The organism is Ruegeria sp. B10, from assembly GCF_056539825.1.
On the sequence record NZ_JBQFVP010000016.1, the window covers coordinates 54438 to 108507 of the forward strand.

Genomic DNA, 54070 nt, shown 5'->3' on the forward strand with positions numbered 1-54070 from the left:
ATCGCCACAAGGACGACGCCATGTCCGCCCGCGCGCAACTGCGTGAGGCCGAAGCCGCGCTGGCCGAACTGGGCGACCTCGACAGTGCCCGCGCGCAGGTCGAAGACATCAAGCAAACGGTCGAAGCCGCGCGGATCACCATGCTGACCCACCGCTCGACCCATGATGAACTGCGCCGCGAAGGCGAGGCTCGGACACGTCGCAGCCAGGAGGTAACGAAAGATCTCAGCGGGTGGAAGCACCGGTTGGAGACCGCCGAGAAGCGGATTTCCGAACTGGCCGACCGCAAGGAGGGGTCCGAGGAGGAACTCTCCGAGGCCATGGCTGCGCCAGCCGAGATCGCCGAAGCGCGGGAAGAGCTGAATGAGATGATCGAAGCCGCCGAAGCCCGCCGGGCAGAGGCAGCCGACAAGCTGGCCGAGGCCGAGACCCAGCAGCGCGAGGTTGTCATGGCCGAGCGAGACGCAGAACGCGTGGCCTCAGAAGCGCGCGAAACCCGTGCGGCAGCTGAGGCGCGCTGTGATGCGGCGAAGGAAAGCGTCACAGCAGCGGCCGAGCGGATTGCCGAAGATCAGCAGCTGACCCCGAACCAGTTGCTGAACCAGTTGGACGTGAACCCGGATCAGATGCCCGCCGCCGACGCTCTTGAGGCCGAGGTCAACCGCCATAAACGCCAGCGCGACGCGATGGGCGCGGTCAACCTGCGGGCTGAAGAAGACAGCAAAGAGGTTCAGGAGGAATTCGACACGCTGAACGGCGAAAAGGCCGATCTGGAAGAGGCAATCAAGGCTCTGCGTAGCGGCATCGCCAGTCTCAACCGCGAAGGGCGTGAGCGGCTGCTGACCGCGTTTGAACAGGTGAATTCGAACTTCGCCATGCTGTTCAAGCACCTGTTTGGCGGTGGCGAGGCCAATCTGGTCATGGTCGAAAGCGATGACCCGCTGGATGCCGGGCTTGAGATCATGTGCCAGCCACCGGGCAAGAAGCTCTCGACCCTCAGCCTGTTGTCGGGCGGCGAACAGACCCTGACAGCAACCGCGCTGATCTTTGGCGTCTTCCTCGCCAATCCGGCCCCGATCTGCGTGTTGGACGAGGTCGATGCACCGCTGGACGATGCCAACGTCACCCGGTTCTGTGACCTGCTGGATGAGATGTGCCGCCAGACCGACACGCGGTTCCTGATCATCACCCACCACGCAGTAACTATGGCGCGGATGGATCGACTGTTCGGGGTCACCATGCAGGAGCAGGGCGTCAGCCAGTTGGTCTCGGTTGATCTGAAGAAGGCGGAGCAGATGGTCGCCTGACCCCCTCACTGCAACGTTATGCCTGTTTCACGACGCTTCGGGCTAGAGTGTCCGCATGATACGTTTTCTGTTGCTCGCCCTGCTGACCGCCAGCCCGCTTTCTGCGGCTGAATGGGCCGTAAAGCCCGGAGACGTGCCTCTGACCTCTGAAGAGCTGAACGGTTTGGCAGGCCGAACCTTGACCTTTTTTGACGACGGTCAGTCCAAATACTCCGCCGGAGGGGCCTATTCCTACACCTACGCCAGCGGAGAATCCGCCTTTGGAACCTATTCCATTGCCGAGGATGGCAGCGTTTGTGTCGCCTATCGCAACGGGTTCAGCCGGTGTGACCTCTATGTCCGCAGTGGCGATCGGTTGATTCTGATCGATCAAAAGGGCGATCGGTATCCGATCAGACCCGAAGCGCAATAGCTGTCTGCCGCTAGTCACGCGCGATCAGACGATAGGAATCCTCAACTCCTGACCGGGGAAAATCACATTCGGGTCGCTGATAAAATGCGCGTTTGCCCGTTGGATCACCGACACCTGCCCAGCATTACCGTATTGCGATACAGAGATCGCGGTCAGAGTATCTCCGGGCGCGACGGTGTAGTTCCTATACCCGACATATCCCGGCAGAATGCGCGGACCGTAAAAGATCGGAACATGGACGGTCGGAATCCCGCCGTCACCACCGGCGCTGTCATCTTTGACCGTCAGGATCAGACGGTCGAGTTGGAAATTCGGATTGTCAGGGACTTCCAGCGTGGCCTGAAACTGGCGAAGCGCAATTGCCCCAGCCGTCGCGGCTCCATTGAATTCCACATGACCTTCGGTGACCGAGATGGAAAGGTGTCCTTCAAAGCCAACGGCGTTGCCGGCGATCATGATTGTCTGGCCGACGATGTCGAAGGGTTGGGGCTGAAGTATTTCAATATTCATTAATGAACTCCTTCGCAATGGATAAGGAAATCATACCCCGAACGGGCTTCGGGACAAAATCGGACCGGTGGAAAATGGCCAATCATGCGCCCCGGCTGACGTTCTGGTCAGCCAGCAGGGGTGCCGCCCCGTCTAAAGTCTGTTCAGTAAGTCAACCGTAGGCCAGGCATCCGCAGGCAGGCCCAATCGCGCCTGTTCCGCCTGTACTGCGGCCCGAGTGCCCGCGCCCAGAATGCCGTCGATTTTGCCCACGTCATAGCCGCGCGTTTGCAGCTTGCTCTGCAATTGCTTCATCTGCGCGCCGTTCAGGCCTGCTGCGGGATTGCCCGCGTCATAGATCTGCGCGCCTTCTAGCCTTGTGCCGAAATAGGCCGCCGTAAGGACATAAACAAAGCTCTGGTTCCATTCGAAATAGACGTCGAAATTCGGATAGGCTAGAAAAGCCGGCCCTTTGTGCCCCTGCGGTAGGATCAGCGAGGCAGGCAGGTTGGCCAGCGAGCCGCTACGCGCCTGCACACCCATTGCCTGCCAGTCAGACACTGCACGAGGTTTGCCCGGCCCGGACAGCGACCAGTCCATCTGCGCGGGCACCGTGACCTCCTGCAGCCAGGGTTGGCCCGGTTGCCAACCCAGATGGGATAGCATCTTACCCCCCGACATCAGCGCATCCGGGGCCGAGGTTTTTAGCGAGACCTTGCCGTCCCCATCCCCATCCACGCCGTTTTCCAGTATGTCGCGGGGCAGCATCTGAACCATGCCGATTTCTCCGGCCCAGGCGCCAGTAGTGCGGGCGGGGTCGAAATTTCCCTGACTGTACAGCTCGATGGCAGCGAAGATCTGGGGTCGGAACAACTCGGGGCGGCGGCAGTCTTGGGCCAGCGTGACCAGAGCATTGCGGGTGTTGAAATCGCCCTGAAACGCGCCGTAATCGGTCTCGAACGCCCAGAAGGCCAGTAGGACCCCGCGTGAGATACCATATTCGCGTTCGATCCGGTCGAAGACCGCATCGTATTTCTGCGACATGGCCTTGCCCCGGTCGATCCGGTTCTGCGAGATCAAGCGGCGCGAAAAGTCGATGAACGGTTTCTGGAACACGCCCTGGGCGCGGTCGGCTCTCAGAACGGCGTTGTCCTGCTGGACGCCCTTGAAGAAGGCGTCGACAGTCGGCTTGTCGAACCCTTGCTGAACGGCCTCGGCCTTCAGCCCTTTGACGAACGAATTGAACCCTCCGCCACATTGCGCGAAAGCAGGTGAGGTCATCAGGGCGGCGGCGAAGAGGCCGGACAGAAAGCGCATGGGGCGTCCTTTAGAAGATCACGTTGATCCCAACCCACACTGAGACGAGGCCAAGCGCAAGCCCCCAGACACGCCAGAGCATGTCGCATGCGCGGAAAACCTCTGCCGCGCCGATCTGACGGCGCGCATCGCCATTGACCCAGGCCAGGTCGCGCAACTGTCCGTCATAGCTGCGCGGCCCGGCCAGAGCGACGTCGAGCGCGCGGGCCATGGCAGCCTCGGGCCAGCCTGCATTGGGCGAGATATGGCGGTGGGCATCCTGCAGGATATCGTTCCAACGTGCCCATTGACCTGACAGCGCCACGATCATCATGCAGGTCAGGCGCGCAGGGATCAGGTTCAGCAGGTCGTCGAACCGGGCCGAGGCCCAGCCAAAATCGCGGTGTTTCTCGGTGCGGTAGCCGATCATGCTGTCAGCGGTATTCACAGCCTTGTAGACCAACAGCCCTGGTAGACCCGCCACCAGAAACCAGAAAGCGGGCGCGATAACGCCGTCGCTGAGGTTCTCTGCCGCGCTTTCGATCGCGGACCGGGCGACCTGTTCCTCGGTCATGTCGCGCGTATCGCGCGAGACGATCATGGCCACCTGTGCGCGCCCCTCGGAAAGCGAGGCGCTTAGCCCGTCGCCGACGGCGCGGACATGGGTCACAAGCGACTTCTGCGCCAACAGGATCGCACAGACCAGAATCTCAACAACTCCGCCCAGCTGTGCCAGTCCCAAGCCGACACCAAGGGCGACCACGACCAGCAGGATCAGCGTGCAGACGCCTTTGGCGCGCCGCGCCGCCCCGTAGTTCAGCCGATTGTCCAGCCATCCAATGGCATTGCCGATCACCACCGCAGGGTGCCGGATGCGGGACCAGAGCCAGTCCGGCTCTCCCAACGCCGCGTCCAGACACATGGCGCAGACCAACAAGAAGGGGATGCTCACAGCGCAGCCTCCAGCCGGTCCCATCCGTGTGCAGGGGGCAGACCTAGGCGTAGAAAGCATTGGGAGTAGGGGAAGATGCGGCTCCAGATATGTGCCTGTGCCAAACGCTCTTGCCAGAGGGCTGCATCATCGACCTCGTAGAGGCGGAACAGGCTCGTGCCTCCGACCAGCCGCGCGCCTTTATCAGTAACCATGGCGTCCAGCCGGGTGGTCTCGGCCTCCAGACGCATGCGGGTCTTGTTGGGCCAATCCGTATCCTTCAGGGCTTGGGTTCCGACCCTCAGCGCAGGGCCCGAGACAGCCCACGGGCCGGTCAGGTCGTTCAACTGGGCAATTAGTTCCGGCGTGCCGATGGCAAAGCCCAGCCGCATCCCGGCCAGTCCCCAGAACTTACCAAAGCTTTTCAGCACGATCACGCCGGGCTGTCCGGCCAGACGGATCAGCGAGACACTAGGCGTCACGTCGCAAAAGCTCTCGTCGATGATGGTCAAAGGCGCGGTGGCGTCGCTGGTCTGCCACACCCGGCCATCCGGGTTGTTCGGATGCACGATCACCCGCGCATCAGCAGGGCCGCTTTCCTGCACCGACCAGCCTTGAGCCCTAAAAGCGGCAGCATGTTCGTTATAGGTGGGCATCGTGATCTGCACCCGGCCTTGCGCTGCCAGCGCGGGAATGCGCGCGATCAGAGCCGAGGCTCCCGGCGCGGGCAGGATCGCTGCCTCAGCCGGGACATTCCAGAATTGGCGGGCGGCTGTGCTGAGCCGCTCGAACGCCCCATGATCGGGCAGTTCGGTCCAATCCGAGGGGTGCAGCCCTGCAATCGGGTAGGGATGTGGGTTGATGCCAGTGGACAGGTCGATCCAATCGCTGCGCGCGCCGCCATATTGCGCGATGGCCCCATCCAGACCGCCACCATGGTCGCGTTTCGCACGAGGATTCAATTCGGTATCGTTCATCCCACCGCATGCCCCAAATGTCGTATTCGCCCCGCTTCAAGCGGATTTTCGCCGTTTTGACAAGCAAATCCGCGTGATCAGACCCGTCAGCAGGCAGAGTTAACACTTTGTTAAGGAAATGACGTGATCACGGGTCTTGGGGGTCGGCACCACTCACCACACCAAGTGCCGAGGTTGTAGTATGAAAGTTTTGATTGTTGAGAGTAACCCCGATCTGGGTCGGGTCTGGAAAAGGCATCTTGAACGGCAAGGTGCCGAGGTGACGCTTGTGGCCGGGCAAGAGGCCGCGATACTGGCGCTCTATGGCTCCGAGTTCGAGATTATCGTGCTGGATCTGGTTCTGGAAACCGGCAGCGCGCTGGCTGTGGCGGATTTCGCCAGCTACCGCCGCCCTGAGGCGCGGGTGATTTTTGTCACCAACACCACCTTCTTCTCGGACGGGTCGATCTTTGCACACAGTCCCAATGCCTGCGCCTATGTGCAAAGCGGCACCCCGCCCGAGGATCTGGCGGCGATGGTAGAGCACTACGCAGCGGGGCGCTGATCCCGTCCGTGCGGCTCAAGATAGTCAAGCGTCGGGCTCACCGGGATGATCCGGTGCGGATTGATGCTGTCGTGGCTGTAGTGATAGTGCCGCACGATATGGTTGATGTTCACGGTCTGCGCGACGCCCGGCCATTGATATAGCTCACGCGTATAGGCCCAGAGGTTGGGGTAGTCGATCAACCGGCGTTTGTTGCACTTGAAGTGCAGGTGATAGACCGGATCGAACCGGATCAGAGTGGTGAACAAACGCCAGTCAGCCTCGGTCACGCGGTCGCCCATCAGGTAGCGGTTCCGGGCCAGTCGGTCCTCGAGCCAGTCCAACGTGTCGAACAGTGGGTGGACGGCGGCATCATATGCCTCTTGCGAGGTGGCAAAGCCGGATTTGTAGACACCATTATTGACGTCCGAATAGATCCGCGCGTTGACCTCTTCGATCTCATCCCGAATTGCCTCGGGCCAGTAGTCATCGCGGTTGCCCGTGATCTCGTTGAAGGTCGAGTTGAACATGCGGATGATTTCCGAGCTTTCGTTCGAGACGATCGTCTCCTGCTGTTTGTCCCACAGGATCGGCACCGTAACCCGACCGGAATAGGCAGGGTCGGCCTTGGTGTAGACCTGATGGGCGTAGTCCAGGCCGTAAAGATCATCTCCGGTCGCGCCGTGATCATCGGCTTCAAAACTCCAGCCCTTGTCCAACATGTCTGGATGCACAACCGAGACTGAGATCAGATCGGTCAGCCCCTTGAGTTCCCGAAAGATCAGTGTCCGATGGGCCCAAGGACAGGCGTGACTGACATAGAGGTGATAGCGCCCTGGTTCGGCCTTGAAGCCACCCTTGCCGGACGCGCCAGCGCTGCCATCAGCCGTCAGCCAATTGCGGAATTGAGCGGCGCTGCGCTTGAATGCGCCGCCGGTGGATTTCGTGTCATACCAGGTGTCGTGCCAGGTTCCGTCAACCAACAGGCCCATATCGCGTCCTCCGTATCTGCGTTTCGGCAAAGATAGGGTGCAGAACCCGGCCTTACTATCAAAGCCCGCGCGCATTCAGCCTGCACCTGCGCACATCATTGCCCTGAGATGCGCGCGCAACATCTGCCTGCACTTTGATGTTATGTGGTCGGCTTCACTGGATTTTTACAGTTTTGCCTCCACAATAAGAGATATCGAAGGGGGGAAATTTGATGAGTACCTATGTTTCCAAGGAAATGAGCGCTGAGTTGGAGGCCGCGCGAATCGCCACTTTGAAAAAGACCAGCCGTTTGCGGGTGGAAATGGGCGACAATTACTTCAAAATTCTTAGATTGTGGAAGAATGGCTTTACAGTCGAGGCTGAGACCACGCCGCGTTTGCGCGGGCTTGTCGATATTCATGACGGCGCGAACCATTTGTATCAATGCCTGATCGTCGCGGACGAGGAAGAGGCAGGCGAAATGCGTTATGAGTTCAAGCGCAACACCGCTGCTTCCGACAAGGCGCCGCTGGATTTCTACCGCGCGCCGGATGCTCCGATTGCCCTGCTGGGGTACGAGGACTAAAGCGTTTTGCCTGAGGCTAGACCACCGAAAGGCGCGTTCGTCTGCAAGGAAAGGCAGCGTATGGCGCCTCAAATCAAACGCATAGCGATCTAGGGTCGAATTTCGACGGTCGTTCCACTCGGAGTCAGGCTCCAAAGCTTTGCCATCTCGTCATTGGACAAAGCGATACAGCCAAGCGTCCAGTCTCCGGGCAGGGTGAAGCCAACAACGCCATTTGGTTGTCCGTGAATGAAGATATCTCCGCCGGGGTCTATGCCCTGCTGCTGTGCGCGGGCGATGTCTTCGGGTTGCGGGTAGTCGATACCAAGCGACAGGTGGAACGCACTGTTCGGGTTGCGCCGGTCGATGGTGAACATCCCAACAGGCGTCTTACCGTCGCCTTCCTGCTCCTTGTCTCCTTCCGGCGCGAAGCCCAGTGCGATCTCGGTTTGCAGTACGACGGCACCGTCCAACATTGCGGTCAGACGGCGGGCAGATTTTTCGATCAGGATGTGGTCGATCTGAGCGGCGTCAGGCGCCATGGCAGGCGCGGGAGGGCGCGGCCCGTATCTCTGCCAGCCGATCCAGCCAAGGGCCGCGATCAGAAAGACCAGCGTGATCCGGGCCAGCAGGCGCATCTGCTATTGCAGATCCCCGAACGCCTGTTTGAGCCGCACGCAAGCTTCTTCGACGCGGGCGTGTTGGGTGGCAAGGTTGAAGCGTTCGAACGTCTCGCCGCCCGCACCAAAGCCGGGGCCTGACGAGGTCGCAATCCGCGCGTCCTGACGCAGGCGTCGAACAAACTCATCATGGCTCATCCCGGTGCCCGAGAAATCGACCCAGGCCAGATAGGTCGCCTGTAGGGGCATCGACCAAAGGCCGGGAATCTCGGCGATCGTGGTGTCAAATAGCCGGCGGTTTTTATCCAGATGCGCGACCTGAGCATCCACCCATTCCGCCCCTTCGGGCGTGTAGGCGGCGGTGATCATGGCCACGCCGAGGGCGCTTGGTTCATAGTCCAGTGTATCCAGCCGGTGGCGCATCGCCGCGCGCAGCTTCGGGTCGGGGATGATCATGTTGCCGGTGCGCTGTCCCGCAATGTTGAACGTCTTCGACGCTGCAGTAAGGGTCACGGTCCAAGGCCGCGCCTCGGGTGCTGCGATATCCATTGGGACGAACTTCGCCCCCGGGTAGACCAGATCATGATGGATCTCATCCGAGACCAGAGTCAGCCCGTTGCGCCCGGCGAATTCAGCCACCGAGCGCAGCTCCTCAGTCGTCCATACCCGGCCCGACGGGTTTTGCGGCGAACACCACAGCAGCAGCTTCTCCGACCCATCCAGACGCGACTGCGCGTCGTCCAGATCAATTGCGTAGCTGTCGCCCTCGCGCACCAGAGGGCATTCCACCACGCGGCGCCCGGATTTGTTCACCTTATGGGCAAACTCATGGTAAACGGGCGTGAAGATCACAGCGCCATCGCCCGGTTCGCTCCAGACATCCAGACAGAGGGCGATTGCATTGCCCAAACCCTGCGAGGTCAGCACCCAATCGGTGTCGATTTGCCAGTCATGGCGGGTTTGCATCCACCACTGAACCGAAGCCAGATATTCAGGGTGTTTCCACGAATAGCCGAAGACCCCATGCCCAGCTGCACGGCGCACCGCATCAATCACGCAAGGCGCGGTCTGATAGTCGGAATCAGCCGTCCACATCGCCAGCCCATCATCGGGGGATACGCCGTAGAGTTGCTCCATCTTGTCCCATTTTGAACTGTGGGTGCTGCGGCGGTCGGTTGGGGTATTGAAAGTCATGTCTGCTCCATCTGTCGAGGCGAAAGCTAACTACAAATCGGGCGGGTGCAAGGGGGGCGTTGCGGCGACGGGCGGGATGCCCTAAATCAGCCTCATGAAACGCACTATTCTGATCCATCCCGATCCTCGCCTGAAAAAGGTCTGCGCCCCGGTTGCCGATCTGTCAGATGATCTGCGCAAGCTGGCCGATGACATGCTTGAGACCATGTATGATGCGCCCGGCATTGGTCTGGCCGCGCCGCAGATCGGAGTGCTGGATCGCCTGATCGTTCTCGATTGCGTCAAGGAAGAAGGCGAGGCCCCCCGTCCGCTGGTCATGTTCAACCCCGAGATCATAGCCTCGTCGGATGAGACCAATGTCTACGAGGAAGGCTGCCTGTCGATCCCGGATCAATATGCAGAGGTCACGCGTCCGAAGGTCGTCGACGTGGCCTGGATGGACCAGAACGGTAACGCACAGCAGGAAAGTTTTGATGGGCTCTGGGCCACCTGCGTGCAGCATGAGATCGACCACTTGGATGGCAAGCTTTTCATCGACTACCTCAAGCCGCTAAAACGGCAGATGATCACGCGCAAGATGCAAAAGCTCAAGCGCGAGAAGGCACGCACATGACCGTCCGCACCTGCCTGCCATGGCCGGACAAACGCTTGCGGACCAAGGCGGAGGATGTATCTGAGATCACCGATGAGATCCGCGCCATCTGGGACGATATGATCGACACGATGGAGGCGATGCCTGGTGTAGGCTTGGCCGCGCCTCAGATCGGGGTGATGCTGCGTCTGGCCGTTGTCGATGGCTCGGCCGAGCGGGGCCGGGTGGTGCGACTGGCGAACCCGGAAATCCTGCATAGCTCGATCGAGTTGCGCGAACTTGATGAGGCCAGCCCGAATCTGCCGGGTGTGTCGGCCAAGGTAAAGCGCTCTCGGGCCGTGACGGTCAAATTCCTGAACGAACAGGGCATCATTGACCGCCGCGATTTTGTGGGGATCGAGGCCACCAGTGTGCAACACCAGATCGACCATCTGAACGGCCGGATGTATTTTGACCGCCTCAGCAAGGTCAAACGCGACATGCTGTTGCGCAAAGCCAAGAAACAGGGGTAGGTCGGGCTTCAGCCCGGCACCCGGAAACCGTACCGGAGCGGAACATGCGACTAATTTTCATGGGCACGCCCGATTTCTCGGTCCCGGTATTGGATGCTCTGGTAGATGCAGGGCATGAGATTGCCGCCGTCTATTGCCAGCCTCCGCGCCCTGCTGGCCGGGGCAAGAAAGACCGCCCGACACCCGTGCATGCGCGCGCCGAGGCGTTGGGGCTAGAGGTCCGGCACCCAGTCTCGCTGAAATCGCCCGAAGAACAGGCCGCGTTTGCCGCCTTAAACGCGGATGTGGCGGTAGTCGTCGCCTACGGCCTGCTTCTTCCGCAAGCCATTCTGGACGCACCTGCACAGGGTTGTCTGAACATCCATGCGAGCCTGTTGCCGCGCTGGCGCGGAGCCGCGCCGATCCATCGCGCGATCATGTCGGGCGACGTGGAAACCGGCATCTGCATCATGCAGATGGAGGCCGGTCTGGACACGGGCCCCGTCCTGATGCGTCAGGCCACGCCGATTGAACCTGAGGAAACCACCGCGCTGCTACACGACCGGCTCTCGACAATGGGGGCCGCGTTGATCACTGACGCGCTGGCTCAACTGCCGGACCTCACCCCCCAGCCACAACCCGAAGAGGGCGTCACCTACGCATCAAAGATCGACAAATCCGAGGCGCGGATCGACTGGTCCCGACCCGCAGTTGAGGTCGACCGCCAGATCCGGGGCCTGTCGCCCTTTCCCGGAGCGTGGACCGAGATGGAAGGCGCGCGCCTCAAGCTGCTTTCCTCGCGCGTGGCCGAGGGGCAGGGCACTCCGGGAGAGGTCCTGACACCCGAATTGCATGTCGCCTGCGGGCAGGGCGCGGTTGAACTGTTGCGCTTGCAACGGGCAGGCAAAGGCGCGCAGGATAGGGAAACCTTTCTGCGGGGTTGGCCCATCCCGGTCGGCACCCGCCTGACGTCGGAGTAGAGACAGATGTTCATGGTCCTGATGGGCACCGTCGTGATTGCCGGGATAGTCGGCTATCTGTCCGAAAAGACAGAATTCACCCATAACGGTTACCTTCAATCCATCATCATCTGCGTCGGCGGCGCGTTCCTCTTCTACTTCGTCCGCATCATGTTTGGCATCAGCTTTGGCCCGCCTGGGCTGGACGCGGTTCTATCCTCAATCGGTGCGCTGATCATCGTGCCGACCCATTGGAGGCGATGACATGCCTGTCGTCGCCCTGATCGTGATCGGAGCCGCCGCAGGGTTCCTCGCCACCCGCCTGATGCGGATCGAGGCCGATATTCCCACTACCATGCTGATTGGTATCGTCGGTGCCTTGGTCGGCGGGTTCCTGTTGCGTGCACTGATCACCGTTTCCGGCTGGTTTTCCGGTTTTGTAGGGGCCGTGCTGGGCGCATTGCTAGTGATCTGGATCTGGCAGAGTTTAAAGCGCCGTTAAGGCTTGACCTTTCCCTTGGGTCGCCGCCAGATCAAGCCGATTTCTAAAGCAGGTGACCCATGTCTTATGATCTGAACGCTGGTGATGTTGCCCTGATGGGCGTTCCACTGGATTTGCATTCCTCATTTCTGCAGGGTCCTGCCTTTGCGCCTGGTCGCATTCGCGAGGCGTTGCATTCCGGTGCGGCCAACTTGACGGCCGAGGATGGCACCGATCTGGGGGCCACGGACCGGTTCAAGGATACCGGCGATCTGGATGTGTTCGAGATGCGCGGGCAAGAGCCGATCGACCGGATCGAGGCCGGTGCTGCCGCACGGATCGAAACTGGCGCGCGGCTGTTGTCTCTGGGCGGAGATCACTCGGTCGCTTTCCCGCTGATCAAGGCCCATGCCGAGCGGTATGAGGGGCTGAATATCCTGCATATCGACTCGCATCCCGACCTGTATGACACGCAGGATATCGGGCCTCTGGGTCATGGCTGCCCCTTCGCGCGGGTGATGGAGACCGGCAAGGTCAAACGTCTGGTTCAGGTCGGCATCCGCACCATGAACAAGCACCAACAGGAGCAGGCGGACAAGTTCGGGGTCGAGGTGATCGACATGCGCAATTGGCGTCCCGATCTGGAGATTAGCTTTGACGGACCGGTCTACCTGTCACTGGATTTGGACGCGCTGGACCCGGCCTTTGCACCGGGTGTGTCACATCACGAACCCGGCGGGCTCAGCACACGCGAGGTGATCGACCTGATCCATCGGTTCGAGGGGCAGTTGGTCGGCGCGGATATTGTCGAACTGAACCCCCATCGCGACCCCTATGGCATGACCGCAATGGTGGCCGCAAAATTCGTCAAAGAGATCGGTGCGCGGCTGTTGTCGCGCTGAGGTCAGCGCGCATCGCAGGTTGAGGCTGACCCCAGAAGCGTCGCGCGCGTGGTGGCCATGTCGTAGCTGTTGGCCTCGGCGGCTGTCATCCAGTGCATTTGGTCCTCCGAGGCGACCTCTAGCGTGTACCAATAGAAATCTTCGGACACGCCGATATCGTCATAATAGTCCAGATATCGGTCGTGTTCGGGGTCGTCCTCGGGCAGTTCGGTAGCAATGATGCCCCCTCCGCCCCAACTATGAACACCGACGCAGGCGCCGGGCTGCAAGGTACGCCTGTTGCCCGCCAGAAAAAGGTCTGTCCCACCCGAGGCGACCATGCCGTCCGACGGTACAATCGTGTCAAAACCCCGGTTGCGCACCTCGCGCGAGAAGATCACGTTGGCATCGTCATCCACCGATCCTTCGATGTTTTGCAGGACAAGTGTTTTGATCTGCGGGTTGTCGGCGGCCACCGCACGAAAGGCACCAAGGGTGGTGTGGTCGATAGCTCCGGTGACAACGATCTCATCGCCTTGGGCTAAGAATTGCGTCGGGCTGTAGGGTTCCGCGCAAGAGGCGAGGCAAAGCGCACTGGCGGCGAGCAAAGACAGGGCAGTTTTCACAAGCGGGCCTTCCTTTTGTTTCGGGCGGCGCACGCCCTATTGGCGCGGCGGGCGGGCTTTGTAGACGGGAAGCCTCCAACCAAAGATAAGCGATCCGGCGCGCAAGGCCCAGCAGATCGCGGCACACAGCGCCAGCGCGGGCAAGCCTTCGAGCCCAAGGCGTGTCGCGACCACCGCCGTCAAAGCACCTGCAAACGCGCATGAGACGTAAAGCTCACCCTGTTTCAGCACCAGGGGGACCTCGTTGCAGACCACATCGCGCATCAATCCGCCCAAACATCCGGTGGTGACGCCCATCAGCACCACGATGATGCCGGATTGATCCAGCGAAAGCGCTGCTCCAGTTCCCGCAGCAACGGCAATGGACAAAGCGAAACTGTCCAGCCAGATCAGCCAGCTATAGCGGCTTTCGACCAGATGCGCGGTGAAGAACACCAGAACGGCGGCCCCGACAGCGATCAGGATGTAGTCCGGCTGGCCGACCCAGAAGACGGGATGGCGATTCAACAGGAGGTCCCGCACGGTGCCGCCTCCGACCGCAGTCAGGCAGGCGATGAAGGCAAACCCGACCAGATCAAGCTGCGCCCGGCTGGCCACCAGCGCCCCGGTCAGCGCGAAGACCAGAACCGAGGCGTAATCCAGCAGGGCAAGCGCGCTCACTCCTGCGCCTTTGCGGGTTTGAAGGGAGCCATGCCCGCGCGGGCCAGCTCATCTGCTTTTTCGTTTTCGGGATGGCCTGCATGGCCTTTGACCCATTCCCATGTCACGTCATGACGACCCTGCGCCTCGTCCAACCGCTGCCAAAGGTCGACATTTTTGACGGGTTTCTTGTTCGAGGTTTTCCAACCGTTCCGTTTCCACCCGAAAATCCATCCCGTCACGCCGTTCTTCACATAGGCGCTGTCGGTCACAACGGTGATCTTGGACGCGCGCTCCAGCGCCTCCAGCGCGCTGATCGCGGCCAGCAGTTCCATCCGGTTGTTGGTGGTCTCGGCCTCACCGCCCTTAAGTTCCCGTTCTTTCAGGACCGAGTCCCCCTGCATCGCGCGCAGCAGCACGCCCCAGCCACCGGGGCCGGGATTGCCGGAACAGGCGCCGTCGGTATAGGCAAATAGCTCAGGCATGGGCGGCAAGCCCAATCCAGTCCGAGACTGAGCCATCCAGCCCGGTGCCGCTGCCAAGTCGTCGTGCGGTGACAGTAAAGCCCGCCTTTTGCAGATAAGTTTTCAAGTCTTCCTCGGAATAATAGCTGTAGAACCGCCCCAAACGATCCGGCCCTTCACCCTGTCCCAGCTTCATGGCGATATAGAAGACGCCCTTGGGTTTCAACGCCCGGTGAATGGCGGACAAATGCTTCGGGAAATCCGCGCGTTTGGCGTGTAGAAGGCTGAAATTGGCCCAGATGCCGTCATAGTCTCCCTCGGCCCTTAGATCCGAGAACGCCGTCTGGCGGGCGGAAACGTCAGGATGAGCCGAGGCCAGCCGGACCATCTCGGCCGAGGCATCCATGGCCTCAACCTCCAGCCCCGCCTGAGCCATGATCACTGATGAGGCACCGGGGCCACAGCCCAGATCCAACACCTTTCCGCCCGTTGGTAACGCCTGAATGAACCGTGTCAGTTGTGGGTCCTCAGTGTTCGCTTCATCAGTCAGATCGGCATAGCGCGCGGCCTGTTCGTCATAGACTGAGATCGTCTCACGATCGCTCATAGATACACTCCGACGGCCAGGCACAGCAGGACGATGGCCGTCAGCAGGATACGCAATCGCATCCACCAGCGTGGCGCGAGACCCCAATACCAGAACAGGGCGTCCAGCACCAAAAGCCCGGCAAAGCCGATCATCAGATTGGTGCCAGCGCTGATCGGCCCGCCACCTGTCATGAAGAAGGCCCAAAGGGCGGGAAGGACCGACAGAGTATAGCCCACCGTCGCCTTGCTGCCCGAGGTCTTGGTGGCGAAGCCCCACAATACACCGGACATGAAACTCAGGATAACCGAGCCATAGAACAGCTGGATGTAAGGCCCAACGAAACGAGAGCCTAGCTCGCGCGTGCCCAGATCGTGCAGATCCGAATTCAGATAAGTCAGTACCCCCCAAATGAACGGGATCAGCCCCGCCAACCCCAGATAGAGCGCGGATTTGGGGACGCCGTTCATGCTGGTTGCCTCAGCACGCGGGGGACTTTGAATTCGACGTTTTCGACGGCGGTTTCCACAAGGTCGACGGTGACGTCGTAGTGATAGCTGAACGCGTCGATGACCTCATTCACCAGTACTTCGGGGGCTGAGGCCCCGGCGGTGATGGCAATGCTCGAAATCCCCTCAAGCGCGCGCCAGTCGATATCGGTGGCGCGTTGCACCAACTGCGCATAGTTGCATCCGGCGCGCGAGGCGACCTCGACCAATCGCCGTGAGTTGGACGAGTTCGGAGCGCCCACTACCAGCAGCGCATCCGCTTTCGGCGCGACGGCTTTCACGGCCTCTTGCCGGTTGGTGGTGGCGTAGCAGATGTCTTCCTTGTGCGGACCGACGATCTTGGGGAAACGCTCTTCAAGTGCTGCGATGATATCCTTGGTGTCATCGACCGAAAGGGTGGTCTGGGTGACAAAGGCCAGCTGATCCGGGTCGCGGACCTGAACGGTGGCGACATCTTCGACGGTTTCGACCAGCAGCACCTCACCTTCTGGCAGTTGTCCCATGGTGCCGATGGTCTCGGGGTGTCCATTGTGGCCGATCATGATCATCTGAAGGCCGTTGTCCGAGTGGCGCTGCGCCTCGACATGGACCTTCGAGACCAGAGGGCAGGTGGCATCGACATAGATCATCTCGCGCCGGGCAGCGGTGGCAGGCACGGATTTGGGAACCCCATGAGCCGAGAAGATCACCGGCCGATCATCGGGGCATTCATCAAGTTCCTCGATAAACACGGCCCCCTTGGCGCGCAACCCGTCGACCACGAATTTGTTGTGGACAATCTCGTGCCGGACATAGACCGGCGCGCCCCATTTCTGCAGTGCGATCTCGACGATCTTGATGGCGCGATCCACGCCCGCGCAGAAACCGCGCGGCGCAGCAAGGTACAAAGTCAATGGCGGCTTGGTCATGTCGCTGTCTCCTTGCGCCACAGGTAGGTCTTTTCACGGCCTTGGTCCAGACAGGGCGGCGTCATTGATCTGACATGAATCACTGATAGCCGTTAGGTGTTTCAGTACCAAACCTTAGTTAAAGAAGCGCGGCCAGGGTTTCATACCCTGACCGCGCTAATCTAATCCCCAATTGTGACGCCGTGGGTTAGTGCCCGCCGGCGGCAGCAACACTGCGTGGTTCGGTCGGCATTTCCCGAGGCGGGCGGCCGATCACGTCGCGCAGGTCTTCCAGTTCAATGAAGTTGTCGGCCTGGCGGCGCAGCTCGTCCGAGATCATCGGGGGCTGGCTGCGGATGGTCGACACGACCGAAACACGTACGCCCTGACGTTGCAGGCTGGCAATCAGCGGGCGGAAATCCCCATCGCCCGAGAACAGTACGATATGATCAACGCGTGGTGCCAGTTCCATGGCATCGACGGTTAGTTCGATATCCATGTTACCCTTTACCTTCCGACGCCCCATGCTGTCGGTGTATTCCTTGGCCGGTTTGGTCACCATGGTGAAGCCATTGTAGTGCAGCCAGTCAACCAGTGGTCGGATCGGAGAGTACTCGTCATTCTCCAGCAGCGCTGTGTAGTAGAAAGCACGCAGAAGCTTACCGCGGCGCATGAATTCCTGCCGCAGAAGCTTGTAGTCGATGTCGAAGCCAAGTGCTTTTGCGGCGGCATAAAGATTCGAGCCGTCGATGAACAGCGCTAGCCGTTCGTCTTTATAAAACATAAATAGGTCCTTCCGGTATAATCCAGCCCGCTGCGCGTTTAAGAGTGAGTGGTGTAAAATTAAGCGTGCTGGTGTGCCTATAATTAGGACTTTTAATGCGCATCGCAAGTATGCATTTGGCCGAATATGGGGGTATTAATGGGCAAAACCACGTCAAATGCAGTTGTTGCGATGGGCGCAAATCTCAATCTGAGCGGACTAGGGCCCAAGGTGACACTTCGCAACGCAATAACAGCGCTTGCGGACCGTGGTGTGGTGATTCGCGCCGAAAGCCGGTTTTTTGAAACCCCCTGTTTCCCTCCTGGTGCGGGCCCCGACTATGTCAATGCAGCCCTTTTAATCGAGACTGACCTTCCACCTGCACAGCTGCTGGCGGTCCTGCATGAGGTCGAGCATGAGTTCGGTCGTGAGCGGGTGCAGCGCTGGGGGATGCGGACGCTGGATCTGGATCTGGTGTGCTACGATGATCAGGTGTTGCCCGATCCCGCCACCTTCGATCGCTGGCTGAGCCTGCCCGCGGATGCACAGCGTCAAGAGGCGCCAGAGCAGCTGATTTTGCCCCATCCCCGCCTGCAGGACCGGGCGTTTGTGCTTGTCCCCATGGCCGACGTGGCCCCGGATTGGCGCCATCCGGTTCTAGACCAGACCGTCCAACAAATGCTCGTGGCACTGCCAGCTGAAGATATAGCAGCGGTCACACCTTTGTAGATTGGTGGATTTGCGTTATTTCCTGCTTGTCAAGGCGTTCAATCGGTCTTAGATACAACTCTTCCTGATATGGACTCAGCAACGGAGTAGCGTTCCATGGCCCGCGTGACGGTTGAAGACTGCGTAGACAAGGTTCCCAACCGGTTTGAACTGGTGATGCTTGCCGCCCATCGTGCGCGCGAGATTTCTGCCGGTGGACCGATCACTGTGGACCGTGACAACGACAAGAACCCCGTTGTCTCGCTGCGTGAAATCGCCGACGAAACCCAGAGCGCGGATGAACTGCGCGAGCGTCTGATCGAGGCCAACCAGACCCAGATCGAGGTTGATGAGCCGGAAGAGGATCAGATGGCGCTGCTGATGGGTGCCGAATCGGACAAGCCTGCCGAAGATGACATGTCGGAAGAAAAACTCCTGCGTGCTCTGATGGAGGCTCAAGGGCAGGGGTAAGCCCTCAAAACGAAGGTGCGGACCGGATGATTTCTGTTGACGACCTGATTGCGCTGGTCCGCAATTATAACCCAAAGACAAACGCTGAACGCATCGCAAAGGCCTATGAATTCGGCCAGCAGATGCATGAAGGGCAGTTCCGCCATTCCGGTGAGCCCTACTTTACCCATCCCGTTGCCGTTGCCGCCATCCTGACCGAACAGCGTCTGGATGATGCGACCATTATCACGGCGCTTTTGCACGACACGATCGAAGACACCAAAGCCAGCTATGGTAAAGTGGCCGAGCTGTTCGGGGATGAGGTCGCCAAACTGGTCGATGGCGTTACCAAACTGACCAACCTGCAACTCTCAAGCCGTGAAACCAAACAGGCCGAGAATTTCCGCAAGCTGTTCATGGCCATGTCCAAGGACCTGCGGGTGATTTTGGTCAAGCTGGCGGACCGTCTGCACAATATGCGCACGATCAAGGCGATGCGCCCCGAAAAGCAGATCGTCAAAGCACGCGAGACCATGGATATCTACGCGCCGCTTGCGGGTCGGATGGGGATGCAGTGGATGCGCGAGGAACTCGAAGACCTCGCCTTCCGTGTGCTGAACCCCGAGGGACGTCAGTCGATCATCCGCCGCTTCATCACCCTGCAGCGCGAAACCGGAGACGTGATTCACCGGATCACCGGCGATATGCGCCATGAGCTGGAAAAAGCGGGCATAGAGGCCGAAGTTTTTGGTCGTGCCAAGAAACCCTATTCGATCTGGCGCAAAATGCAGGAAAAGGATCAGGGCTTCTCGCGCCTGTCCGATATCTACGGGTTCCGGATCATCACCGAAACCGAGGAAGACTGCTACCGCACCCTCGGCGCGATCCACCAGCGCTGGCGCGCGGTGCCCGGAAGGTTCAAGGACTATATCTCTCAGCCGAAATCGAATGGTTACCGCTCAATACATACGACTGTATCAGGGCGTGACGGCAAACGGGTCGAAGTTCAGATTCGTACCCGCCAGATGCATGATGTGGCCGAAACAGGTGTGGCCGCGCATTGGTCTTATCGCGACGGCGTCCGGACCGAAAACCCATTTGCGGTCGACCCCGCCAAGTGGATTTCGAACCTGACCGAGCAATTCGACAATGAGGAAGATCACGAAGACTTCCTCGAAGCCGTCAAGCTTGAGATGTACTCGGACCAGGTGTTCTGCTTCACGCCGAAAGGCGATGTCGTAAAGCTACCACGTGGGGCGACGCCGATTGATTTTGCCTACGCCATCCACACCCGTATCGGGCATGCCTGTGTCGGGGCAAAGGTCGATGCGATCCGCGTGCCGCTCTGGACCCGGCTGAAGAACGGGCAGTCAGTCGATATCATCACCGCCGATGGCCAGACCCCTCAGGTCACTTGGCTTGAGATCGCGGTCACCGGCAAGGCCCGCACCGCGATCCGCCGTGCCCTGCGCGAGGTTGACCGTGAGCGGTTCATCAAACTTGGCAAAGAGCTTGCGCGTTCCGGTTTTGAACATGTGGGTCGCAAATCCACAGACAAGGCGCTGGATACAGCCGCCAAGCACCTGCGTCTGAAAGACCGGCATGAGTTGCTGGCGCGTTTGGGCAGTGCCGAACTGACAGCCCATGATGTGGTCAGCGCCGTTTATCCGGAACTGACACAGGACGACGGCGATGCGATCCCGCTGCGGCGCGCCGTGATTGGTCTTGAACCAGGTCAGAAATTCGACCGCGCCCCCTGCTGTCAGCCCCTTCCGGGCGAGCGGATTGTCGGCATCACGCATCGGGGCAAGGGCGTTGAGGTTCACGCAATCGACTGCAACCGCCTGGGCGCATATGAGAATGAGCCCGAGCGGTGGGTCGATCTTCACTGGCATTCCGGCACCCACCCGGCGGTCTATGGCGCGACACTTGACCTCACCATCGGCAACGATGCGGGCGTACTGGGGCGTATTTGCACATTGATCGGCGAGAAAAAGGCCAATATCTCGAACCTTGAGTTCGTCGACCGCAAACCGGATTTTTACCGACTGCTGATCAATGTCGAACTGCGAGACCTTGAACAATTGCATTCGCTGATGCTGATGCTCGAGGCAGAAAGTGACGTGGCCGCTGTCGAACGGTACCGAGAGCGTGAAAATGCCGCCCTGCCGGCTGGTTGAGATGAGGTGATCAGGAGTGGTTTTCAAGCGCCGAGATCGACGCTCTCCCATTCAGGCCGCATCTGAGTTTGTCTATCCACGTGGCGGATGGACCCGCGCCTTTCACTATGTCAAACATCGCGTTCGCCGTTTGCCGGACTCGCCAGAGCGGATCGCACGCGGTATCGGGGCAGGGGTGTTTGCCGCGTTTACCCCCTTCTATGGGCTGCATTTTCTGGTCGCCGCAATCGGTGCGCGCCTGCTCAACGGCAATATCGTGGCCGCCCTCAGCGGCACGTTCTTCGGCAATCCGCTGACCTATGTTCCGATTGGCGTCATCTGCCTGCAGACGGGGCATTTCCTTCTGGGTACCGAATTCGAGAAAAGCGAAACCCGCGGCCTGATGGGGAAATTCGCGGATGCGATGGGCGATCTGAAGAACAACTTTCTCGCCATCTTCACTGACCGCGTCGCAGATTGGCACGGCCTCGGCCTTTTCTACCGCGAGGTATTCTACCCCTATATGATCGGCGGCATTCTTCCCGGTCTGCTGGCGGGGGTAATCTGCTTTTACCTCAGCCTGCCGCTGATCCGCACCTATCAACAGCGCCGCCGCGCACGGATCAAAGCCAAATTCGAAGAAATCAAACGTCTTGCCGAAACCGAGGCTGACACTTCGGTGGAAAAGGCACTAGCTTCAGCTCAAACCGTGAAAAAGGAATCGCGCGATGTCTGACACTTATCTGCGTCTTGGTGTGAATATCGACCACGTCGCCACCGTGCGCAATGCACGCGGCGGGGCTTACCCAGACCCGCTGCGCGCCGCCAAGCTGGCTGAAGAGGCCGGGGCCGATGGCATCACGGCGCATCTGCGCGAAGACCGCCGTCACATCTCGGACGCTGATATCGACGGGTTGATGGACGTCCTCTCGGTTCCGCTGAACTTTGAGATGGCGGCCACTGACGAGATGCAGAAGATCGCCCTTCGGCACAAACCTCATGCGGTCTGTATCGTGCCGGAAAAGCGCGAGGAACGCACCACCGAAGGCGGGCTCGAAGTCGCGCGCGAGGAAAACAAACTGGCCCATTTCATTGCTCCGCTTCGCGATGTCGGTTGTCGCGTGTCGATCTTCATAGCCGCCGACCAACGCCAGATCGAGGCCGCCCATCGCATCGGCGCCGAGGTAATCGAGCTACACACAGGCGCCTATTGCGATGCCTTCGCCGAAGGCCGCATGGAAGACGCCGAGGGTGAGCTGGAAAGCCTGCGCCAGATGTCGACGTTTGCGCATTCGCTGGGTCTCGAAGTCCATGCAGGCCACGGGTTGACCTATGAGACGGTGAAACCCGTAGCGGCCTTCCCCGAGGTGCGGGAGTTGAACATCGGCCACTTTCTGATCGGCGAGTCGATCTTTCTGGGCCTCACCCCCGCCATACAGGAAATGCGCCGCCTGATGGATGAGGCGCGGGCGTGATCACGCCGACTTTCATAGCGATCTGGTTTGCCTGGTTGATGGCTGGTGGCTCACCCGGTCCGGCCACCATGGGCATTGCCGGTACCGCTATGACTGAAGGTCGCCGCGCAGGGCTGGTCTTTGCACTTGGCATATGCGCGGGCTCTGCTGCTTGGGGGGTTGCCGCCGCGCTGGGCTTGTCGGCGATCATGCTGGCAAATGTCTGGGTCTTCGAGGTGATCCGTTACTTTGGTGTCGCCTATTTGGGCTGGCTGGCCCTCAAGGCCCTTCGCCGCGCGATGACGGCCGGAGAGGTGCCGTTGGGCAAGCCTGTCACCGGGTCGCTGCGTACGATCTTTGCGAAAGGTGCAGCCATTCACCTGACGAACCCCAAGGCGATCCTCAGTTGGGGATCGATCTATGCGATTGTTGCCCCAAATGATGCCAGCCTATGGGTGTTGTTGGGATATTTCGGCCTACTTTATGCGGGATCTTTGCTGATCTTCATCGGTTACGCCTTCCTGTTTTCCTCGGTGCGTATGGTTAGCGCCTACCGGCGTGCTCGACGTTGGTTCGATTTTGCCTTTGCAGGGTTCTTCGGCGTCGCCAGCTATAAGATTTTGACGGTGCGGTTGTCGTGATCCTAGGCGTTGGCACAGATCTCGCGAATATCGAGCGGATTCAGCGCACGCTCGACCGTTTCGGCGACCGTTTCCGCAATCGCGTGTTCACCGAGACCGAGCAGCGCAAGGCCGAACGTCGCCACGACACCGCAGGCACCTATGCCAAACGCTGGGCGGCGAAAGAGGCCTGCTCCAAGGCGCTGGGCACCGGTCTGCGCATGGGCATCGCCTGGAAGGACATGGCGGTCAGCAACCTGCACACGGGCCAGCCCGTGATGCATGTAACCGGCTGGGCCGCCGACCGGCTGCACCAGATGACGCCCCCCGGACATGAGGCGATCATCCACGTCACCCTGACCGATGACCACCCTTGGGCGCAGGCCTTTGTGGTGATCGAGGCGCGCCCGTTTCAAGAAGCCGGTACGCAGCCTTGACTTGCCCCCGCATGGCCCGCATGTAGCACCCAACACACCAAGGAGCAGAGAGCAGTATGGCCGAGGACGTCAAAACCGGAAATCCCATCTGGGAGACGATCAAAACCATTGTCTACGCCCTGTTGATCGCAGGCGTTTTCCGCACCCTGTTCTTCCAGCCCTTCTGGATTCCCTCCGGCTCGATGAAGCAGACCCTGCTGATCGGCGATTTCCTGTTCGTCAATAAGATGGCCTACGGTTACTCCTACGCCTCCTGCCCCAGCCTGATCATCCCCAGTGTCGGTCTGAATATCGACGCCGAGGATATCTGCGGCTGGCTTCCGGGTGACGACAATACCCGCATCTGGGGCGGAGAGCCCCAGCGCGGCGATGTGATCGTCTTCCGTCACCCTGTGACGGGGCGTGACTACATCAAGCGCCTCATCGGTCTGCCGGGCGACCGCGTTCAGGTCCGTCAGGGGCAGATCATTCTGAACGGCACACCTGTCCCGCAACAAGCCGATGGTGTGTTTACCGAAGTGGCGGCTCCGCAAGGCCCGCAACGCTTGCGTCCACGATGCTCCAACGGTCCGGTCGGTATCGGTGGCGTCTGCGAGAAAGAGCGCTTTGTTGAGACCCTGCCCAATGGCGTATCCTATGACGTGCTGAGTATCGGCAATCAGGGGTCCGACAATACCGGCATATACACCGTGCCCGAAGGCCACTATTTCTTCATGGGTGACAACCGGGACAACTCTGCTGATAGCCGTCTGCCGCAATCTGCTGGCGGTGTAGGCTATGTTCCTTACGAAAATCTGATCGGTCGTGCCGACCGGATCATGTTCTCTTCGGCCGGCCGGTCTATGCTGTTCTTCTGGACGTGGCGCAGCGACCGCTTCTTTAAGGCGGTCAATTGAAGGTATCGGCCGACATAAAGGCATTTCAACACCGCTTGGGGTACGAATTCTCGAACCCCGAACTGTTGGTGCGTGCACTGACCCACGGTTCGGTTTCCTCCGCCACCCGGCCCGATAACCAAAGGCTCGAATTTCTGGGCGACCGCGTGCTGGGTCTGGTGATGGCAACAGCATTGCTGGAGGCGGATAAGAAAGCCTCCGAAGGCCAGCTGGCCCCTCGTTTCAACGCGCTGGTGCGTAAAGAAGCCTGTGCCGATGTCGCCCGTCAAATTGATCTGGGTGCCGTGCTCAAGCTGGGCCGGTCCGAGATGCTGTCCGGGGGGCGCCGCAAACAGGCGCTTCTGGGCGACGCCATGGAGGCAGTGATCGCCGCCATCTACCGCGACGCCGGGTTCGAGGCCGCTCGCGACGTCATCCTCGCCCTCTGGGGGAATCGCATCCACTCGGTCGAATCCGACGCCCGCGATGCCAAAACCTCGCTGCAGGAATGGGCGCAGGCCCGCGGCCAGAAGCCCCCCAGCTATATCGAGGTCAATCGCAGCGGCCCCGACCACGCCCCGGTTTTCACCATCGCCGCCCGCCTACAAGACGGTACCGAGGCACAGGCCACCGCCGGATCAAAGCGCCAGGCCGAACAGGCGGCGGCAAAGGCCCTTCTGGACGCGCTACCGAAGTAGCCCCGTTCATCTTCCAAAACCCGATCCGCTCTTCATCTGGCTAAAAATATCCCGGGGGTGAGGCCGGATGAAATCCGGACGAGGGGGCTGGCCCCCTCCCGGTTGGATTGGCGCAGCCAATCCAATCCCTAGACCACCCGGATATACCCGGTCAGACCAGTTTTCTGATGCTCGATCACATGGCAATGAAAGGCCCAGTCACCGGGATTGTCGGCGACCAGAGCGATCTCAACGACCTCATCCTTCAGAAGCAGCATGGTATCGGTCAGCAAAGGCGGCAGTTTGCGTAGGTTCGACTTCAAAGGCGTAAATACAAGCCCATGCAAATGGATCGGGTGCAGGTTCGGCGATTCGTTTCGTAGCCGCAGAACATAGCTATTGCCCATCTCCAATACGGCCAGAGGGCCAACGCCCTCGGTGGCATCTCCCGCCCACGGGGTCCGGTTGATCGACCAGAAATTATACCCCAGAGAGCCACAGAACCCGTTATTCGGCTCTCCACCTTCGGGGGTCCAGCCAAAGACGAACTCATGCAGTTCGGCCTTGGTCAGATCAGGCCGTGCAACCGGATTCGGGGGCAGTGGTTTCAACTCCTGCAAATCGCGCGCAACATCCGCGCCTACGGCCCGAAGACGTGCCATCGGACGATGCGGCCGACCCGGCAGCTTCGCGACCAGATCCACCATCTGCCCCTCGCCAGAGGGCATCGCCACCGCGAAATCCACCCGTTGACCCGGACCAACCAGCAGGGGTTCATCGGCGCTTGGCAGGGGAACTTCGACATTAAGCGGATGACCGTCCCATGCGATGATCCGGGCTTTGGCGCCCTTGAGATGCAGCCGATAGATCCGGGTCGTATCCGTGTTTATCACCCGCAGTCGTACCAACCCGCCCGAGACGTGGTCATAGACAGGCGCATCCAGCCAGTTTGCGGTCTGTAGATTGCCGAATGTCCCGGCTCGCGCAGCGCCGCGCTGGGTGTACGCGGGCAAGAACTGGTCCTCGTCATCCAGCCGGAAATCACGCAGATTGACGACCTGTTCGCTGTCAAATCCGGGATCTTCGGCCTCGGCAATGACCATCACGCCGGTCAGACCATGGGCCATCTGCTCCATCGTCATGCAATGCGGGTGGTACCAATAGGTCCCGGCGTCGGGGGGCGTGAACTCATAGTCGAACAGTTCATTCGGCCCAATCGGCATCTGGGTCAGATAGGGCACGCCGTCCATCGCATTGGGAATACGCAGCCCGTGCCAATGCATCGCGGTGTAGTTCAGTGTCGAGTTGCGCACCGGCAGGCGCATCGCTTCACCCTGACGGCCCCGCAGCACCGGCGGCGGCGCATCCGAGGACAGGCTGACCATCCCGGTCGTCACCTGATCGCGCAGTGTAAAACTGGCCGATTGGATGACCAGTTCGGGCGCGGCCGAGGCTAGACCGAACCCTCCCAATCCGATTGCCCCTGCGGCGGCGCTGGTGCCCAAAAGGAACTCGCGACGTTTCATGATTTGCCTCTTTGATGAAATCCTCGCCTGGCTGTCATCGGCGTGGCGTATGGCTACAGTTTCACTGCGCACAACGGATCGCAATGCGACAAAACCCTCTGGCCCGCGCGGGCATTCTGCTATAGGGGTGCGCACTTGCAAACAGGATCGCAACACACATGACCACACGCGCCGGATTTATCGCCCTGATCGGAGAGCCCAATGCAGGCAAATCCACCCTTTTGAACCGCATGGTCGGGGCCAAGGTCTCGATCGTGACGCATAAGGTGCAGACCACCCGCGCCCGCATTCGTGGCGTGGCGATGGAGGGAGACGCGCAGCTGGTCTTTGTCGACACGCCTGGTCTCTTTAAGCCCCGCCGCCGTCTGGACCGTGCGATGGTTGCCGCTGCGTGGGGTGGGGCCGCGGATGCGGATGTGGTTGTCTTGATGATCGAGGCCCATCGCGGCATCACCGAAGGCGTCGAGCGGATCCTCGAAGGTCTCGAAGAGATCGGACAGGGCCGCACCATCGCGCTGGCCATCAACAAGATCGACAAGGTGCCGTCGGAGAAGCTGCTGGCACTGACCAGTGACCTGAACGACCGCTACCCTTTTGCTGAGACCTTCATGATCTCGGCCGAGAAAGGCCACGGCGTCGACGACCTGCGTAAATGGCTGGCGGGTGAGCTGCCTGAAGGTCCTTGGCTTTATCCCGAAGACCAGATCGCCGATCTGCCCCTTCGCATGATCGCCGCCGAGATGACGCGCGAAAAGTTGACCCTGCGCCTGCATCAGGAACTGCCCTATCAGCTGACCGTCGAAACCGAGAGCTGGGAAGAGCGCAAAGACGGCTCGGCCCGGATTGATCAGATTATCTATGTCATGCGCGACGGCCACAAAGGCATCGTGCTGGGCAAAAAAGGCGAAACGATCAAGGCTGTTAGTCAAGCCGCGCGGGCCGAACTGGAAGAGTTCCTCGACCGCAAGATTCACCTGTTCCTGCAGGTCAAAGTCCGGCCCAACTGGCTGGAGGAATCCGAGCGGTACTCGGAAATGGGTCTGGATTTCAAAGACGGCAACGCATGACCCGTCTGACCGCAGACTTCTGGGTCCATGCCTATCTGGCACGGCTGCGGTTTCAGGAAATCCCGGCCTTTGTGGTGGCGCATGGCGACAACACGGCGGGTGCGGTGCTGGTCAAGCTCAACACGCTTGATGGGCAGGCGGTGGCCTTCCAACGCAGCTTTGACCTGATGAGCGGCGCGCGCAAATGGGTAGAACTCTCTAGCGGCGCCGAGGGTGATGTGGACGAGGCCATCCAGCGCCAACGCAGCTTTGACCCTGATCTCTGGGTGATCGAGGTCGAAGACCGGCAGGGGCGGCATTTACTGGATGAAGAGGGGCTGGAATAGCCCCACTTACAGGGACTTGGACAGGCGGCTCAAACCGTCTAGTTTGAAGGGCAGATCGGCAAAGGCCGATCGTTGAGAAAACCGCAAAAAGGTCAGGTGTTGGCGTGGCTGAAACACTCGCTGAGAAACTTGAAAAATCGAACCTCGGTCATTGGATGCAGCGATTCGAAGGCTTCATGGTCTTCATTGGTGTCGTCGGCCCCTTTGCCACGCTGCCGCAGCTGATCAAGCTGTATTTCACCCACTCGCAACACGCCACCGGCCAGTCGCTTTTGTCCTGGTCGCTCTATGCTGCGCTGTCCTTCCTGTGGTTTGCCTATGGGTTGGTGGTCGGAAAGCTGCCGATTTATGTGGGCAATGGGATCTCGATGATCCTCAACCTGTTGATGGTGGTTGGTATCCTGATGCACGCGGGCCTAACGTTCTGAGTGGGCATTAGCCTAGCAACAGCGGCTCCAGCGACACCCGTAGTGATACGGCGGCGAAGAACAGAACACTACCTGCCAGAACGAAAACATGCCAGATCGTGTTGTGATAGGGCATCCAGTCGGACAGGTAGAAGATGACGCCTGCGGTGTAGACTACCCCTCCGGCAATCATCAGAGCAAGTACCGAAGGTGGCAGCTCGTCCAGCAAAGCGTGCCCGCTCCAGACGGCGGCCCAGCCCATGCCCAGATACAAGACCAGCCCGATCCAGCGAAAGCGGTGCGGGTCCACCATTTTCAACACTGATCCCAGCGTGGCCGAGGACCAAAGGCCGATCATCAGCCCCGGGGCCTGCGCTCCGGACAGCAGCAGGAAAGGCGTGTAGGTGCCTGCAATTTTCACATAGATGCCCGAGTGATCCAGCCTGCGCAGAACTTCTGACCATCGGTCGCTGACGACCATATTGTAGAGCGCAGAAAAGCTGAGCATCAGGATCAGCGTCATTCCGTAGATCGACGCGCCCATGACCGCGTCCGGGTCGGCGCGATAGTACACCGTCATGACAATCAGGATGGGAACCGCGATGAGGGCTAGAAACAGGCCCAGAACATGTACAACTCCGTCACTGATGCGCTCGGCCCGGCTGTAGGCTGGCCGGATATGTGCAAAAGATCGCATGTTTAAAGGGTAGGGCCGCTGTCGCCTTTGGGCAAGTCTGCCGGGCTGAACTTATCGTGTGGGTGTCACAGCTTGCGGCGCTGGCGGGCGTTTTTCATCCCCTCTTCATCAAACTGCAATGCTCATTTCGGATCATTGCCGGGCTTTGGGTCTTTGTACCGGTTGAGGTCCAGAATGCCCGCCTGAATTGGTTTGTTCTTCAGAAAACGGGCATGGATTTGATCGCTGATGGCCCAGAAATCTTCGCTGGTCCGACGCACGCCAAAATCGGCAACCAGCTGCATCCAGTCCTCGTGCGTGGCGACAGCTTTCACAGCCTGAACAAAGCCGTGCAATTGCGCCTCAGGCAGTTTGAAGAAGAAGTTTGGGTAGCTTCCGATCATCTCAGGCAGAATGGTCAGAACGTCTTTTTCGGGTTCTCGCCGGGCGGATTCGTCAAACAGGAAGGCTATGTTGGTATGGGCTTTGTCGTGGATCAGCGTGAAAACCTCGTCCTTCTCGTCGCTTGCTTCGACCACCAGCAAGGAAAGGTCGGGCAGGAACTTGACCCAAGGCCCGGTCTGGCTGGCCAGCGCAGTCAGCGCATCCTGAGCGCAATCCGCGCCATCGCATCGGTTGATCGAGTCTGAGCGCGACCATAGACCATTGCCGCGGTCGACAAGGTGCAGAAGAAACTCCTGCTTCGGGGCGTTTGTTTCAAATGTGATCCCCGTGGGCATCGTGTCGTCGATGCGGCGGGTGTGCCAGAAAGTGTGCAACCTGGCCAGAACGCCCCGATACCAGCTTTCGTGCATACCCGGCCGCAGATTCCGCGGCATGAAGGTCAGGAAGTTGTCCTCACTCTCCATGCGCAATTCGTCCATGTAGATTCGGGTCGCCAGTTGATGCTCGACACGTCCGAACACGTCATAGCCAGCGACCAGATTATAGTAGATCCGTTCAAACACCGGATAGTCGATAACCCAAGCGGTTTCCGGGATATCGCCATGAAACCCAGTCAGGGCCGAAGCGTTGTCGAAGTGCCGAAACACGGTGATCAGGGCGTTCGGGTTGGTGCCCTCGCCATCCCAGATCGCGTCATAGCCCCAACCGGTTTGATGCGCGGGGCTGTTGCGATATCGGGTATCGCGGAACTCAAGGTACTGGGCCTGGTTCTGATGCGAGAACATGTGCAGGTCGCCCAAGCTTTGATCCACTTGCGAGACGGGCAGCTCAAGAAGCGCAGCGCCCTCGGCCAGAAAGCTAGGGTCGGTGATCGAGAGGTCGGCGTCGGGGTCAAGGAAACTGACCCAGAACCGGTCCTCGATGACGTCAACGGCAGTCTCTCCGTGACAGACGGGGCCGCGGATGAAACTGCGTACGAAGAACAGCGCGTCGTCCAAGAGGAATTGATAGCGGCTGCGCGCGGGGATTGCCGCGAAGGTCGAGAACGGGTCTCCGCCCTCGGCATCGCCATAGGAGGGCATGTTGGTCAGTGCCCAGTTGGGCTGCAGGAATAGCGCCTGAAACCGCGCCATGCGATCAGGGCTTAGCGTATAGACCAGGTGTTCTTTATGGACGATGGTTTCATTGACCGGTTGTAGACGGTAGTAGAGCGGCCCTTCGCCGGGGTCATCAAACGGGCGGCGGGTGGCGATGATGTCGATCTTTTCTCCGTTGGGCGTTCTGGACCGGACCAATTGAAAGAACCGCCGTGGGTCATCGCCTTCAAAATGCAGGCGGGCCAGAAACAAATGTTCGAACAGATACCGGTTCATCAATTGAGCGCGCGGGTCGGGGGCGTTGAAGAACGCCTCCCAGGCGGTAACCTGCCCTTGGATATCGTCCGGCAATGGCGTAGCCGCCTCAGGCAAGGCTGCTCCGCTCTGCACCCAATCCATCAACAGCGCATGCTCTGAGGCTGCCAGTGGCGCGGTCCCATAGGGCATTCCGGCCGTCGGATGACTTTCGCGGAAGGCGTCGAACTCCTGATCGGTTGGGCAGACCAAGGGGCGGTCAAGCGCCAGCCCCAACGAATCGGGCAGAGGCGCGTTTGCGGGCAGAGGGTTCTCGGCCCCCAAGGCCAGATAGCGTTCCAGTAAGCTGGTCTCGCCTTGTACCTGCGGAAGAACTGCATGGAATCCCAAATCCCGCCACCCCTCAACCGTTGTGGCATCCTGCCCCAAACGGGTGGGTTGGGCATCTTCCAGACGCTGCGAATGGTAAACCGCCAGCTTGTTGCCGCCGCGCAGCAGCCCCTCGGGTGAGGTCAGCTTGACCTGACAGGGAGCATCGTAGCAGCCGTGGCAAACCACGCATCGCTTGTCGAGAACCGGCTTCACCTGCGACCAGTCTGCCTGAGCGAATGCGGAAAGAGGGCTAAAGCCGATCAAGCTTGCAAATAGCAAAACCCAAACTCTGCCTGGCATCTTTGTCCTCCCTCCCATCGCGCGCCCAATGATAATCTTGGACCAAGCGCCCGGTTTGTCGAGTCCCCATCCCGCTTGCGCCCGCCGCGCAGTTGCGCTCTTGTGAGGCGAGCGATTTCCCACCCCGACCGGAGCTTGCCTTGGACTGGCGCGATCACGGCATCTTACTGACCACGCGCCGCCACGGTGAAACGGCCGCGATCATCGAGGTCTTTACCGAGGCCCATGGTCGTCATGCGGGCGTGGTGCGTGGGGGAACCAGCCGCAAGATCGCGCCGATCCTACAGCCCGGCGCGCAACTGGACGTGCTGTGGCGTGCGCGGCTTGAGGAACATATAGGCACTTTCCAAGTCGAACCGCTGCGGTCGCGCGCGGCAGCGGCATTTTCCGGTCGGCTTGCGTTGGCGGGGCTGAACGCCGTGGTGTCCCTGTTGTCCTTTTGCCTGCCCGAGCGCGAGCCGCATCCCGCCATCTATACCCAGACCGAGCAGTTGATGGATCTGCTAGGGCAGGATGAGATCTGGCCGCTGGCCTATCTGCGGTGGGAACTTGCGCTGCTTGAGGAGCTGGGCTTTGGCCTCGACCTGTCCTCTTGCGCTGTAACCGGCGCGACCGAGGGGCTGGTCTATGTCTCTCCCAAAACGGGTCGGGCTGTCAGCGTTGAGGGAGCCGGGGAGTGGGCCGACCGCCTGTTGCCCCTGCCACCCTGTCTGCGGGGCGAAGGGACGGCCCCGGATGCCGAGATCGTGCAGGGGCTGAACACGACAGGGTATTTCATGGAACACCGCGTTGCGCCCGCGCTGGGCCATCATCCACTGCCCGAGGCGCGGGCGCGGTTCATCGAGAGGCTTACTCGGCGGCTTTGAACAACATCTCGTGCCCGTCCTCATTGCGCAGAATAAGAACATCGCCCGAAACCTCGGATTGTGTCATCGCCAACAGGGCCGCGAAATACATGCCCTCGGCCTCAAGCGCGGCACAGGCGGCGCGGGTGGCGGCAAGGTCCTTGATCTCGAACCAAGGATAGGGCGCGTTCAGCGTGCCATTGTAGCTATTGCAGGGGGCATTGCCCGCGATCTTGCCCTCTTCGGGGAATTGCAGCAGGGCGCTGGCTTGAAAGGGCTGCCCGTCAATCTCTTGCAGCACCCAGGACCGGTCAGACGCGCCGTAGGCCGCCACGGTTTCGTCGCGGTCGCATTGAAACAGCGCCATCAAGGGCAGAACGAGGGTCAAGCGTAACATGCGCACAATCTATCGCGACTTCGGTTTGGGCTGAACCGGAATCTCAGCTGCCCGCGCTAGCCGAGATCAGCTCTTCGCGCACTTCCAGCCGGGGTCGCCAGTTGTAGCGGTCGTCTTCCGAGATCTCGCCCCAGAACAGGTCGCCGCTCTGCCGCCAGGGATCAAGGATCACGCCGTCCTTCAGGCTGTCTCCCCGCGCGCTGATCGCTGCCGAATGGTGGATGATGCGGAACGTGGTCGGAGGAGAGGTGGCCCAATGCACGTCCAGCGTTTGAAAGTCCTCTTGCTGCAAGCGCCGGGTCATGGCCTGCGCCCAGTCATTGCACAGGCCATAGTCACGAAAGCCGTTGATGACCTTGGCGTTGTGAACGATCGGCGAATCCGTCACGTTCCAGTCGCGCTTCAATTGTTGCGAATAGCTGTACGAGATTTCTGCGGCGCGGCGGGCCTCGGCCGGGTCGACATTGGGGCCAAGGTTGCGGATCTCAAGCGCCAGCCCATCGACATCCGCCCGTGTAACAGTCGAAGACGGAGCGCAAGCCCCAAGGGTCAGCATCACCAAGGCAGCAAGCAGCGCGGTCAGGCGTATCACGTTCGTCTCTCCGTCCGGGTTTCGAGAGGTCGTGTAAGTGATCTGCGCGGGATCGGGAAGGGGGAAGTTGCAGTGAAGAGTGTTCAGAATCGGTTCTGTTGGCTTTGTGGGACACACGGTTAGCGCCGTGCACAATATAAGCAAGTCAAGAAAAAAACCCGGCGCGGGCGCCGGGTTCAGTTGGGGAAATGAAGTTGCCGAATTTCGGTCAGCCCAGCAGACGCCGTGCGATGACCTGTGCCTGAATTTCGGCAGCCCCTTCGAAAATGTTCAGGATACGCGCGTCGCACAGGACGCGGCTGATTTTGTATTCCAGCGCGAAGCCGTTGCCGCCGTGAATCTGCAGCGCGTTATCGGCCGCGGCCCAGGCCACACGCGCGCCCAGCAGCTTGGCCATACCGGCCTCTAGATCGCAGCGTTGGCCGTGGTCTTTTTCCCAGGCCGAGAAATAGGTCAGCTGCCGCGCGATCATGATCTCAACCGCCATCATCGCCAGCTTGCCGGACACGCGCGGGAAGTTGATCAGCGATTTGCCAAACTGCTTGCGGTCCTGCGCGTATTGCATCGCGATATCCAGCGCACTTTGCGCAACGCCGATGGCGCGGGCGGCGGTTTGGATGCGGGCGGATTCAAAAGTCTCCATCAACTGCTTGAAGCCTTTGCCTTCTTCACCGCCCAGAAGGTTTTCACCCTTCACTTGGAAGCCGTCGAAGCCCAGCTCGTATTCCTTCATGCCGCGATAGCCCAGCACCTCGATCTCACCGCCGGTCATACCGGGGGTGGGGAAGGGGGCCTCGTCCGTGCCCGGTGTCTTTTCGGCCAGGAACATCGACAGTCCACGGTGATCGGTGCTGTCAGGATTGGTGCGCGCCAGCAGGGTCATCACATGGGTGCGGGCCGCGTGGGTGATCCACGTTTTGTTGCCGGTGATCTCATAGTCGCCATCGGCGGTCTTGACCGCGCGGGTGCGCAAGCTGCCCAGATCCGAGCCTGTATTGGGTTCCGTGAACACGGCGGTCGGCAGAATTTCAGCGCTGGCCAGCTTCGGCAGCCAGTTTGCTTTTTGCTCATCCGTGCCGCCTGCGATGATCAGCTCGGCCGCAATCTCGGAGCGTGTGCCCAGAGAACCGACGCCGATATAGCCCCGCGACAGCTCCTCGGACACCACGCACATCGAGGCTTTGGACAGGCCGAACCCGCCGAACTCTTCGGGAATGGTCAGGCCGAAAACGCCCATCTCGGCCAGTTCTTCGATGACTTCGATCGGGATCAACTCGTCCTTCAGGTGCCAGTCATGGGCGTGCGGTTCGACCTTTTCGACGGCATAACGGCGGAATTGGTCACGGATCATCTCAAGTTCTTCGTCCAGACCCGACGCGCCGAACATGGTGGCTCCCGCCTGGTCTTCCATGAGAGCGACTAGGCGCGACCGCGCGGCTTGCGTATTGGCCTGCGCCATCAGTGTCTGGATCTCAGAAGTCTGGAACCCGGACAGAGCGTCCCAGCCCAGCCCCAGATCCTGCAGGCGTACAACTTCGCCTTGGTTCATGGGGATACCGCCAGCGACCTGATGCAGATACTCACCAAAGGCGATCTGGTGCAGCAGTTGCTCAATCTCGCCAAACTTGCCGTCCGCCTCAAGCGCTTCGGCCCAGCGTTGCATCTGTGCAAGGGACTGATGATAGGTCGCCAGCCATGCCAGCCCGTGAGCAGCTGTCTGGTTCGCCTCGATCAACGCACCCGAGATGCGACCGTCAGCCTCGACCATGGACCGCACCGAATCGCGCGCGCGCTCAAATACAGCTTCAACCGCTGGTACAGCGGCCTTTGTCAGGGCCAGAAGGTCCCGCAAAATCGCAGCTGTCGTCATCTGGGTCATATCCTGTCCGTCATGGGCCATGAATCACGTCCTCTTTTGCGTCGTCTGGTCATATCATGCTGCACGTGCAGCGCAACAAAAATACTTATTACGTAGCGAAAAAGTTCAAATATTACCTTGGCATTTTTGCAGTGCAGAGAGCGCGCAGGGTGATATCTAGACGGCATGACACTGTTTTCCATACTCTCTCCGACCGATCTTGCTCTGGCTGCTGCGATTGCGTGTCTTGCCGGATGGGTCAAAGGCATGGTCGGTTTCGCGATGCCGATGGTTCTTGTTTCTGGGCTGAGCATGTTTCTGCCGCCCGAGCTTGCTGTTGCCGGTCTGATCTTCTCGACCGTTGTGACCAACGGCGTTCAGGCGCTGCAGGAAGGGGGGCGGGCGGCTATTGCCTCGATCCGGCGGTTCCGGGTCTTTCTGAGCGTTGGTTTGATCTTTCTGCTGATCGGAGCGCAGTTGGTGACGCTGGTTCCGGCCTCGACCTTCCTGATGTTGATCGGCATTCCGGTGACAGCCTTTGCATTGCTGCAGATCCTCGGGGTCACCTTTTCCCTCAAGGAAGCATCAGCGCGTATCGAAGCGATCTTCGGCGTAATTGCGGGTTTTGTCGGTGGGATTTCGGGCGTATGGGGGCCTCCGACCGTGGCGTATCTGACGGCCCTGAACACCCCAAAGCAAGAGCAGTTGAGAGTGCAGGGCGTGATCTATGGTTTGGGTGCTATTGCGTTGACAGTGGCACATATCGGATCAGGGATACTGAACAGAGAGACGGCGCCGTTCTCGGCTGTATTGGTCGTACCAGCCCTTGCAGGGTTGTGGCTTGGGATGCGGTTGCAGGACCGCATTGATCAGGCCCTGTTTCGGAAAATCACCCTGTTGGTACTGTTGGTCGCTGGGCTGAACCTTGTCCGCCGTGGTCTGTTCAGTTAGCAGATCACGCCCGCTTGTCCGCAAAGCGAAACGCGAAATAGAGGCCGAGCATCAGGAAGAACAGGCCTGAGACGTCTCCGATCAGAAAGGCTATGTACTCAGCGGTCGCACTGCCGAAGGCCAGGTTCGTCAGCCCCGAGACCAGGAATGAGGTCACAACGCCGACGCCCATGATGCAGATCCAGCAGGGTTTGCGGTCAGCGCGTGGGAACAAATCCCAGCCGAGCCATTTGCAGAGATAGAAGACCGCGGGAACCGTTGTTACTGCGATTGCCATCGCCATAAGACGGCTGGGCAAGAATACATCGCTGCCGCCGAGTGCTGCGAAAACGATGAAAACACCGGGAAGAAGGGCAAAGATCGCCCTCCAGCCCAATAGCCACGCGGATAAAACGCGCACGCCATGTGGCAGAAACAGCAGACTAGCCCGACTTGGATATTCGGGAAAGAACAAGTTCTGCAAAGGCATAAGGACCTCGAAAGTGAGGAAGGATGCGATCACATAGGCCAAAGAGGCAAAAAATGTTTCCGAGGCCCACTTGCGCACGTCGATCAGCCGTTGATCTGCCGGGGCGCGGCGTCACCTTGGTGCATGTACGATATACCGTCCGCGATTGGCTGTGCCGCTTTGCGACAGATAACCCTTTTCGACCAGCGACTTCAGCGCGCGGAAAAAGGTGGGCCGCGAAACGCTCTGGACCAGAGTGTGTTCGATCAAGCCGAATGTCCGGACTTCCTGATCGGCTTTCGATAGTTCTTCGGCCGCGTAATAAATGTCGCGCTCGACCGGAGAAAGCTGTTCAAGGCCTAGTGTGCGCTCCATGCTTTGCATGAGCTTGCGAAGTTCGGTGAGTTTCGAGATTTCGGTCATATCTTACCTGTCTTTTTCGTGCCAACGCGGCCAAAGCCGAGACCTGGAAATATATCCAAACACCGTGGTGTCTGGCTGGTTTCATATTGACACTTTACCCCATCTACTTAGACTAGCGTCGTCATTAGGTTGCCCAATTCGCTGGTGTGAGTGTCCGCGCATGAGCTGCCCAAAGGTTATTTTAAGATTCGGCCCGGTGCAAAAGCTCCGGGCCAATTTAATGTGTTGACTGTAGCGTATCGGAAACTTCGGAACAACGCATTTGTATATGCTGTTTCCGCGCGGTAACCGGAAGGTGAACACTCAGGCATAGAAAAGGGCGCCGAAGCGCCCTTGATTCAGGTCAGCCGATGGCAACAGCCTTGATGTCTTCGTCGATGAACGGAATGTACTGTTCAAAGTTCTCCGCAAACATCTGCACCAGCTTCTCTGCCTGCTTGTCGAACGCAACCTGATCGTCCCAAGTGCGGCGCGGATCCAGCAGAACCTCAGGCACTCCGGGAACCGAGACGGGCACGTCGAAGCCGAAATTGGCATCCTTGCGGTACTCGGCATCGGCCAGCGAACCGTCCAGCGCAGCAGTCAGCAAGGCGCGGGTTGCCTTGATCGGCATCCGGCTGCCAATCCCGTAGGCACCACCGGTCCAGCCTGTGTTGACCAGCCAGCAGGTCGCGCCGTGCTGGGCGATCTTGTCCCGCAGCAGGTTGCCATAGGCCTCGGGGCGGCGCGGCATGAAGGGCGCGCCAAAGCAGGTCGAGAAGGTTGGTTGCGGCTCGGTCACGCCACGCTCGGTACCTGCTACCTTAGAGGTGAAGCCCGACAGGAAGTGGTACATGGCCTGCGCCGGTGTCAGCCGCGCGATCGGAGGCAGTACGCCGAACGCATCACAGGTCAGCATAATGATGTTCTTGGGATGACCGCCCAGAGCGCTGCTGGATGCGTTCGAGATATACTCGAGCGGGTAGGCACAGCGCATGTTTGCAGTCAGCGAGTCATCGTCGAAATCCAATTCCTTGGTTTCCGGATCGAAGACCATGTTCTCGATCACCGTGCCGAATTTCGAGGTCGTGGCGTAGATCTCGGGCTCGGCCTCGGCGTTCAGGTTGATCGTCTTGGCATAGCAGCCGCCTTCGAAGTTGAAGGTGCCCCGATCCGACCAGCCATGTTCGTCGTCACCGATCAGAATCCGTGCCGGATCGGCGGACAAGGTGGTCTTGCCGGTGCCGGACAGACCGAAGAAGACAGCGGTGTCGACCGGGTTGCCAACGGCGTGGTTGGCCGAGCAGTGCATCGGCATCACGCCTTTTTCCGGCAGCATGTAGTTCAGCAGGGTGAAGACGGATTTCTTGTTCTCGCCAGCGTATTCGGTGCCGCCGATCAGGATCAGCTTGCGGTCGAAGTTCAGTGCAATAACTGTCTCGCTACGGCAATTGTGCTTCGCGGGATCCGCCTTGAAGCTGGGGCAGTTGATGATGGTAAAGTCAGCTGTGAAATCGTCGAGATCTTCGCGATCCGGGCGGCGCAGCAGATGGCGGATGAACAGGTTATGCCACGCCAGCTCGGTGACCATACGCACATTGATCGAATAAGTCGGATCGGCCCCGCCAACGAGGTCCTGCACAAAATAGTCGCGGCCTTTCATATGGGCCAGCATGTCTTCGTACAGGGCGTCAAAGCCTTCGGGGCTCATGGCGGCGTTGTTTTCCCACCAGATGCTGTCGGCGACGCTGTCGGTTTTCACGACGTGTTTGTCCTTCGGCGAACGGCCAGTAAACTTGCCGGTGGTGACCAGAAAGGCCCCGCCATTGCCAAGGGTGCCTTCGCCGCGCTTCAGCGCTTCTTCGATCAGCGCCGGTTCCATGAAGTTGTAATAGACATTGCCCAGACCCTCGATGCCCTGATCTTCGAGGCGGAATTGCGGGTTAACCCGTCCAGATGTCATGTGTGTCTTCTCCTGTGGCGGCGCGGAGGCAGTTCGGCCCGGTGCGCTCTTGGGGCAATCATGCCGGACGACTCCGGCGGACAGGCGTCCTCTTATCATGGTCGTTTGGGGCATGAACAGGAGGCTTTGACGCAGTTAGCGCAACCAAGTTCAGGTTTAGCGCCATCACAAATTTCCTGTCGGAAAACCGGGCAGCATTTTGCGGTCGGCAAGGCATTTTTGCCGCAGAACTGCCGCAAGAAAGGCTTGATTCGTGGTTACGGATTGATTCGGCGCCTTAAAACCGCCAACAATGTCCTACAAAAAAGCGTATTATTGCGTATGTGAGCAGGAATAGGGGTGACCCCAATGTCAAAGATTGCACTGGTGGATGACGATAGAAACATTCTGACGTCGGTATCCATGACGCTCGAAGCCGAGGGCTTCGAGGTTGAAACGTATAATGACGGTCAGGCTGCGCTGGATGCTTTCAATAAAAAGCTGCCCGATATGGCTGTTCTGGATATCAAGATGCCGCGGATGGACGGGATGGATCTGTTGCAGCGGCTTCGCCAGAAAACCCAGATGCCGGTTATCTTCCTGACCTCCAAGGATGACGAGATCGACGAAGTTCTGGGTCTGCGCATGGGCGCGGATGACTATGTGAAGAAACCGTTTTCGCAGCGCCTTCTTGTCGAACGTATTCGCGCCTTGCTGCGTCGTCAGGAAGCGACCGAGGGCGATAGCGCTGCGGTCAGCACCGGTGATGCGAAGGTCATGGAACGTGGTGAGCTTCGGATGGACCCGCTGCGCCATGCGGTGACATGGAAGGGCAATGATGTCTCGTTGACCGTGACCGAGTTTCTGCTTCTGCAGGCCTTGGCGCAACGCCCTGGCTTCGTCAAAAGCCGCGACCAGCTGATGGATGTGGCCTATGACGATCAGGTCTATGTCGACGACCGCACCATCGACAGCCACATCAAACGCCTTCGCAAGAAGATGCGCGCCGCTGATCCTGAGTTCTCGGCCATCGAGACGCTCTATGGCATCGGCTACCGCTACAACGAAGAATAGGCACGCGCCCCGTTTGAAGGTATTGTGGTCCCGTGCGTGACACTGACCAATCTGACGAGCTGCACGACGGTGATGTCGTCATCGGGGATGACTGGGTTATCCCACAAGACCCCGAGTCTGCTGAACTGCGAGAAAAGCGGTCGCGGAGGAACCTGTTTTCTCTGCGTGGCTCGCCTTTGGCGCGCAAGATCGTCACCTTCAACCTGATCGCTTTGGTCATTCTGGTGACCGGGCTTTTGTATCTGGACGATTCTCGGAAGGAACAGGTTCAGCAAACCGCGCGCAACCTGATGGGTGATGCGCAGCTGGTCAGCAACGTGTTCGAGGCTCAGATCCGTCAGAACGCAGCCGCGGGCGCTCAGAATCCGCGGGTGCTGGATGTGGGTGACACGCTGGCAGGGTTAAGCCTACCAGAAGGTGGCGAAGTTTTCGTCTACGACGCCAGCGGCACGTTGATCGGCTGGACGCGGGGTGCCTCAGTTGCGGTGGATCTGTCAACCATCCTGCAATCAGAGGCGGACATCCAAACCGGAAGCACCGTTATCAGTGACGCTTTGAATGCGGTATGGACCGGGGTGTCCCGGGTATTCAACTGGTCAACGACTGACGAGGCCCCGACACTGGCCCAACGGGTGCAATCCATCATCCCTGATACGCTTGGCGGCAGAACACAGGTGCAAGCTGTGCAGGACGAGATGGAAGAGACGGTGATCGTTGCCGCCGCTCCCATCGTGTTCAACGACACGACGGTTGGAGCTGTTGCCATAACCGGACCGGCAGGTGAGATCGACGCGCTGGCCCGGCGAGAGCAGGAGCGGATCCTGCAAATGTTTGTTGTGGCTCTGCTGGTCTCGGTCGGTCTCAGCCTTGTTCTGGCGTCGACCATTGCCAATCCGCTGGCCGATCTGGCCGCCGCGGCCGAGATGGGCAAGGACCGGGGTACAGGCGTTAATCCGGGCCGCATTCGTATCCCGGACCTCAGCGCGCGTCCCGATGAGATTGGTCGCCTTAGCCTGGCGCTGCGGGGCATGGTCACGGCACTCTATAACCGGATTGACGCAAATGAACAGTTCGCGGCCGACGTGGCGCATGAGATCAAGAACCCGCTGGCCAGTCTTCAATCCGCCGTGGGAACGCTGCGGATGGTCAAGCGCGACGATCAGCGCGAAAAGCTGATGGGAGTCATCGAACATGACGTGCGGCGTCTCGACCGTCTGGTCAGCGACATCTCTAACGCCTCGCGGCTGGATGCGGAGCTTGTGAAAGAGGCTGAGCAGCCCTTTGACTTGCTGAAACTGCTGGACAATTTGGGTCAGTTTCTGGGCGAAGATGCCAAGTCTAAGGGCATTGAATACGCCACCGATCTACCCGCCGACCCGATCGTGATCAATGGGCTTGAGGCGCGCTTGGCCCAGGTTTTCGTCAATCTGATCACCAATGCGATCTCCTTCTGCGAGGAGGGCGATGCGATCCGCGTTTGGGTACGTCAACGCGACCACCGTGTGCTTGTCGTTGTCGAAGACACAGGCCCCGGCATACCGGAACAGGCCCTGACCAAAGTGTTCAAACGCTTCTACTCTGAGCGCCCCGAGGAACATTTTGGCAATAACTCGGGCCTCGGGTTGGCGATCTCGAAACAGATTGTCGAGGCGCATGGCGGCGTGATCTGGGCCGAGAATATCCGACCGACCGAAGCCGATGTCACCTCGGAGCCATTGGGTGCGCGTTTCGTCGTGGGGCTTCCTGTCTAGGAGATGAGCAGTCAGACGCCTTCAGACATTGCGGATAAAGATAGCGCCTGTATTCACGCGACCTGTGTCGCGGTTCAGGGGCGGGGGCTTCTGATCGTTGGGGCCTCGGGGTCGGGTAAATCCTCACTCGCCCTTCGCATGATTGCCCTTGGGGCCGATCTGGTTGCCGACGACCGGGTCGATCTGAGCCGGGACGAGGGCGCGGTGATTGCCGACGCACCACAGCGGATTGCGGGCTTGATCGAGGCGCGTGGCATAGGGCTGTTGCGCGCCGCCCCTTGCGGCCCGGTGGCTTTGGATTATGTGCTCGATATGGACCAGACGCAGCCCGCCCGCCTGCCGGAGCCCGTTACTTTGCAGTTGCTGGGGCACTATGTACCCTTGTTGTTTGGCGCCGGCGTGCCCAATTTGGCCGAAGCACTGATGCAACTGCTTAAAATGGGGCGCGTATACCCGGAATGGACCAGCACATGACAGCGCAACGGCGGATCGTCCTGGTGACCGGGCCGTCCGGGGCAGGGCGTTCGACAGCCATTCACGTGCTTGAGGATCTGGGGTTTGAGGCAATAGACAATCTGCCCATGGGCCTGCTGACGCGCCTGCTGGAAGGGGCTGGGGATGATCGGCCCATGGCTTTGGGGATTGATGCGCGCAACCGGGATTTCTCGACCATCGGGTTCATCGAACTGGCCGCCAAGCTGGGCCGTATGGAACAGGTTGACCTGACCGTCCTCTATCTGGATTGCAGTGATGAGGTTCTTCTGCGCCGCTTCTCGGAAACCCGCAGGCGTCACCCTGTCGCGAAGGACGCGGGCCCTGAAGCCGGCGTGCGCCAGGAAAAAGAACTGCTGGCCCCGATCCGCGAAATCGCCGATACCCTGATCGACACCAGCGCCCTGAATGTTCACCAACTGCGTGAAGAGGTCGAACATTGGTTCGCCCCACAAGGTGGCCGCCATCTTGCGGTCTCGATCGAGTCTTTTTCCTACAAACGCGGCCTGCCGCGCGGCCTCGACATGGTGTTTGATTGCCGTTTTCTGGCCAATCCTTACTGGCGGCCCGAATTGCGTGCTGCCGACGGTCGAAACGCTGACGTGGCGCGCTATGTCCAATCCGATAAGAACTACGCTCCGTTCTTTGACCGGGTGGTCGGAATGCTGGACCTTCTGTTGCCTGCCTTTCGCGCCGAAGGCAAAGCACACCTGTCGGTTGCTTTCGGTTGTACCGGCGGCCAACACAGATCTGTCGCTTTGGCTGAGGCGGTTGCGAAAGCCCTTGCAGACAGGGGGCAGCAGGTGGCAATTAGGCACCGCGAGATGGAACGACGCGCATTGAATGTGAGGCCGGATTGATCGGGATAGTGATCGTAGCGCATGGAGGGTTGGCCAAAGAGTATCTGGCCGCCATGCAGCATGTTGTCGGGCCGCAGCCCGGCCTGGTCGCGATTGCGATCGAAGCCGATCATGACCGCGATGAAAAGCAGGCCGAAATCTGCCGTGCCGCAAACGACGTTGATATGGGCGGCGGTGTGGTTATCGTCACGGACCTGTTCGGTGGCAGCCCGTCGAACCTCAGCCTCCGGGCCTGTGCGCCGCAGGATCGGCGCATTTTGTATGGCGCGAACCTTCCCATGCTGATCAAATTGGCCAAAAGCCGCCACCTGCCCGTGGGCGATGCCGTGCGTCACGCGATGGAGGCTGGACGCAAGTACATCAATGCGCAAAATGTGACATTGGATTAGGACCGGACGTATTGAAATGACCAATCGAAGCTTGAAAATCATCAATGAAAAGGGCCTGCACGCCCGTGCCTCGGCCAAGCTGGTTGAGGTGGTAGAAGGTTTCGATGCAAGTGCAGAAGTCTCCAAGGACGGACTTTCTGCGTCAGGCGACAGTATCATGGGCCTTTTGATGTTGGCAGCCTCGCGCGGAACCACTATTGACGTCGAGACCTCCGGGCCGGATGCTGAGGCATTGGCAGAAGCCTTGGAAACGCTTGTGAACGACAAGTTCGGAGAGGGGTTCTAAAGCCACCCCGCCGGGACAGGAAGAACGGGAAGACCAGGAATTGGCGGAAACAACGCACGACACCAAGACAGGCCCCGTTGTAAACGGGACAGATGATCAGGGCGAGATCTACGACCGTAGAACCTTGACCTATGCCAATTCGTTCGACGATGCCTGGACCGCGACGGCAATCCGCGCCATCGAATGGTGTACCGGCAAGCTGACCATTCTTCGGATGGTCAATAAATTCGAAAAGAAAAACGAGCAGTATCGTGGCCAGCGGTTCTGGGGTGGGGCGCTCAAGACGATGGGGATCACCCTCACCACACCCGAGGAACAGATCGCACGTATTCCCAAAACCGGCCCCGTTGTCGTTGTCGCCAACCATCCTCATGGCATGGTGGACGGCATGATTTTCGCTGAACTGATTGGACGTGTCCGTAGCGACTACCGTATTCTGACTCGCTCGGTTCTGACTGGCTTGGATGAGGCCGCGACCTCGTTTATGATCCCGGTTCCCTTCCCGCATGATCCTGAAGCGCAAACCAAAATGCTGGAAATGCGGACCAAGGCCATGGACCACCTGAAAGAGGGCGGCGTGGTCGCCCTGTTCCCCTCGGGTGTAGTGATGTCCTCGGATGATTGGTTCGGGCCGGCGATTGAACGCGAATGGAACGTCTTCACCGCAAAGATGATACGCCGTTCAGGCGCGACCGTGGTGCCGATCTACTTCCCCGGCCGCAACTCGCGCGCCTATCAGATCGCCAACAAACTCTCGCCGATCCTGCGGCAGGGCTTGTTGCTGCACGAGATCGTCCGCTCGTGCAACAAGCCCCAATCCCCGGTGATCGGAGAGCCGATCTCGGGCGAAGACATGCAGCTGCTCGAACGCGACCCGCGTGGATTCATGGCGTGGCTGCGAAACCACACGATGTCCTTGGGCGGCATAGCAAAGCGCTGATCCGCTCCTTCATCTGGCTAAAAATATCCCGGGGGTGAGACCGTATGAAATCCGGGCGAGGGGGCTGGCCCTCTCTTAGCGCGTCGGAACCGGCACGTCGCCGCGATAGTCGTAGAATCCACGCTGGGTCTTGCGCCCCAGCCATCCAGCCTCGACATATTTCGTCAGCAGCGGACAGGGGCGATACTTGGTATCCGCAAGCCCATCATGCAGCACGTTCATGATGGCCAGACAGGTGTCGAGCCCAATGAAATCGGCCAGTTCCAGAGGCCCCATCGGGTGATTGGCGCCCAGCTTCATCGACTGGTCGATGGATTGAACACTCCCAACACCTTCATAGAGCGTGTAGACCGCCTCGTTGATCATCGGCATCAGGATACGGTTCACGATAAAGGCCGGGAAATCCTCGGCGCTAGCAGCGGTTTTGCCAAGCTTGTCGACCACGGCCTTGCAGGCGTTATAGGTCTCTTCGTCTGTGGCAATCCCTCGGATCAGCTCGACCAGTTGCATGACGGGCACCGGGTTCATGAAGTGGAACCCCATGAACCGCTCTGGTCGGTCGGTCCGGCTGGCCAGACGTGTGATCGAGATCGAAGACGTATTCGAGGTCAGGATTGTATGCGGCAGCAAATGCGGTTGCAGATCCTCAAAGATCGCCTGTTTTATCGTCTCACGCTCGGTCGCGGCCTCGATCACCAGATCGGTCTGGCCCAGACGTGGCAATTCCAGCGTGGTGGTGATCCGCCCCAAAGCGGCTTGCACAGCCTCGTCCGAGATCTTCCCGCGTGAAGCCTGACGCGCCAGATTGCCCTCAATCGTCTTAACGGCATTGTCCAGGGCGTCCTTGTTGACGTCATTGACCAGAACGTCATAGCCGGCCAAGGCCAGAACATGCGCGATCCCGTTGCCCATCTGGCCTGCGCCAATTACTCCGACCGATTTGATTTCCATGCTCTGGTGCCTCTGCTCTCAGCTCGCCGCGACATTACCGGCAGTTTGGGGCGGGCGGCAAGAGGCATCAGAGGTCTGCGGACCGGTCAAACTTGCCTCAAATCCGCGCATTAGCAATTTCGCAAGACTTGCGACGGCAAGATGGCAACCGGGTGAAAAATTGGGTGAGTGATATGAGCTATCATCAAACGGGCGCAGCAGTGCCCGAAGACAGCATCTGTCAGTATGGGGAGTCAAAACTACGGTTCCGGAGGCCGTCGCGCGCATTGGACGGCTCCTATCTGGCATGTATCGGAGGGGATGAGACCTTTGGGAGGTTCGTTGAGCACCCCTATGCCGCGATTCTCGAAGGCTTGCTGGACCGCAAATGCGTCAACTTTGGCAGTCTTCTTTGTGGCGTTGAGGCGCTGTGCGGCGATTCCACCTTGGTTGAGCTGGCGAATGATTCCGATCTTTGCGTGCTGCAATTGCCGGGGGCGCTGGGGCAATCGAATCGCTTTTACCGGGTGCATCCGCGCCGCAATGACCGGTTTCTGTCTCCTACACCGGACCTGCTGACGCTTTACCCTGAGGTGGATTTTACGGACGTCCATTTTGTGCGTCACTTGCTGGGGCTGTTGCATTCCTATTCGGACGCACGCTTCGAAATCGTCACCCACGAGTTGCGCAAAAAGTGGGTCGAGACGCTTGGCGCTTTTCTACAGGAGATCCGGCCTCCGGTCGTTTTGCTGAACCTGCAGGTCGATGGCGAGATCGCCCATGAGGTCGCCGGACCGCTGGGCTGTGAACCGGTCTTTGTGGATACCGAGATGTTGGACGCACTGCGTCCGTTCGGTGCGGATGTCGTTTCGATGTCAGTCCGGATCTCCGGCGAATCGGATGAGTTGGAGGATATGCTGTTCGGGACCCTTCAGCAGCCTATGGCCGAACATATGATCGGCCCGGCGACCCATCGTCGGATCGCAGAAGCGCTTTCCCGATCGATCCGTGATTTGCATTGAAAAAGGCCCGCCGAGGGGGCGGGCCTTACAATGGTTTTCCAAGCAACCGCTTGGTTCGATCAGCCGAGTTTCTCGGTCAGTTCGGGTACGGCTTGGAACAGGTCAGCAACCAGACCGAAGTCAGCAACCTGGAAGATCGGTGCTTCTTCGTCTTTGTTGATCGCAACGATGACCTTCGAGTCCTTCATACCAGCCAAGTGCTGGATCGCGCCCGAGATGCCGACGGCGACATACAGGTCCGGTGCAACAACCTTACCGGTCTGACCCACCTGCCAATCGTTCGGGGCATAGCCCGAGTCCACGGCGGCACGCGACGCGCCAACAGCGGCGCCGAGCTTGTCAGCCAGAGTCTCGATCAATTTGAAGTCTTCTTCCGAGCCGACACCACGGCCGCCCGAAACAACAACACCAGCCGAGGTCAACTCGGGACGATCGCTCTCGGCAACCTTGTCCTCAACCCAGGACGACAGGCCGGGGTTTTCGCCAACCGAGATGGTCTCAACCGCAGCCGAACCGCCTTCGCCTGCCGCATCAAAGGAAGCGGTGCGGAAGGTGACGACTTTCTTGGCGTCGTTCGATTTGACGGTCTGGATCGCGTTGCCTGCATAGATCGGACGCTCAAAAGTCGAGCCGTCAACCACGCCAGACGCATCCGAGATCACCATCACGTCCAGCAACGCAGCAACGCGCGGCATGACGTTCTTGGCGTCGGTGGTGGCAGGGGCAACGATGTGCTCATAGCCATCGGCGAGACCCACGATCAACGCTGCGGTCGATTCCGCTAGGCGGTGGCCCAGCGACTCGTCTTCAGCAACCAGAACCTTGGACACGCCGTCGATCTTGGCAGCAGCCTCACCGGCAGCAGCGGCAGAACCGCCCGCGGCCAGAACGGTCACATCACCCAGCGATTTCGCAGCGGACACGGCCTTGGCGGTGGCGTCCAGCGACAGTTCGCCATTGTTGACTTCGGCAAGCAGAAGTACAGCCATTACACAGCCCCCGCTTCTTTGAGTTTCGAGACCAGCTCATCAACCGAGCCGACGACGATACCAGCGGCACGGGCCGGCGGCTCATCGGTTTTGACGATTTCCAGACGCGGAGTGACGTCGACGCCGTAATCGGCGGCGGTTTTCTCGTCCAGCGGCTTTTTCTTCGCCTTCATGATGTTCGGCAGCGACGCATAGCGCGGCTCGTTCAGGCGCAGGTCAACGGTCACGATGGTCGGCATCTTGACGTTGATGGTCTGCAGACCGCCGTCAACCTCACGGGTGATTTTGGCGGTGTCGCCTTCGATGTCCAGCTCGGACGCGAAGGTGCCCTGGCTCCAGCCCAGTAGGGCCGACAGCATCTGGCCGGTGGCGTTCATGTCGTTGTCGATCGCCTGCTTGCCCGCCAGAACGATGCCTGGCTGCTCTTCCTCTACCACTTTGGCCAGGATTTTTGCAACGGCCAGAGGCTCGATATCCGTGTGGACGTCATCCGCGGCAATAACCAAGATCGCGCGGTCGGCACCCATGGCCAGAGCAGTCCGCAGCGTCTCCTGCGCCTGCTTCACGCCGATCGAAACAGCAACGACTTCGTCAGCCTTGCCCGCTTCTTTCAGGCGGATCGCCTCTTCAACTGCAATCTCGTCGAACGGGTTCATCGACATTTTTACATTGGCGAGATCAACACCGCTGCCATCCGCCTTAACACGGACCTTAACGTTGTAGTCAATCACGCGCTTGACAGGCACAAGTACCTTCATTTTTGCGTTCGCTCCTTACAAAAACGGCAAGCCGCGTCGCGACTCCACCAATGCTCTCGCGGGACTAGATAGCGACTCAATCTCATCGACAACAGAGCAAAATCGTCACGTCATGGGCTTGAGACGTCGCGTTTTGTGTTTTTTGACGAATAGGAGGCAGAGTTTTTTGACGGTTAGCCGTCGATGGTGGGATTTGGTTGCCGGTTGCCAACCCGTCCAACTGAACCAAGAAGACTGCACGTTTTGGTTAGCGGTGCGCCGAGTATACGACGCTTTACGCCCGCCCTTCGGGCCGGGGCTCCGCACTTCCGGTCGCCGGGACGTCCACTGGACGTCCCGCCGCTTTCAGCGGTTCGCGCCCGGAACCCACAAGACATCATCCTTGCCGCTGTTGTTGGCGCAGCGGGCGGCGACGAAGAACCAATCGCTCAGACGGTTCAGGTATTTGACCGCGACTTCGTTGACAGGTTCCATATTGGTCAGCTCAACCGCCAGACGCTCAGCCCGGCGTGAGACGGTGCGGCAGACATGCAGATGCGCCGCCAAAGCCGAGCCGCCGGGAAGGATGAAGCTGCGCAATGGTTCAAGATCGGCATTCATCGCGTCGATTTCAGCCTCAAGCCTGTCGATTTGGGCAGGCGCGATGCGCAACGGCGGGTAGTCGGCCTCGGCGTCTTTTTCCATGTCGGGGCGGCAAAAATCAGCCCCCAGATCGAACAGGTCGTTTTGAATGCGGGCCAGCGCGGCGTCAGTTTCGCCCTCGGCTTCGGTCCGGGCAACACCGACAAAGGCGTTCAGCTCATCAACCGTGCCATATGCGGCCACGCGACCCGAGTATTTTGCAACCCGTTCGCCATTGCCCAAAGCGGTTTTCCCGTCATCGCCTGTGCGCGTGTAGATTTTGTTCAGAACGACCATCTTCAAACTCCTTGTCCGCGCAGGAAGACGTAAAGCACAATCAGCAATACGGCAATGAATTGAAAGAGGATGCGCAGGCGCATCATCTTGTTGCTCTTCTTGGCGGCATCCATGCCGCTTTTTCCGAAATTTGCGATGCCAAGGGTCAGCACGACGACAACCGCCGCCATCGCCAGGAGCAAAACGACCATCAAAGGGTCCATCGTCAGTCACCGTCCGCTTTTTCTTTGGGTGCGCCTGATCTAGCGCCTGCAGGGCCAAAAGCGAACGGGAAATTTTGCCTCAGATGTCTGACAGGATTCGGTCGATGGCTTTTGTTGGCAGAATTCGCCGCAAATAGCCCGCAATATAGGTCGGAGTCGTCACGTAATAGCGCGCCTTGGGCCGTTTCGCTTCGACCGCATGTGCCAGCTTGTTGGTCACCGCTGAGGCAGGCAGTTCGAACGTGTCCGGGCCAGAGCCTTCATAGAGCCGTTTCAGCAGCGACGCCTCGTACCTGTCACGCAAGACCGAGTTCTCCCAATCCACGAACCGCTCGAACACCGGGATCGCCTTTTCGCGGATTTTCGACGTGATTGGACCGGGTTCGATCAGGATGACTTTGACGCCGCTGCCGCGTAGTTCCAGGCGCATCGTGTCGGTCAGACCTTCGATCGCGTATTTGGTGGCGACATAGGCGCCGCGCCAGGGGAACGCGACCAACCCCAGAACCGAGGAGTTCTGGACAATGCGCCCATGACCCTGTTCACGCATGACGGGAATGACCTGCCGCGTCAGCTCGTGCCAGCCGAAGACATTCGATTCGAAGATGAACCGCAAACCGTTGGTCGGAACATCTTCGACCGCGCCGGGCAGTCCGTGCGCCCCGTTGTTGAACAGGGCGTCCAAAGTGCCTCCGGTGGCCTCAAGAACCTCGGCCAGTCCGGCTGTGATGCTGTCTGTGTCCTGATAGTCGATTCGTGGGCTTTCAAATCCCTGCGCGCGCAGCCTGTCGCAATCACGCTGCTGGCGGCACGAGGCAAAGACGCGCCAACCGCGTGCACGCATACCGTGTGCTGCATCCAAGCCGATGCCGGACGAGCAGCCGGTAATAAGAATTGATTTCTGCATGATGGCCCCGAACCTCAACGTCCCCAACACCTAGGCTGCGAGAGGAAACAGGGCAATGACGCCCGGACGTCAGTTTGTGGTTTTGCGGACCAGTGATGCCGAAATCCATCCGACCTGTTGCCCGGGAAACACGCGTGTGCGCAGCCAACCCGTGCCGGAATCGCTCAGGACCTCGACCCGTTGTCCGATCGTGGCCTTACCGATGATGGGATAGATCGTGCCCGGCCCGTCACGCATGTTGACGCGAGTGCCAGAGATTTCTCGGATGTCCTTTTCGGGCTCTGTGACAGGTGACACAGCAGGTTCGGCATCGGTTGTGACTTGCTGCATCGCCGCTACGCCGCCTTCCAGCGAGGCCAGCGTCAGCGTCACATCCTGATCTTCGAACAGGGACGGATTCGCCTGCAGTCCGGCTGCAACCTGAGACAGAAGCGCCTTGGTTTCTTCCTCACCCAGAACAGGTTCTGGTTCTGCAATAAACTCAATAACAGGGATGGGTTGAACTGCGGCGCGGGTCACCAACTCCTCAACCGGTGCGGCAGCCGGAGGCGTCGCCTTGGGTGCAGGTTCGAACGTGGCCGCCATACGCTGCGGATTGTCACTGCGCAGGCCGCGCGGCTCGAAATCGGGGCCTCCGCTCATGACGTAGAAGGCCCAGCCAAGGGCGACAAAAGTAACAAGTATCAGGCGCGTCATGACGCTTCCCCCCGAAGAAATCGTAAATACAAGAATTGGCAGCAGTTTAATTCATGAGACCATAGCATATTTCGAGGCGGGAGTCGAAAAATGGGGGAAATCCGTGGGTTGCCTCCCCCTGTTGCAAAAAGCGCGACTTGTCCCCAGTAAAATAAGTCTTGGTTGCTTTACCAAGCTGCGCTTGCGTCGTATCACATCATATATGAACGATACGATCGACGACCCCAACATGGAGGCCCCTGACAATGGGGGCGAGGTAGCCGAACCGCTACGCCGCGCAATTGGTGAGCGCTATCTGACCTATGCGCTGTCCACCATCATGCATCGGGCGCTGCCGGATGCGCGTGATGGTTTGAAACCGGTTCACAGGCGAATCCTCTATGCGATGAGGGAACTACGACTCAGTGCAACCGGAGGTTTCCGGAAGTCTGCGAAGATCTCGGGCGATGTGATGGGTAACTACCATCCGCATGGTGACGCCGCGATTTACGACGCGATGGCGCGTCTGGCCCAGGATTTCAACGTGCGCTACCCGCTGGTCGACGGGCAGGGGAATTTCGGCAATATCGACGGCGATAACCCGGCGGCCTCGCGTTACACCGAAGCGCGGATGACCATCGTGGCCGAGGCGCTGCTGGAAGGTCTGAACGAAGACGCCGTTGATTTCCGCGACAATTATGATGGGACGCTGACTGAGCCGGTCGTACTGCCCGCTCAGTTCCCGAACCTGTTGGCGAATGGTGCCAGCGGTATTGCCGTGGGCATGGCGACGAATATCCCGCCGCATAGTATCTCGGAACTCTGTGACGCTTGTCTGCATCTGATCAAAACGCCAGATGCGCGCGACGACACTCTGCTAAACTACGTGCCCGGCCCGGATTTCCCGACCGGCGGCGTGATCGTCGAGCCGCCCGAGAATATCGCCCAAGCCTATCGCACCGGGCGCGGGTCCTTCCGGCTGCGCTGTAAGTTCGAGGTCGAGGATCTGGGTCGTGGTCAGTGGCAGATCGTGGTCACCGAGATCCCCTATCAGGTTCAGAAATCCAAGCTGATCGAAAAGATCGCAGAACTGATCCAGACCAAGAAAATCCCGATTCTCGCCGATGTGCGCGACGAATCCGCCGATGACATCCGTCTGATCCTCGAGCCGCGTTCCAAGAACGTGGATCCCGAGGTGCTGATGGGCATGCTTTATCGCAACTCGGACCTTGAGGTGCGGTTCAGCCTGAACATGAACGTGCTGATCGACGGTGTGACGCCTAAAGTCTGCTCGATGAAAGAAGTGCTGCGCGCCTTCCTCGATCACCGGCAAGAGGTCCTGATCCGTCGCTCGCGTCACCGCATGGCGAAGATCGACCATCGGCTGGAGGTATTGGAGGGCTTTATCGTCGCCTTCCTCAATCTCGACCGTGTGATCGACATCATTCGCTACGACGACGACCCTAAAGCAGCGCTGATGCGCGAGGATTGGGGCATCGACCACGTTCGTGCTACAGATGAGTCCGATTACATCTCGCCCAAACCGGGCGAGGGCGAGCTTTCCGAAGTTCAGGTCGACGCGATCCTCAACATGCGCCTGCGCAGCCTGCGTCGTCTCGAAGAGATGGAACTGGTCCGTGAGCGTGACGAGCTAATGCTGGAACGCGCCAATCTGGAAGACCTACTGGCCGACCCCGCTCTGCAATGGGCCAAGATCGCCGAACAGTTGAAAGAGACCAAGAAGACCTTCGGCAAAAACTATGAAGGCGGCGCGCGCCGTACCCGGTTCGCCGAGGCCGGGCAGGTCGAGGAAGTGCCGCTTGAGGCGATGATCGACAAGGAGCCGATCACGGTGGTCTGCTCTCAGATGGGTTGGATTCGGGCCATGACCGGTCACATCGACCTCAAGCGCGAATTGAAGTTCAAAGATGGCGACGGCCCCCGGTTCATCTTCCATGCGGAAACCACGGATCGGTTGCTGGTGTTCGCGTCGAACGGGCGGTTCTATACGGTCAGCGCCGCGAACCTGCCCGGCGGGCGGGGCATGGGTGAGCCGCTACGCTTGATGGTCGACCTGCCAAACGAAGCGCAAATCATCGACATCCTGATCCACAAACCGGGGCGCAAGCTGCTGGTGGCCTCGGACGCTGGCAACGGTTTCATGGTGCCCGAGGATGACGTTCTGGCGCAGACCCGCAACGGGAAACAGGTGCTGAACGTCAAAGGCGACGAGACAGCGATGATCTGTAAACCGGTCGCTGGAGATCACATCGCAGTGGTCTCGCAGAATGGCAAGTTCTTGGTCTTCCCAACCGAAGAGTTGCCCGAGATGACGCGAGGCAAAGGCGTGCGCTTGCAGAAATACAATATGGCCCGCGGCCGGCAGGGCACGTTGGAGTTGGATGGCGGCCTGTCCGACATCACAACTTTCAACTGGGAAGAAGGGCTCAAATGGTCCATGGGTGGCGATAAAACACGGCATGAGGCAGATATGTCCCAATGGCTGGCCAAACGCGCCAGCGTTGGGAAAAAGCCTCCTTATGGCTTCCCGCGTGACTATAAATTCTCGTGATCTGACGAGTGTTTCGGGTGAAATCCGCCGATACGGCTTGGCACATGCCGTATCGGTGCGCTAGATCAAAGAAAAACAGGCCTATCGAGACGAGATCATGCTGCGCATTTTGACCCTGATTACTGGACTTGCCCTTATGGGCGCCTGCACGCAGACGCAAGTCTATGAAGAACCCGAGTCGTTGGGCGAGTTCAAGCTGCGCGTAAACTACGCCTTCGCTGAGAAAGCCCGCCAAGGACCGGTTTCGCGCGATGCGACTCCAAAAGAGTGGGAAAACGCCATTCAGAACGCGGTTGATATCCGTCTCGGCCGTTATGAAGGCGCGCAGGAATACGATATCGGTATCAGCCTCGAAGGCTACATGCTGGCGCCTCCGGGCATACCCGTCATCTACAATCCCAAAAGCACGGCGATTGTTCTGGTCAACGTCTATGACGTGAAGAAGAAAGAATTCCTCGCCAAGGGTAAGCAATTCCAAGTTCTGGAAGACACGACCGGAGAGAGCGCTCTGACCGGTTCGGGCAATACCCGCACTAAAGAAGAGCAAATGAGCGGCCTTGCCCTAAAAGTTGCCGACCGAGTCGAAGAGTGGTTGGCCGAAGAACACAAGAACAATGGTTGGTTTGATCGGCGTCCCGACCTGATCCAGCCGCTGGAAACGAGCGAGCTCACGCAAAATCCGGCGTGATCGGCGCATTTCCCTCAGGATGTGCTTGATTTTCCCCTTTGAACCAAATATCTCGCGCGCGCAGATGTAACCACGGGACCAAGGGTCCCCCAAATCGCAAAAGGGCGCCTGAGGAATGGCAAAGGAAAAGTTTGAGCGTACAAAACCGCACGTCAACATTGGCACGATTGGCCACGTTGACCACGGCAAGACGACGCTGACCGCAG

Annotated in this window: 66 protein-coding genes (1 of these 66 running past the window's edge); 36 read left to right on the plus strand and 30 right to left on the minus strand. The window is 59.5% G+C overall.

Annotation, left to right across the window (positions count from 1 at the left end; translation table 11 throughout):
- Both ACR0J4_RS19840 and ACR0J4_RS19845 read left to right on the plus strand, forming a co-directional pair.
- Positions 1–1307 carry the end of an AAA family ATPase gene (locus tag ACR0J4_RS19840; protein ID WP_170556368.1) on the plus strand. It extends 2149 nt beyond the left edge of the window, so only the last 1307 of its 3456 coding nucleotides appear in the window; its start codon lies off the left edge, out of view; the stop codon is at positions 1305–1307.
- 55 nt (positions 1308–1362) lie between these two features.
- Complete coding sequence (locus ACR0J4_RS19845) at positions 1363–1719, plus strand: hypothetical protein (RefSeq protein ID WP_170556369.1); 357 nt, start codon at positions 1363–1365, stop codon at positions 1717–1719.
- A gap of 24 nt (positions 1720–1743) precedes the next feature.
- Here ACR0J4_RS19845 and ACR0J4_RS19850 read toward each other — a convergent pair whose 3' ends face one another.
- The 4 genes from ACR0J4_RS19850 to cobD form a co-directional block, all read right to left on the minus strand.
- Positions 1744–2229, minus strand: a complete 486-nt coding sequence (locus ACR0J4_RS19850; protein ID WP_170643764.1) for a LysM peptidoglycan-binding domain-containing protein — start codon at positions 2227–2229, stop codon at positions 1744–1746.
- A gap of 132 nt (positions 2230–2361) precedes the next feature.
- On the minus strand, positions 2362–3525 hold the full coding sequence (locus tag ACR0J4_RS19855; RefSeq protein WP_170643763.1) for a lytic murein transglycosylase: 1164 nt from the start codon (positions 3523–3525) through the stop codon (positions 2362–2364).
- Positions 3526–3535: 10 nt separating this feature from the next.
- Positions 3536–4456: an adenosylcobinamide-phosphate synthase CbiB gene (gene cbiB, locus ACR0J4_RS19860; protein WP_170643762.1), complete on the minus strand. Its 921-nt coding sequence runs from the start codon at positions 4454–4456 to the stop codon at positions 3536–3538.
- Complete coding sequence (gene cobD, locus ACR0J4_RS19865; protein ID WP_170643761.1) at positions 4453–5412, minus strand: threonine-phosphate decarboxylase CobD; 960 nt, start codon at positions 5410–5412, stop codon at positions 4453–4455. The genes cbiB and cobD overlap by 4 nt, the downstream gene beginning before the upstream one ends.
- A 181-nt stretch (positions 5413–5593) precedes the next feature.
- Between cobD and ACR0J4_RS19870 the strand changes: the two genes are divergently transcribed.
- Complete coding sequence (locus ACR0J4_RS19870; RefSeq protein WP_170556374.1) at positions 5594–5956, plus strand: response regulator transcription factor; 363 nt, start codon at positions 5594–5596, stop codon at positions 5954–5956.
- Here the strand turns inward: ACR0J4_RS19870 and ACR0J4_RS19875 are convergent.
- Positions 5938–6927 carry a glutathione S-transferase family protein gene (locus tag ACR0J4_RS19875; protein WP_170556375.1) on the minus strand — a complete coding sequence of 330 codons (990 nt, stop codon included), beginning with the start codon at positions 6925–6927 and terminating at the stop codon, positions 5938–5940. The genes ACR0J4_RS19870 and ACR0J4_RS19875 overlap by 19 nt on opposite strands.
- Positions 6928–7139: 212 nt before the next feature.
- Here ACR0J4_RS19875 and ACR0J4_RS19880 point away from each other — a divergent pair, with 212 nt between their 5' ends.
- Positions 7140–7493 (plus strand): hypothetical protein, encoded by a 354-nt coding sequence (locus tag ACR0J4_RS19880; protein WP_170494124.1) that lies wholly within the window; start codon positions 7140–7142, stop codon positions 7491–7493.
- Between the two features lie 89 nt (positions 7494–7582).
- Here ACR0J4_RS19880 and ACR0J4_RS19885 read toward each other — a convergent pair whose 3' ends face one another.
- On the minus strand, positions 7583–8110 hold the full coding sequence (locus ACR0J4_RS19885) for a L,D-transpeptidase family protein (protein ID WP_170556376.1): 528 nt from the start codon (positions 8108–8110) through the stop codon (positions 7583–7585).
- A gap of 3 nt (positions 8111–8113) precedes the next feature.
- On the minus strand, positions 8114–9286 hold the full coding sequence (locus ACR0J4_RS19890) for a PatB family C-S lyase (RefSeq protein ID WP_170643760.1): 1173 nt from the start codon (positions 9284–9286) through the stop codon (positions 8114–8116).
- 94 nt (positions 9287–9380) lie between these two features.
- Here ACR0J4_RS19890 and def (ACR0J4_RS19895) point away from each other — a divergent pair, with 94 nt between their 5' ends.
- Genes def (ACR0J4_RS19895) through speB form a run of 6 tightly spaced genes read left to right on the plus strand, consistent with a single transcriptional unit; the run spans position 9381 to position 12711 of the window.
- Entirely contained in the window at positions 9381–9899 is a 519-nt protein-coding gene (gene def, locus ACR0J4_RS19895; protein WP_170643759.1) for a peptide deformylase, read from the plus strand.
- Positions 9896–10390 carry a peptide deformylase gene (gene def / locus ACR0J4_RS19900; protein WP_170643758.1) on the plus strand — a complete coding sequence of 165 codons (495 nt, stop codon included), beginning with the start codon at positions 9896–9898 and terminating at the stop codon, positions 10388–10390. Before def (ACR0J4_RS19895) ends, def (ACR0J4_RS19900) begins: the two co-directional genes overlap by 4 nt.
- A 44-nt stretch (positions 10391–10434) precedes the next feature.
- On the plus strand, positions 10435–11349 hold the full coding sequence (gene fmt, locus ACR0J4_RS19905) for a methionyl-tRNA formyltransferase (protein ID WP_170556380.1): 915 nt from the start codon (positions 10435–10437) through the stop codon (positions 11347–11349).
- A gap of 6 nt (positions 11350–11355) precedes the next feature.
- Positions 11356–11592 (plus strand): hypothetical protein, encoded by a 237-nt coding sequence (locus tag ACR0J4_RS19910; RefSeq protein WP_170380460.1) that lies wholly within the window; start codon positions 11356–11358, stop codon positions 11590–11592.
- 1 nt (position 11593) lies between these two features.
- Positions 11594–11830, plus strand: a complete 237-nt coding sequence (locus ACR0J4_RS19915; protein ID WP_170643757.1) for a GlsB/YeaQ/YmgE family stress response membrane protein — start codon at positions 11594–11596, stop codon at positions 11828–11830.
- A gap of 59 nt (positions 11831–11889) precedes the next feature.
- Positions 11890–12711, plus strand: a complete 822-nt coding sequence (speB, locus tag ACR0J4_RS19920; RefSeq protein WP_170643756.1) for an agmatinase — start codon at positions 11890–11892, stop codon at positions 12709–12711.
- Positions 12712–12713: 2 nt separating this feature from the next.
- Here the strand turns inward: speB and ACR0J4_RS19925 are convergent, their stop codons facing one another.
- The 7 genes from ACR0J4_RS19925 to ACR0J4_RS19955 all read right to left on the minus strand — a co-directional run bounded on the left by ACR0J4_RS19925 (position 12714) and on the right by ACR0J4_RS19955 (position 17185).
- Positions 12714–13316 carry a Clp protease/crotonase-like domain-containing protein gene (locus ACR0J4_RS19925; RefSeq protein ID WP_170643755.1) on the minus strand — a complete coding sequence of 201 codons (603 nt, stop codon included), beginning with the start codon at positions 13314–13316 and terminating at the stop codon, positions 12714–12716.
- Between the two features lie 36 nt (positions 13317–13352).
- Positions 13353–13976 carry a trimeric intracellular cation channel family protein gene (locus tag ACR0J4_RS19930; protein WP_170643754.1) on the minus strand — a complete coding sequence of 208 codons (624 nt, stop codon included), beginning with the start codon at positions 13974–13976 and terminating at the stop codon, positions 13353–13355.
- Positions 13973–14440: a ribonuclease HI gene (gene rnhA / locus ACR0J4_RS19935; protein WP_170380455.1), complete on the minus strand. Its 468-nt coding sequence runs from the start codon at positions 14438–14440 to the stop codon at positions 13973–13975. The genes ACR0J4_RS19930 and rnhA overlap by 4 nt, the downstream gene beginning before the upstream one ends.
- Positions 14433–15026 (minus strand): class I SAM-dependent methyltransferase, encoded by a 594-nt coding sequence (locus ACR0J4_RS19940; RefSeq protein ID WP_170643753.1) that lies wholly within the window; start codon positions 15024–15026, stop codon positions 14433–14435. Before ACR0J4_RS19940 ends, rnhA begins: the two co-directional genes overlap by 8 nt.
- Positions 15023–15475 carry a DUF3429 domain-containing protein gene (locus tag ACR0J4_RS19945; RefSeq protein ID WP_170643752.1) on the minus strand — a complete coding sequence of 151 codons (453 nt, stop codon included), beginning with the start codon at positions 15473–15475 and terminating at the stop codon, positions 15023–15025. The genes ACR0J4_RS19940 and ACR0J4_RS19945 overlap by 4 nt, the downstream gene beginning before the upstream one ends.
- A complete protein-coding gene (ispH, locus tag ACR0J4_RS19950; protein WP_170643751.1) occupies positions 15472–16422 on the minus strand; it encodes a 4-hydroxy-3-methylbut-2-enyl diphosphate reductase in 951 nt (316 codons plus the stop codon). The genes ACR0J4_RS19945 and ispH overlap by 4 nt, the downstream gene beginning before the upstream one ends.
- 187 nt (positions 16423–16609) lie before the next feature.
- Positions 16610–17185 (minus strand): LabA-like NYN domain-containing protein, encoded by a 576-nt coding sequence (locus ACR0J4_RS19955; protein WP_039541714.1) that lies wholly within the window; start codon positions 17183–17185, stop codon positions 16610–16612.
- 138 nt (positions 17186–17323) lie between these two features.
- On the opposite strand from ACR0J4_RS19955, the gene folK reads away from it, so the two are divergent.
- The 9 genes from folK (at position 17324) to rnc (ending at position 24565) form a co-directional block, all read left to right on the plus strand.
- Entirely contained in the window at positions 17324–17893 is a 570-nt protein-coding gene (gene folK, locus ACR0J4_RS19960; RefSeq protein WP_170643750.1) for a 2-amino-4-hydroxy-6-hydroxymethyldihydropteridine diphosphokinase, read from the plus strand.
- A gap of 96 nt (positions 17894–17989) precedes the next feature.
- Positions 17990–18343, plus strand: coding sequence for a DNA-directed RNA polymerase subunit omega (rpoZ, locus tag ACR0J4_RS19965; RefSeq protein ID WP_170380450.1), 354 nt, complete (start codon positions 17990–17992; stop codon positions 18341–18343).
- 26 nt (positions 18344–18369) lie between these two features.
- Positions 18370–20502: a RelA/SpoT family protein gene (locus tag ACR0J4_RS19970; protein ID WP_170643749.1), complete on the plus strand. Its 2133-nt coding sequence runs from the start codon at positions 18370–18372 to the stop codon at positions 20500–20502.
- Positions 20503–20518: 16 nt separating this feature from the next.
- Positions 20519–21217, plus strand: a complete 699-nt coding sequence (locus ACR0J4_RS19975; protein WP_170556387.1) for a DUF2062 domain-containing protein — start codon at positions 20519–20521, stop codon at positions 21215–21217.
- On the plus strand, positions 21210–21956 hold the full coding sequence (locus ACR0J4_RS19980) for a pyridoxine 5'-phosphate synthase (protein ID WP_170556388.1): 747 nt from the start codon (positions 21210–21212) through the stop codon (positions 21954–21956). Before ACR0J4_RS19975 ends, ACR0J4_RS19980 begins: the two co-directional genes overlap by 8 nt.
- On the plus strand, positions 21953–22576 hold the full coding sequence (locus tag ACR0J4_RS19985; protein ID WP_170556389.1) for a LysE family translocator: 624 nt from the start codon (positions 21953–21955) through the stop codon (positions 22574–22576). The genes ACR0J4_RS19980 and ACR0J4_RS19985 overlap by 4 nt, the downstream gene beginning before the upstream one ends.
- Entirely contained in the window at positions 22573–22992 is a 420-nt protein-coding gene (gene acpS / locus ACR0J4_RS19990; protein ID WP_170643748.1) for a holo-ACP synthase, read from the plus strand. The genes ACR0J4_RS19985 and acpS overlap by 4 nt, the downstream gene beginning before the upstream one ends.
- Before the next feature lie 56 nt (positions 22993–23048).
- Entirely contained in the window at positions 23049–23888 is an 840-nt protein-coding gene (lepB, locus tag ACR0J4_RS19995) for a signal peptidase I (protein WP_170643747.1), read from the plus strand.
- The gene (gene rnc / locus ACR0J4_RS20000) at positions 23885–24565 is read left to right on the plus strand and encodes a ribonuclease III (protein WP_170643746.1); all 681 of its coding nucleotides are present in this window, start codon (positions 23885–23887) and stop codon (positions 24563–24565) included. The genes lepB and rnc overlap by 4 nt, the downstream gene beginning before the upstream one ends.
- 128 nt (positions 24566–24693) lie before the next feature.
- Here the strand turns inward: rnc and ACR0J4_RS20005 are convergent, their stop codons facing one another.
- On the minus strand, positions 24694–26070 hold the full coding sequence (locus ACR0J4_RS20005; protein ID WP_170643745.1) for a multicopper oxidase family protein: 1377 nt from the start codon (positions 26068–26070) through the stop codon (positions 24694–24696).
- 158 nt (positions 26071–26228) lie between these two features.
- Between ACR0J4_RS20005 and era the strand changes: the two genes are divergently transcribed.
- From era to ACR0J4_RS20020, 3 genes are all read left to right on the plus strand, one after another.
- Positions 26229–27137 carry a GTPase Era gene (era, locus tag ACR0J4_RS20010; RefSeq protein WP_170494058.1) on the plus strand — a complete coding sequence of 303 codons (909 nt, stop codon included), beginning with the start codon at positions 26229–26231 and terminating at the stop codon, positions 27135–27137.
- Complete coding sequence (locus tag ACR0J4_RS20015) at positions 27134–27463, plus strand: DUF1491 family protein (RefSeq protein WP_170474105.1); 330 nt, start codon at positions 27134–27136, stop codon at positions 27461–27463. The genes era and ACR0J4_RS20015 overlap by 4 nt, the downstream gene beginning before the upstream one ends.
- A gap of 104 nt (positions 27464–27567) precedes the next feature.
- Positions 27568–27891: a SemiSWEET transporter gene (locus ACR0J4_RS20020; protein WP_170474102.1), complete on the plus strand. Its 324-nt coding sequence runs from the start codon at positions 27568–27570 to the stop codon at positions 27889–27891.
- A gap of 7 nt (positions 27892–27898) precedes the next feature.
- On the opposite strand, the gene trhA is transcribed toward ACR0J4_RS20020, so the two are convergent.
- A complete protein-coding gene (trhA, locus tag ACR0J4_RS20025; RefSeq protein WP_170474098.1) occupies positions 27899–28567 on the minus strand; it encodes a PAQR family membrane homeostasis protein TrhA in 669 nt (222 codons plus the stop codon).
- Positions 28568–28689: 122 nt separating this feature from the next.
- Positions 28690–30975 carry a fatty acid cis/trans isomerase gene (locus tag ACR0J4_RS20030; RefSeq protein ID WP_170643744.1) on the minus strand — a complete coding sequence of 762 codons (2286 nt, stop codon included), beginning with the start codon at positions 30973–30975 and terminating at the stop codon, positions 28690–28692.
- A gap of 140 nt (positions 30976–31115) precedes the next feature.
- Between ACR0J4_RS20030 and recO the strand changes: the two genes are divergently transcribed.
- Entirely contained in the window at positions 31116–31841 is a 726-nt protein-coding gene (gene recO / locus ACR0J4_RS20035) for a DNA repair protein RecO (RefSeq protein WP_170556399.1), read from the plus strand.
- Here the strand turns inward: recO and ACR0J4_RS20040 are convergent.
- The 3 genes from ACR0J4_RS20040 to ACR0J4_RS20050 form a co-directional block, all read right to left on the minus strand.
- Positions 31825–32217: an META domain-containing protein gene (locus tag ACR0J4_RS20040; protein ID WP_170556400.1), complete on the minus strand. Its 393-nt coding sequence runs from the start codon at positions 32215–32217 to the stop codon at positions 31825–31827. The two genes, recO and ACR0J4_RS20040, sit on opposite strands and share 17 nt — an antisense overlap.
- A gap of 43 nt (positions 32218–32260) precedes the next feature.
- Positions 32261–32809, minus strand: a complete 549-nt coding sequence (locus ACR0J4_RS20045; RefSeq protein ID WP_480668798.1) for a hypothetical protein — start codon at positions 32807–32809, stop codon at positions 32261–32263.
- A gap of 208 nt (positions 32810–33017) precedes the next feature.
- Positions 33018–34709 carry an acyl-CoA dehydrogenase family protein gene (locus ACR0J4_RS20050; protein ID WP_170643743.1) on the minus strand — a complete coding sequence of 564 codons (1692 nt, stop codon included), beginning with the start codon at positions 34707–34709 and terminating at the stop codon, positions 33018–33020.
- A gap of 144 nt (positions 34710–34853) precedes the next feature.
- Between ACR0J4_RS20050 and ACR0J4_RS20055 the strand changes: the two genes are divergently transcribed.
- Complete coding sequence (locus ACR0J4_RS20055; protein WP_170643742.1) at positions 34854–35618, plus strand: sulfite exporter TauE/SafE family protein; 765 nt, start codon at positions 34854–34856, stop codon at positions 35616–35618.
- Positions 35619–35622: 4 nt separating this feature from the next.
- Here ACR0J4_RS20055 and ACR0J4_RS20060 read toward each other — a convergent pair whose 3' ends face one another.
- From ACR0J4_RS20060 to ACR0J4_RS20070, 3 genes are all read right to left on the minus strand, one after another.
- Positions 35623–36018 (minus strand): hypothetical protein, encoded by a 396-nt coding sequence (locus tag ACR0J4_RS20060; protein ID WP_480593159.1) that lies wholly within the window; start codon positions 36016–36018, stop codon positions 35623–35625.
- A 180-nt stretch (positions 36019–36198) separates the two neighbouring features.
- Complete coding sequence (locus tag ACR0J4_RS20065; protein ID WP_480668799.1) at positions 36199–36441, minus strand: hypothetical protein; 243 nt, start codon at positions 36439–36441, stop codon at positions 36199–36201.
- Between the two features lie 391 nt (positions 36442–36832).
- Positions 36833–38431 carry a phosphoenolpyruvate carboxykinase gene (locus tag ACR0J4_RS20070; protein ID WP_170641378.1) on the minus strand — a complete coding sequence of 533 codons (1599 nt, stop codon included), beginning with the start codon at positions 38429–38431 and terminating at the stop codon, positions 36833–36835.
- Between the two features lie 60 nt (positions 38432–38491).
- Between ACR0J4_RS20070 and ACR0J4_RS20075 the strand changes: the two genes are divergently transcribed.
- The 8 genes from ACR0J4_RS20075 to ACR0J4_RS20110 are packed head-to-tail and all read left to right on the plus strand — an operon-like array spanning position 38492 to position 44202.
- Positions 38492–38758: a hypothetical protein gene (locus ACR0J4_RS20075; RefSeq protein WP_170556404.1), complete on the plus strand. Its 267-nt coding sequence runs from the start codon at positions 38492–38494 to the stop codon at positions 38756–38758.
- A 21-nt stretch (positions 38759–38779) separates the two neighbouring features.
- Positions 38780–39484, plus strand: a complete 705-nt coding sequence (locus ACR0J4_RS20080) for a response regulator transcription factor (RefSeq protein ID WP_170380430.1) — start codon at positions 38780–38782, stop codon at positions 39482–39484.
- Between the two features lie 32 nt (positions 39485–39516).
- Positions 39517–41235: a sensor histidine kinase gene (locus ACR0J4_RS20085; RefSeq protein WP_170556405.1), complete on the plus strand. Its 1719-nt coding sequence runs from the start codon at positions 39517–39519 to the stop codon at positions 41233–41235.
- Positions 41236–41238: 3 nt separating this feature from the next.
- Positions 41239–41709: an HPr kinase/phosphatase C-terminal domain-containing protein gene (locus ACR0J4_RS20090; protein WP_170643741.1), complete on the plus strand. Its 471-nt coding sequence runs from the start codon at positions 41239–41241 to the stop codon at positions 41707–41709.
- Positions 41694–42587: an RNase adapter RapZ gene (gene rapZ / locus ACR0J4_RS20095; RefSeq protein WP_480668800.1), complete on the plus strand. Its 894-nt coding sequence runs from the start codon at positions 41694–41696 to the stop codon at positions 42585–42587. Before ACR0J4_RS20090 ends, rapZ begins: the two co-directional genes overlap by 16 nt.
- Complete coding sequence (locus ACR0J4_RS20100) at positions 42584–42976, plus strand: PTS sugar transporter subunit IIA (RefSeq protein ID WP_170380426.1); 393 nt, start codon at positions 42584–42586, stop codon at positions 42974–42976. Before rapZ ends, ACR0J4_RS20100 begins: the two co-directional genes overlap by 4 nt.
- Positions 42977–42992: 16 nt before the next feature.
- The gene (locus tag ACR0J4_RS20105; protein WP_170380425.1) at positions 42993–43262 is read left to right on the plus strand and encodes an HPr family phosphocarrier protein; all 270 of its coding nucleotides are present in this window, start codon (positions 42993–42995) and stop codon (positions 43260–43262) included.
- A 40-nt stretch (positions 43263–43302) separates the two neighbouring features.
- Entirely contained in the window at positions 43303–44202 is a 900-nt protein-coding gene (locus ACR0J4_RS20110) for a lysophospholipid acyltransferase family protein (RefSeq protein WP_170643740.1), read from the plus strand.
- A gap of 75 nt (positions 44203–44277) precedes the next feature.
- On the opposite strand, the gene ACR0J4_RS20115 is transcribed toward ACR0J4_RS20110, so the two are convergent.
- Positions 44278–45153, minus strand: a complete 876-nt coding sequence (locus tag ACR0J4_RS20115; RefSeq protein WP_170474043.1) for a 3-hydroxybutyryl-CoA dehydrogenase — start codon at positions 45151–45153, stop codon at positions 44278–44280.
- Between the two features lie 173 nt (positions 45154–45326).
- On the opposite strand from ACR0J4_RS20115, the gene ACR0J4_RS20120 reads away from it, so the two are divergent.
- Positions 45327–46154: a DUF6473 family protein gene (locus ACR0J4_RS20120; RefSeq protein ID WP_480668801.1), complete on the plus strand. Its 828-nt coding sequence runs from the start codon at positions 45327–45329 to the stop codon at positions 46152–46154.
- 59 nt (positions 46155–46213) lie between these two features.
- On the opposite strand, the gene ACR0J4_RS20125 is transcribed toward ACR0J4_RS20120, so the two are convergent.
- From ACR0J4_RS20125 to ACR0J4_RS20150, 6 genes are all read right to left on the minus strand, one after another.
- The gene (locus ACR0J4_RS20125; RefSeq protein WP_170380422.1) at positions 46214–47143 is read right to left on the minus strand and encodes an electron transfer flavoprotein subunit alpha/FixB family protein; all 930 of its coding nucleotides are present in this window, start codon (positions 47141–47143) and stop codon (positions 46214–46216) included.
- A complete protein-coding gene (locus ACR0J4_RS20130; RefSeq protein WP_170556409.1) occupies positions 47143–47901 on the minus strand; it encodes an electron transfer flavoprotein subunit beta/FixA family protein in 759 nt (252 codons plus the stop codon). Before ACR0J4_RS20130 ends, ACR0J4_RS20125 begins: the two co-directional genes overlap by 1 nt.
- Positions 47902–48246: 345 nt before the next feature.
- Entirely contained in the window at positions 48247–48819 is a 573-nt protein-coding gene (locus ACR0J4_RS20135) for a cob(I)yrinic acid a,c-diamide adenosyltransferase (RefSeq protein WP_170380420.1), read from the minus strand.
- 2 nt (positions 48820–48821) lie between these two features.
- Complete coding sequence (locus tag ACR0J4_RS20140) at positions 48822–49022, minus strand: twin transmembrane helix small protein (RefSeq protein ID WP_170380419.1); 201 nt, start codon at positions 49020–49022, stop codon at positions 48822–48824.
- Positions 49023–49101: 79 nt separating this feature from the next.
- Positions 49102–49929, minus strand: coding sequence for an SDR family NAD(P)-dependent oxidoreductase (locus ACR0J4_RS20145; RefSeq protein ID WP_170643739.1), 828 nt, complete (start codon positions 49927–49929; stop codon positions 49102–49104).
- A gap of 69 nt (positions 49930–49998) precedes the next feature.
- Entirely contained in the window at positions 49999–50625 is a 627-nt protein-coding gene (locus ACR0J4_RS20150) for an SH3 domain-containing protein (RefSeq protein WP_480527869.1), read from the minus strand.
- Positions 50626–50827: 202 nt separating this feature from the next.
- Between ACR0J4_RS20150 and parC the strand changes: the two genes are divergently transcribed.
- From parC to ACR0J4_RS20165, 3 genes are all read left to right on the plus strand, one after another.
- Positions 50828–53176 (plus strand): DNA topoisomerase IV subunit A, encoded by a 2349-nt coding sequence (gene parC, locus ACR0J4_RS20155; RefSeq protein WP_170643738.1) that lies wholly within the window; start codon positions 50828–50830, stop codon positions 53174–53176.
- A gap of 97 nt (positions 53177–53273) precedes the next feature.
- Positions 53274–53864, plus strand: coding sequence for a hypothetical protein (locus tag ACR0J4_RS20160; protein WP_170643737.1), 591 nt, complete (start codon positions 53274–53276; stop codon positions 53862–53864).
- A 115-nt stretch (positions 53865–53979) separates the two neighbouring features.
- The coding region (locus tag ACR0J4_RS20165) for a GTP-binding protein (protein WP_215675807.1) at positions 53980–54070 on the plus strand (91 nt) is incomplete at its 3' end.

Excerpts from the sequence above, each read along its gene's own strand:
- ACR0J4_RS19845 (WP_170556369.1), top strand. The coding sequence starts at position 1,363 with ATGATACGTTTTCTGTTGCTCGCCCTGCTGACCGCCAGCCCGCTTTCT.
- ACR0J4_RS19850 (WP_170643764.1), bottom strand. The coding sequence starts at position 2,229 with ATGAATATTGAAATACTTCAGCCCCAACCCTTCGACATCGTCGGCCAG.
- ACR0J4_RS19855 (WP_170643763.1), bottom strand. The coding sequence starts at position 3,525 with ATGCGCTTTCTGTCCGGCCTCTTCGCCGCCGCCCTGATGACCTCACCT.
- cobD (WP_170643761.1), bottom strand. The coding sequence starts at position 5,412 with ATGAACGATACCGAATTGAATCCTCGTGCGAAACGCGACCATGGTGGC.
- ACR0J4_RS19870 (WP_170556374.1), top strand. The coding sequence starts at position 5,594 with ATGAAAGTTTTGATTGTTGAGAGTAACCCCGATCTGGGTCGGGTCTGG.
- ACR0J4_RS19875 (WP_170556375.1), bottom strand. The coding sequence starts at position 6,927 with ATGGGCCTGTTGGTTGACGGAACCTGGCACGACACCTGGTATGACACG.
- ACR0J4_RS19880 (WP_170494124.1), top strand. The coding sequence starts at position 7,140 with ATGAGTACCTATGTTTCCAAGGAAATGAGCGCTGAGTTGGAGGCCGCG.
- ACR0J4_RS19885 (WP_170556376.1), bottom strand. The coding sequence starts at position 8,110 with ATGCGCCTGCTGGCCCGGATCACGCTGGTCTTTCTGATCGCGGCCCTT.
- ACR0J4_RS19890 (WP_170643760.1), bottom strand. The coding sequence starts at position 9,286 with ATGACTTTCAATACCCCAACCGACCGCCGCAGCACCCACAGTTCAAAA.
- def (WP_170643759.1), top strand. The coding sequence starts at position 9,381 with ATGAAACGCACTATTCTGATCCATCCCGATCCTCGCCTGAAAAAGGTC.
- def (WP_170643758.1), top strand. The coding sequence starts at position 9,896 with ATGACCGTCCGCACCTGCCTGCCATGGCCGGACAAACGCTTGCGGACC.
- fmt (WP_170556380.1), top strand. The coding sequence starts at position 10,435 with ATGCGACTAATTTTCATGGGCACGCCCGATTTCTCGGTCCCGGTATTG.
- ACR0J4_RS19910 (WP_170380460.1), top strand. The coding sequence starts at position 11,356 with ATGTTCATGGTCCTGATGGGCACCGTCGTGATTGCCGGGATAGTCGGC.
- ACR0J4_RS19915 (WP_170643757.1), top strand. The coding sequence starts at position 11,594 with ATGCCTGTCGTCGCCCTGATCGTGATCGGAGCCGCCGCAGGGTTCCTC.
- speB (WP_170643756.1), top strand. The coding sequence starts at position 11,890 with ATGTCTTATGATCTGAACGCTGGTGATGTTGCCCTGATGGGCGTTCCA.
- rnhA (WP_170380455.1), bottom strand. The coding sequence starts at position 14,440 with ATGCCTGAGCTATTTGCCTATACCGACGGCGCCTGTTCCGGCAATCCC.
- ACR0J4_RS19940 (WP_170643753.1), bottom strand. The coding sequence starts at position 15,026 with ATGAGCGATCGTGAGACGATCTCAGTCTATGACGAACAGGCCGCGCGC.
- ACR0J4_RS19945 (WP_170643752.1), bottom strand. The coding sequence starts at position 15,475 with ATGAACGGCGTCCCCAAATCCGCGCTCTATCTGGGGTTGGCGGGGCTG.
- ispH (WP_170643751.1), bottom strand. The coding sequence starts at position 16,422 with ATGACCAAGCCGCCATTGACTTTGTACCTTGCTGCGCCGCGCGGTTTC.
- ACR0J4_RS19955 (WP_039541714.1), bottom strand. The coding sequence starts at position 17,185 with ATGTTTTATAAAGACGAACGGCTAGCGCTGTTCATCGACGGCTCGAAT.
- folK (WP_170643750.1), top strand. The coding sequence starts at position 17,324 with ATGGGCAAAACCACGTCAAATGCAGTTGTTGCGATGGGCGCAAATCTC.
- rpoZ (WP_170380450.1), top strand. The coding sequence starts at position 17,990 with ATGGCCCGCGTGACGGTTGAAGACTGCGTAGACAAGGTTCCCAACCGG.
- ACR0J4_RS19970 (WP_170643749.1), top strand. The coding sequence starts at position 18,370 with ATGATTTCTGTTGACGACCTGATTGCGCTGGTCCGCAATTATAACCCA.
- ACR0J4_RS19980 (WP_170556388.1), top strand. The coding sequence starts at position 21,210 with ATGTCTGACACTTATCTGCGTCTTGGTGTGAATATCGACCACGTCGCC.
- lepB (WP_170643747.1), top strand. The coding sequence starts at position 23,049 with ATGGCCGAGGACGTCAAAACCGGAAATCCCATCTGGGAGACGATCAAA.
- ACR0J4_RS20005 (WP_170643745.1), bottom strand. The coding sequence starts at position 26,070 with ATGAAACGTCGCGAGTTCCTTTTGGGCACCAGCGCCGCCGCAGGGGCA.
- era (WP_170494058.1), top strand. The coding sequence starts at position 26,229 with ATGACCACACGCGCCGGATTTATCGCCCTGATCGGAGAGCCCAATGCA.
- ACR0J4_RS20015 (WP_170474105.1), top strand. The coding sequence starts at position 27,134 with ATGACCCGTCTGACCGCAGACTTCTGGGTCCATGCCTATCTGGCACGG.
- trhA (WP_170474098.1), bottom strand. The coding sequence starts at position 28,567 with ATGCGATCTTTTGCACATATCCGGCCAGCCTACAGCCGGGCCGAGCGC.
- ACR0J4_RS20030 (WP_170643744.1), bottom strand. The coding sequence starts at position 30,975 with ATGCCAGGCAGAGTTTGGGTTTTGCTATTTGCAAGCTTGATCGGCTTT.
- ACR0J4_RS20040 (WP_170556400.1), bottom strand. The coding sequence starts at position 32,217 with ATGTTACGCTTGACCCTCGTTCTGCCCTTGATGGCGCTGTTTCAATGC.
- ACR0J4_RS20050 (WP_170643743.1), bottom strand. The coding sequence starts at position 34,709 with ATGGCCCATGACGGACAGGATATGACCCAGATGACGACAGCTGCGATT.
- ACR0J4_RS20055 (WP_170643742.1), top strand. The coding sequence starts at position 34,854 with ATGACACTGTTTTCCATACTCTCTCCGACCGATCTTGCTCTGGCTGCT.
- ACR0J4_RS20065 (WP_480668799.1), bottom strand. The coding sequence starts at position 36,441 with ATGGAGCGCACACTAGGCCTTGAACAGCTTTCTCCGGTCGAGCGCGAC.
- ACR0J4_RS20070 (WP_170641378.1), bottom strand. The coding sequence starts at position 38,431 with ATGACATCTGGACGGGTTAACCCGCAATTCCGCCTCGAAGATCAGGGC.
- ACR0J4_RS20075 (WP_170556404.1), top strand. The coding sequence starts at position 38,492 with ATGCCGGACGACTCCGGCGGACAGGCGTCCTCTTATCATGGTCGTTTG.
- ACR0J4_RS20080 (WP_170380430.1), top strand. The coding sequence starts at position 38,780 with ATGTCAAAGATTGCACTGGTGGATGACGATAGAAACATTCTGACGTCG.
- ACR0J4_RS20090 (WP_170643741.1), top strand. The coding sequence starts at position 41,239 with ATGAGCAGTCAGACGCCTTCAGACATTGCGGATAAAGATAGCGCCTGT.
- rapZ (WP_480668800.1), top strand. The coding sequence starts at position 41,694 with ATGGACCAGCACATGACAGCGCAACGGCGGATCGTCCTGGTGACCGGG.
- ACR0J4_RS20105 (WP_170380425.1), top strand. The coding sequence starts at position 42,993 with ATGACCAATCGAAGCTTGAAAATCATCAATGAAAAGGGCCTGCACGCC.
- ACR0J4_RS20115 (WP_170474043.1), bottom strand. The coding sequence starts at position 45,153 with ATGGAAATCAAATCGGTCGGAGTAATTGGCGCAGGCCAGATGGGCAAC.
- ACR0J4_RS20120 (WP_480668801.1), top strand. The coding sequence starts at position 45,327 with ATGAGCTATCATCAAACGGGCGCAGCAGTGCCCGAAGACAGCATCTGT.
- ACR0J4_RS20125 (WP_170380422.1), bottom strand. The coding sequence starts at position 47,143 with ATGGCTGTACTTCTGCTTGCCGAAGTCAACAATGGCGAACTGTCGCTG.
- ACR0J4_RS20130 (WP_170556409.1), bottom strand. The coding sequence starts at position 47,901 with ATGAAGGTACTTGTGCCTGTCAAGCGCGTGATTGACTACAACGTTAAG.
- ACR0J4_RS20135 (WP_170380420.1), bottom strand. The coding sequence starts at position 48,819 with ATGGTCGTTCTGAACAAAATCTACACGCGCACAGGCGATGACGGGAAA.
- ACR0J4_RS20140 (WP_170380419.1), bottom strand. The coding sequence starts at position 49,022 with ATGGACCCTTTGATGGTCGTTTTGCTCCTGGCGATGGCGGCGGTTGTC.
- ACR0J4_RS20145 (WP_170643739.1), bottom strand. The coding sequence starts at position 49,929 with ATGCAGAAATCAATTCTTATTACCGGCTGCTCGTCCGGCATCGGCTTG.
- ACR0J4_RS20150 (WP_480527869.1), bottom strand. The coding sequence starts at position 50,625 with ATGACGCGCCTGATACTTGTTACTTTTGTCGCCCTTGGCTGGGCCTTC.
- parC (WP_170643738.1), top strand. The coding sequence starts at position 50,828 with ATGAACGATACGATCGACGACCCCAACATGGAGGCCCCTGACAATGGG.
- ACR0J4_RS20160 (WP_170643737.1), top strand. The coding sequence starts at position 53,274 with ATGCTGCGCATTTTGACCCTGATTACTGGACTTGCCCTTATGGGCGCC.